We start from the raw sequence: 57,145 nt of genomic DNA, 5'->3' as shown, positions 1-57,145 counted from the left end.
AGGAGAGGGCGACACCTTCGTATATCGACCGTACCATCGCGGCCCGGTCGTGTTCGATAGTCAGGCCGACGAACGCGCCGCGTTCGTCCGGGTCGTCGGTCGACCCCTGAAGGTTCGGGAGGAACACGAGCCCGTTCGAGCCGATTGGGACCTCCGCTACCGCCTCGTTCAGTCTGGCGTAGAACGCGGCGTCGGACGCCGCCTCGTCGTCCCAATCGCGACAACACTCCCGAGTGAACCAGTCGACCGCGGCCGCGGCGGACCGTGTTCCGCGGTACTGGAGCCACGCGTCCCCGAGGTAGCGCCGACTCAGCCCCCCGCCGTCGGCGGTGTTCGGGTCGGCGGAGACGTAGATGCTCTGCCCCCACGTACCGACGATGAGCGACCCTTGCCCCGGTCGGAACGCGCCCGACCCGAGCGCCACAGCGCCGACGTCGTGAAGGCCGGACGCGACGGGCGTCCCGGCTTCGAGTCCGGTCTCGTCGGCCGCCGCCGCCGTCACCTCGCCACAGACCGCCGTGCTCTGGACGACGGGCGGCAGCGCGTCAGCGCAGTCGCCGAGTCCGAGCGTGTCGAACAGCTCCGACGAGTACGCCTCATCGTCGATGTCGTAGAAGACGCTCGCTTCCATCTCGTCCGTACAGACGACGTCCGTAAGCCGATATTTGAGGTAGTCCTTGCAGAACAGGAGCCGGTCGATGGCGTCGTAGACCGCCGGTTCTTCCTGCCGAATCCACCCGAGGATGCTCAACGGATCGGCGACGAACGGGTCGTACCCCGTAATCGCGCGAACCGCTTCCGAGCGGCCGCTTTCGTCCCACGCCTCGACGACGTCGCTCGCGCGGCTATCCAAGGACGTGATTCCGTCTCTGACCGGCTGTCCGCGGTCGTCGAGGGCGTACAGTCCGTGTCCGTGGCCGGAGACGCCGACCCCGGCGATGGCATCCGCCTCGACGGTGGACTCGCCGAGGACCGCTCGAATCGTCTCACACGTCACGTCCCAGAACGCCGGGAGGTCGCGCTCGACGCGGCCGGCGCGGGGGCGCTCGTTCGGTGTCGGCCGAACCGCGACCGCCCGCTCTCTCCCGTCGGTATCGAACACCGCGGCTTTGACGTTCGTCAACCCCGCGTCGACTCCGAGGAGGAGTGGGTCGTCTGCCGTCTCCATGGGACTCACGCGTACAGGCTCTCACCGGCGCTCCCGGAGAGCGCGGCGACCTCCGTCATCACGTCGGCGATTCGGTCCTGAACCTCCCGGCAGACCCGGTGAGGCGTGAAGTCGCGTTTGTCCGGCGACCACTCCGCGTCGCCGAAGAACCCCTGTCGGTCGTCGTCGACGCCCTCGGGGGGGAGGATGCTCGACTCGTGGTCCCGATAGAACTCGCAGGCCGTCCTGGCGAACTCGTACTGATATCTGGTGTTCTTGTTCAGTTTACACACCCCCGTCGAGAGGAGCTCTCGGACCTGACTATCGGACAGCCCCGACGACCCGTGGACGACAAGCGGGGTGTCGAGGCCGTGGTCCGCCAACGCCTGCCCCACGTCGCGTGCGATGTCCGGGCGGAGTTCGAGGTCGCGCCCCTTCGAAACGCCGTGTTCCGTCCCGATGGAGATTGCGAGGAGGTCGACCCCCGTCCTGTCGACGAACTCGACGGCCTGTTCGGGGTCGGTGTAGTACGCTTCGGTCGTCTCGACGCCGCCTTCGAGACCTTTGATCATGCCGAGTTCGGCCTCGACGAGCATATCCTGTTCGCGGTTTCGAACCATCTCGACCACGTCGCGGGTGCGCGAGACGTTCTCTTCGAACGGCTCGTGCGAGGCGTCGACCATCAGCGAGGAGGGGACCCCGGAGGCGACGCACGATTCGAGGAACGCGCGGTCGTCTGCGGGAACGTGGTCGACGTTGAGAAACACGCCGACGTCGGCGTCTTCGCCGAGTTTCTCGACGTGCGTCGCCAGGATATCCAACCCCGTGTCGGGGTCGCCGTTTCCGGCGAACGCGGCGGTGTCGCGCTTCACCTGAACGACGAGGTCCGAATCGGCACGCTCCGCGCCGCGGACGAGTCCGGTCAGGATGTTCGTCTCCGTGATGTTGCTCGCGACGAACCCGTACCCGCTCGTTCGCGCCCGGTCGTAGACCGTGGATAGCTCCGACCCACGTGAGTATGTCATTGGTTGTCATTCACGGAGTGCTCTGAAATACGTGTCGGATACTTTCGAACGTCGCGGCGTCCACCGGCTCGAACCGATTGGTGGCAATCTGTTCGACGATGGTGAACGCGACGGCGATAGCTTCACTTCACCGCGTCGAACGGGACCCCGCGCCGGTCGGTCGATTCGGCCGGATTAGCAACGAACCGTTACGATAATAGAAATGTAACACGACTCTCCCGACGCTGTGCGACGATAGCGAACGGAGAGCTGCGTGCCGGCGGTTTCTCGGATAGAGTTCGTAGAACGTGCGGGTCGAGAGGTCGATATCGAACCGATTCGACACCCGCTCGTCACGTTCGCGGGTCGGACCATCCGGTAATAGTGAACTGGACTCGGGAGGTGGAGTGATTCGAAGCCGGGAACGCCACGGGACGGGTCGCTCGGCCGGGTGCTCTCGTACCGACCGGCGTTAGACAGTCGTGACCGTGTTTTCGAGGACGCCGATGTCGTCGATTTCGATGCCGATGTGGTCACCGGGTTCGAGGGTGAATCCCTCGTCGGGGACGAGTGCCGTCCCGGTCAACAAGACCGCCATCTCGGGGACGACGTTGTGTCGAGTGAAGTACGAGACGAGTTCCTCGCACGACTTCACCATCTCCGACGTCGAGGTCGACTCCTCGTAGAGAACGGTCCCGTCGCGTTCGATGCGCATCGACATTTCGAGCCCGTGCGGGTCGCTCACCGACTCGGTGGACGCGACGCACGGTCCGATTGAACAACAGCGGTCGTATATCTTCGCTTGCGGCAGGTACAGCGGGTTCTCGCCCTCGATGGAACGACTGCTCACGTCGTTGCCGACAGTGTAACCGACTATCTCACCCCGGTAGAGGACCACCGCGAGTTCGGGCTCTGGGACGTCCCACGTGGAGTCGCCTCGGACACCCACTGTCTCCCGTGGACCGACCGTCCTGCTCTCCGTCGCCTTGAAGAAGATTTCGGGACGGTCCCCCTCGTAAACGTCGAGGTAGACGTCCGGTGTCCCGCTTTCGGCCTCTCGCGCCTGCTCGCTGATGTGGTACGTGACGCCCGTGGCCCACACCTCGTCGGGAGCCACCGGACGCCCGATTCGCTCGTCGAGATAGTCGGAAGAGAGTCGCTCCGCGTCGTCGATGAGCCCCTCGGCGACGTCGTCGATAGTCTGCTCAGTGATGTTTGCCGCCCGAGCGAGATCAGAGAAGGTCTCTACGTTGGGGTTCGCACTGGTGAGATCGTAGACGTCGTCGCCGTCGGACGCAGCGAGTGCTGAACGCTCTGTCCCCGCAAGTGCGTGGTAGCGCATGAAAAGACGGAACGCCCACTACTACATAATTGTTACTGAGGGATGTGAGTTCCGTATCGCCGCGAGTGGACGAGGGGCCCGCTCACGATATGGATGGGCCGGAAGTAACGGAAAGAAGAGACGGGTTGGTTGCGGCGGTGTCACAGTTAGTCACGCGACCGATGGCTGATAGTCTGATGTGCCGCCTCTTCCTCCCGTACAACACACCATGTGTTATCGTTGCACATGAACCTTTGGGCGGAACCCCGCTTTCCGGTCAGTCGGACCGGACGGTATGCTCCAGCGTCCGAATGCCCTCGATATCGACTTCGACACGGTCGCCGTCGGAGAGCGGACCGATGCCTTCGGGGGTCCCGGTGGAGATCACGTCCCCCGGTTCGAGCGTCATGTACGTCGTAATCTCTGCGATCAGTTCTGGAATCGTGAAGATGAAATCGGCCCGCGAGGAGTCCTGTCTCGTCTCTCCGTTGACTCTGAGTTCGATGCTCGCGTCTGCCGGGACCTCGTCGGGGGTCGAGACGACGGGCCCGAGCGGTGCGCTGTTGTCGAACGCCTTGCCGCGAATCCAGTTCTGTTCGACCTCTTGGTCGTCTCGGTTCGAGATGTCGTTCAGACACGTGAACCCGGCGACCACGTCCATCGCGTCGTCCGGTTCGACGTTCCGGCACTGCTCGCCGATAACGACGCCCAGTTCGGCTTCGTAATCGACGCGCTCTTTCCCGGCGGGAAGGGTGACCGCGTCTCCGTGCGCTGCGAGCGCGTTCGGCGGCTTGAGGAACAGCAGCGGGCGCTCCGGGATGTCCATCCCCGTCTCCTCGGCGTGTTTCTCGTAGTTCAGACCGACGCATACGATTTTACTCGGCTCACACGGCGGAAGAATGTCGACCGCTGTCGGGTCGAACGTTCTTCCACCGAACGAGACTCCGTCGTCGGTCCATTCGCCGGTTCTGACACTCCCCGCCGGGTCGCGGAATCTCACGCGATGCATGTCTGAGGGAGACACGCGCTCCTGGCAAAACGGTTTCGCCGTCGACAACTCCGGCGTCGAAACATCGACTTTTCACCGCGATGGTCCCGACTCCGTTCGCGGGCGAGTGACGCGGGTACCTAGCGATGACGAACAGATATCCGACAATCGTGAACAACAATTATTAACGATGAATGTTAACCAGTGTCTAGAATGGGAACGAACATGGCAAACACGATCGGGGCGTTGGGGACCTCGCTCGAAATCCTCGAAGCGCTGAAAGAGCGGGAATCAGCGGGCGTCACGGAGTTAGCCACCGAACTCGGCCTCCCGAAGAGTACGGTGTACAGTCATCTCCGAACGCTCCGAGAACACGAGTACGTCGTCCAGCGAGACGGGAAGTACTGCATCGGCCTCAAGTTCCTCAGTCTGGGCGAACACACCCGAGACCGGATGCCGCTTTACGAGGTGGCGAAGCCCGAGGTGAACGGACTCGCCGAGCAGACCGGAGAACTCGCGAACCTGCTCGTCGAAGAACACGGCGAAGGCGTCTACCTCTTCCGCTCGAAGGGCGAACAGGCGGTCTCGCTCGACACGCACGCCGGCATGCGCGTCAAGCTCCACTGTACGTCGCTCGGGAAGGCAATCCTCGCGTACCTCTCCGAGAAGCGAGTCGATGAGATCATCGAGCGCTGGGGTCTCCCCGCACAGACCGCGACGACCATCACCTCGCGCGAGGCGCTCGAAGAAGAGCTCGCGGCGGTTCGCGAACGCGGATACGCCTACGACAAGGGAGAACGTCTCTCGGGCCTCCGGTGTATCGCGGCACCCATCAAGAACCCGGACGGTCACGCTATCGGGGCCGTGAGCGTCTCCGGCCCGACGAGTCGGATGAAGGGCGAGCGGTTCGAATCGGTGGTCCCAGAGCAGGTCATGAGCGCCGCAAACGTCATCGAACTCAACCTGACGTACTCGTAGCGGTCTGCACGCCGAGAGGCGTGCCTTCCGGACATTCACGCGACCGACCTTCGTTTCCCCTCCCTTCCGGCCGCTGTCGCCGTCCCGTTCTGTCTCGAACTCGCGGCCGACCGACGCACTCGCCCGAGCAACTGCGCTGGGCGTCCGGTTGGCGGCGTCGACAACGAAAACACGGTGACTCAGCAGAGCCGTCACATAGACGGGCCGACGCGGGTGATAGCGAACTCTGTCAGGCCGTGTCCCTCGGCGAGACACGCCTCGCCGTTTGCGACGGCGACCAGTCGCTCCAGTAAGTCGCCCGGCGCGCCGCGCCGCGCCGAGAGGTCGATATCGTTCGGGAGCGCCGCCGCGGTCCCCGGGTCGCCTGTCACCTTGACGACCGGGACGAGCGGGTGCCCGGAGAGGATTCCGTCGCCGGTGACGTGAACGACGACGTTCGCGCCCGCTGCGGCGAGCGCCGTCGTCGCCTCGGCGAACCGAGACGGCGCGTCGACGGCGGCGAGGCCCGCCGAGAGGGTCGCGCGCTCACCGTACGGGAGCACTTCGGAGACGGCGTTTTCCCCCCACGCTCGCGTGACGTCCTCGAACGGGCGGTCGCGGGCGAACTGGCCGACGCGAGTCGCGCGAGCCGGGTGGCCCTCGTGTCTGTCGAGGAGGGCGTCCATCGAATCCCGTGCCTCGTCCGTTGCGGCGTCGCGCGCCTCGTCCGGGTTGGCGACCAGACGCTCGTTACCGGCGGCGACCACGCGACCCCCGGCGTCGACGATTTCGTCGGCGACGTGGCCCACGAGCGGGTCGGCAGACTCTATCGTGGACGCGTCGAGGTCGCTCGAAACGACGCCGAGCGTCAGGTCGCTGAGGTCGGCGACCGTCTGTGACGTGCGCCGCGACTGGGCGAGTTCGGTCGCGGCTTCGACGCCTCGTTCGACGCACTCGTCGGTCCCGCCGACGCCCTGAATGGACAGTTCGCGGACGGTGACGCCGCGGGATTCGAGCGCGGTCGCCACCTCGGCGCTCTGGACTTCCTCACACCCGAGTCCGACCACGACCGTTCCGGCGACGTTCGGGTTCTGCGCTATCGACAGGAGCGTCCGGCGAGTCTGTTCGTTGTCGGCACCGAGCTGGGCGCAGCCGTGGTCGTGCGGGGTCGCCACGGCTCCGTCCACGCGCGCGGCGATTCGCTCGGCGACGATGTGCGAACAGATGACCGACGGGAGAACCAAGACGTTGTCGCGGACACCGACCGTTCCGTCCGCTCGCGGCGTCCCCTCGAACGTCCGACCGGAGATTCTCGGAGTGCTCATGCCGTCTCCCCTCCCGCGGCCGCGCGGTCACCGCGTCCCCGCGTACTCTCGCAGTTGTGGGTGTGGACCCACTCGCCGACCGCTATCGCCTGCGTCGCCGTTCCGATGACCTCGCCGTACTTCCGGACTTCTCCGCCCGAGTCCACCGGTTCGAGCGCGACCTTGTGCCCGAACGGAACGTCCCCCGCGAGGACGACAGTCCGGTCGTCGGTCTCGATTTCGGTGTCCGCGTCGAGGTCGTCGACTGTCGTTCCCACGTTGTCGGACGCGCTCAGTCGGAGGAGCGCATCGTCCAGGACACGGCCCTTCATCCGCTGACCTCCGCGGTCAGCTCTTCCGGCTGTATCTCGTTTATCGCGAACTCCTCTAACCGCCGATGTTCGGCCTCAGTGCGGCGGCCGTTCGCCACCTCGACGAGCGTCTCGAAGATGCGGGCACCGACCGAGTCTATCGACTCGCCGTCGAAGACCGTCCCCGCGTTCACGTCGATGTTGTTCGACATCCGGTCCCACGTCTTCGGGTTTCCGGTCACCTTGATGACGGGCGCGAGGGGATTCCCGGTCGTGCTCCCCCGGCCGGTCGTGAACGCGACGACCTGCGCCCCGCCAGCGACCTTCCCGACGACGCTCTCGACGTCGTACCCCGGCGTGTCCATGAGGACGAGTCCGCCGTTCGTCGGCAGTTCGTCACCGTAGTCGACGATGCCGCGAATCGGCGTCGTCCCGCCCTTGGAGATGGCTCCAAGGCTCTTTTCTTCGATAGTTGTCAGCCCGCCCTCCTGATTTCCGGGCGTCGGCTGTGCGCCGCGGAGGTCGACGCCCATCAGCTCGGCCATCCCCTCGCGCGCCTCGACGCGTTCCAAGATACGCTCCCGCGTCTCCTCGGAGACGCATCGGTCGGCGAGGATGTGTTCCGCGCCGATGAACTCCGGCGTCTCGCTGAACGAGGCGGTCCCGTCCGCCTCGACGAGGCGGTCGCACGCGGCACCGACGGCGGGGTTGGCGGCGATTCCGCTCGTCGCGTCGCTCCCACCGCATTCGACCCCGAAGACGAGTTCGGAGACGTCGGCCTCTTCGCGCCTCGCGCGGTCCGCTTCCGCTTTCAGTCGACCGAGGCGGTCCGCACCTTCCGACAGCGCGTTCGCGGTTCCGCCCGCCTCCCTGATGGTGAGCGTCTCCGTCGCCTTCCCCGCGGTTGCGATGCCGTCCGCAACCGTCTCGGCGTCGATGTCCTCCGTTCCGAGTTCGACGACGAGCGCGGCGCCGACGTTCGGGTTTCGACCGGTCCCGACGAGGACGCGCTCGGTCTGTCGTCGTGCCGGGTCGGGCTGGCTCGTTCCGAGTTGGTGCGGCGTCGCCCGCGCCCACGCCCCCGCCTCGTCTGCGATGGCGGACGCGACCGAAGACGCCGCGACCGACGTCGGAACGACGGCGACGTGGTTTCGGACACCGACCCGGCCGTTCGACCGTCGGTATCCTTCGAACGTATGTCCCATGTTCACAATCCATGGCTAGCACCGTGTTAGTCTTTTCGCTGGCGGGGGAGGGATTTTAGTAGTAGTCCCCCCCGTCTCCACGTGTATGCTTCCGTCCGGACTCGTCATCGCAGACGACCTCACCGGGGCGACGGACACGGGTCACGAGTTCGCCGCTCGCGGACTCCGAACGCTCGTCTCGGCGTCGCCCGCGCCGTCGGGGAACTCCCGTGCCGAGACGGACGTCTGGGTCGTCGATACGGACAGCCGGTACGCCGACCCGTCGAGGGCGGCGGCGGCGGTCCTCGACGCCGTCGCCACCGGTGACCACTCGTTCGTCTACAAGAAGGTCGATTCGACGCTCAGGGGGAACCTCGTGAGAGAGACCGACGCCGTGCTCGACGCGACGGCGGCGGACCTCGCGCTCGTGGCACCCGCTTCCCCGAGAAACGGGCGGACGACCGTCGAGGGCTACCATCTCGTCGACGGCACTCCGGTCGCGGAGACCGCCGCCGGCGACGACCCGGACAAACCCGTCGAGACGTCGCACCTCCCCACGCGGTACTCCGCGTCGTCCTATCCCGTCTCTCGGTTGCCGGTGAACCGCGTGGCAACGGGACCGGCGGCCGTCGCGGACGCGCTGCGGGAACAGGCTCGGACGGGCCGCGGCATCGTCGTCGCCGACGCGTCGCACGAGCGGCACCTCGAAGCCCTCGCGGACGGCGCGGCACGTTCGGGACTGGACGTCGTCTACGTCGGGAGCGCGGGGCTCGCCCGATACGTCGAGACGCCGCCCCCCAGCGGTGCCGGCCCGGCGTCGGTTCCCCCGCGAGACCGAACGGTCCTCTGCGTCGTCGGGAGCACGAACCCGGCGACGCTCGACCAACTCGACGCGCTCCCGGCGGAGTCGGTCGTCTCGCTGGACCTCGGGAGGGCCGTCGAGAACCCTGCCGGTGCGAGCGCCGACGCCGCCGCGGCCTGTTCGGAACGCCTCGCGGACCGCGGGGTCGCCGCGTTGGTCTCCGCGCCTGACGACGACGCCCCGCGACGCGCGCTCGACGCGGGCCGACGCCTCGGCATCGATGGCGCGACGGTCCGCGCTCGGGTGGGCGAGACGCTGGGTTCGACCGTCGAACGGCTCTGGGCCGAGGGACCCCCGACGCCGGGGTCGATGTTCGTGACCGGCGGCGCGGTGGCCGCCGACGCCTTCGAGTCGCTGGACGCGGACGGCGTGGTCCTCTCCGGGACGGCCGTCGAAGAGGGGATTCCCCTCGGTCGCCTGTCGGGTGGGGTCGCCGACGGCGTCCCGGTCGTGACGAAGGCCGGCGCGTTCGGCACCCCCGGGGCAATACGTAAGTGCATCGCCCGTTTGAGTGGGGACGATGAGCACGAGTAACCCCCTAATCGCCGTGACGATGGGCGACCCCGCGGGTATCGGTCCGGAAGTCGCCGTCAAAGCGTTCCCGTCCGTGACGGAGTTCGCGCGCGTGGTCGTCGTCGGCGACCTCGGCGTGATGCGACGCGCGAGAGACGCCTGCGACGCGGAGTTCGACGTGCGCGCGGTCGACTCCGTCGAGTCCGTCGACGACGACCCGACCGCGCTGTCGGTCATCGATTGCGACAACGTCGACGACCTCGTCCACGGCGAACTCCGCGAGGAGTACGGTGCCGCGAGTCTCGCGTACGTCGAACGCGCCATCGACCTCGCGGTCGAAGGGGAGATAGACGCAATCGCCACGGCCCCCATCAACAAGCAGGCGACGCGGATGGCGGGAAGCGAACACGCGGGCCACACCGGACTCCTCGCCGCGCGGACCGACACGGAGAACTACTCGATGATGCTCATCGAGGACGACCTGCGCGTGACCCACGTCAGCACGCACGTCCCGCTCCGCGAGGCGTGCGAGCTCGTGACGACGGAGAACGTCCTCGAAACCGTCCGCGTGACCGACGACGCGCTCCGGAACCTCGGTATCGAGTCCCCCCGCGTCGCCGTCGCCGGGTTGAACCCGCACGCCGGCGACGGCGGCCTCCTCGGCGACGAGGACGACGACGAAATCGCGCCCGCGGTCGAGCGTGCCGTCGCTGACGGCATCGACGCGACCGGACCGATATCACCGGACACCGTGTTCGTCCGCGCCGCCCGAGGCGAGTTCGACTGCGTCGTCTCGATGTATCACGACCAGGGTCACATCCCGTTGAAGATGCTCGGGTTCGACGCGGCGGGGGGCGTCAGCGGCGTCAACATGACTATCGGGTTGCCCATCGTCCGAACCAGCGTGGACCACGGAACCGCCTTCGACATCGCCGGCGAGGGAATCGCCAGCGAGACGAGCATGGTCGACGCGATTCGGGTGGCCGCCGACGTCGCCCGTCATCGCTGATGTCGACGGTGACCGCGGCGACCCCCGCCGAACCCGACTGGCCGACGCTCACCACGACGTGATTTCGACGTCGCGCAGTGGCCGTTCGAGGGGAACGCTCACCTGACCGCCCGTGAACTCGGAGACGTACAGCGCGACGATAATCTCCAGCGACCGCGTCGCCTCCTCGCCCGTCGACGGGTTCTCCGCGTCGCCGCGGAGCATCGCCTCGACGTGTCTCGCCGCGTTCGGGAACGCGTTGCGGTAATCTTCGTCCCAGGTCCACGCGCCGTCGATACCGGGGAGGTCGGTCTCGACGTGCTCTCCGTCTTCGAGCCGCCAGTACTGCCACTCCCCGTCGTCGTTGTTCATGTACAGTTTCCCCTCGGTGCCGACGAACTGGAGCGTCATCGACGAAATCTCGCGCGGGACGGTACAGTCGACGGTGACGAACGTCCCGTCGTCCGTGACGACGAACCCCCCACCGCCGGCGTCGTCGACGTCGGCCGCCGCGTCGAGCGACTCGACGGCCTCGTTCTCCCCGTTGACGTAGCCGGCGACCCGGTCGGCGCGGGCGTCGAGGAGGTAGACCAGCGTGTCGAGGAGGTGGGTGGAGTTACGCATGAGCTCCATGCGGAACTGCGTCGCCACCGAGCGGACGTCGCCGAGGAGTTCGTCTTCGACGAGGAGGTCGCGTAAGCGACGCAGTTTGTCGGTGAACCGAAACGAGTGGTTGACGACGAGTTCGGTGGCCGTCTCGTCGCAGGCCGCGACCATCTCCTCCGCGTCGGAGACGGCCGAGGCAATCGGTTTCTCGCACCAGATGACGTCCGGGTCGGCCGCCGAGCGGGCCGCATCGATGACGTGGTCGGCGTGGAGGTACGAGGGCGTGCAGACCGAGACGACGTCGAGGTCTTCGTTCGCCAGCATGGCTTCGTGACCGATGTACCGCCCCGCCTCGGGGACGTCCCACGCCTCGCCGAAGCGACCGAGTTTCGCCTCGTCGACGTCGGCCACCGCCACGAGTTCGATGTCCTCGGTCTCGTCGTACCCCCCGGCGTGGCTCGCGCGCACTTTCGCCTTCCCGATCTGTGAGTCGTCGTGCATCCCGAGGATTCCCATTCCAGCGATGCCCCCGGTTCCGATGATTCCGGCCCTGTAGGTCATGACTACTCGTAGATGTGGACGCTGCCGGTCGCGTTCGCTTCGACGTACTCCCAGTCGTAGTCGACGCCGAGGCCCGGCCCGTCCGGGACGGGAACGGTCCCGCGCTCGTCGATGGTATCGAACATGTCCGAGTAGTCACCGCGGTAGACCGGGGGTTGGGTGTTGTTCGCGAGCGGGTGGACGAGCGCGAGTTCGTAGTAGTTCGCGTTCCGGGCCGCCGCCATGCAGTGTCTCTGTGCGGGGCCGGGGGCGTGGAACTCCACGTCGAGGCCGAAGCCCTCGGCGACGCGGACGATTTTCATCGCGCCGGTGATACCGCCGTCGTACTCGGGGTCCGCGCGGACGAAGTCGGTCGCCCCGCTGGCGACGAAGTCCGTGTGCGGTTCGAGCCCGCGGACGTGCTCGGTCTGGAGCAGCGGCGTGTCGATGAGTTCGCGGAGCTTCTGGTGGCCGTGCTGGGAGATGCCGCCGTCCCGATAGGGGTCTTCGAGCCAGAGGTAGTCGTACTCGTCGCACGCGCGACCGACTTTCAACGCGTCGGCGAACGTCGCCAGTTCGCACGCGGGGTCGACCATCAGGTCCATCTCGTCGCCGACGCGTTCGCCCACCGCCCGGACCGTCTCGACCTCTCGGCGCACGTCTCGCGCGTCGTCGCCCCCGCCCCAGCCGTGAATCTTGAACCCGGGGAACCCGGCGTCACGACACTCCTCGGCGAAGTCGGCGTAGGCCTCGGGCGAGTCGAGACCGCCCGCCTCGTCGCCGTGATACGTCGACGCGTACGTGGGGAGTCGGGTCCGATACGTCCCGAGGAGTTCGTGAATCGGCGCGTCGTAGTACTTCCCGGCGAAGTCCCACAGCGCGATATCGACCGGGCCGATTCCCATCCGGTCGTACTTTCGGAGCGCCCGCTTGACCTCGCTCCAGTGTCGCTCCCGTTCGAGGGGGTTCTTCCCGACGAGGTAGTTCGCGAACGTGTTGATCTGCGCCGCGCCCGGCGAGTTCCCACCGATGTACTCGCCAGTGATTCCCTCGTCCGTGTGTATCCGGAGCGCGAACAGTTTTCGCTCGGTCGTCTCACCGGGGGCGTAGACGAGGTTGAACCCGTGGCCGTCCGTGCCGACGTCGTCGAGCGTGTAGCTGAATTCCGTCGACTCGATTTTCGTGATAGTCGGTGCCATACGTCGGCTCACACAGGGGCACCTAATAAATGCTCTCACGCCCCCGGCACTCGGTTTTCCCGAAACTCACGTCGTGTTCGCCCTTCGAGAGAAACTGCGTTCGAAGCCACGCGACCCCGGCGGGACGTCGACACCGGCAGTCCCACGATGAACACTCCTTCGAACGCGGGACGAGAAGGCTCCCAGCGTCCGTCCTGTGATATTCGATTTCCGCCCCGCCGTTTACTATCGCCGCACGAAAACCCGAATCGGCCCTGTGAGACGCCGATACGCACGTTTTGCGGTGTCTCTCCATCACCATTACAACCGTATGGGTGTAAGTGTGTGATTAGGTACAGATACTGCGACGGCGGAAGCTATCAATGAACGATTGTTCCGTGTTACTTGAGTTCATCATTATTGTTCATATGATAGCCGGACAAATCCACCGAACGTACACCTATTCTCGAATCGTAATCCGTGGGTTGACGCTCTCTCATGTGGGGTGTTGTCAATACTCACGTTCATCATCGGTAAACGGAACCGAGCGGACGGACGCAGACGGACCTGTGAAGGCGACTCAGAATCGCCGTTCGAACGCGTCCACCCATCCGAGGGACACCCGACCGAGAGAGCGCGGTTTCGCCCGACCGCCGTGGTCGAATCCACGGTATCTGAACCGACCGACGGGCGCTGTTCGATACTGTCGCACGATTCCGCGGAACGCACTCGTTCGGTTCGGGCTACTCGATTCGGGCGGCCTCGTCGACCGTGTCTTCGAGGATTTTGATGACCGCAGAGTGGTCGTCGCGGCCGTACCCGGAGGTCTCCATCGCCTTGTACGCCTCGTGGACGACGGACGTCGCGGGCATCGGTGAGCCGTACTCCTCTCCGGCCGCCGTCGCGATTCTGAGGTCTTTGTACTGATACGAGGCGAAGAACCCCGGGTCGAAGTTTCCGCGGATGACCCGCGGCGCTCGCTCGCGGAGCGCCCAACAGCCGGCGGCACCGCCACTGATCGCGTCGACGACGGCTTCGAGGTCGGCACCCGCCCGCTGCGCCAACACGAGCGCCTCGGAAACCGCCTGTAGCGTACACCCGACGACGATTTGATTACACGCCTTGGTAATCTGTCCGGCGCCGGCGTCGCCGCAGTAGGTGACGGTCGACCCCATCGCGGCGAAGAGCGACGCGTGCGCGTCGAACGTCTCGCGCGAGCCGCCGACCATTATCGAGAGCGACCCGTCTCTGGCCCCCTCTTCGCCGCCGCTGACTGGTGCGTCGAGCATCGAGACGCCCCCCGCTTCGAGCTCCTCGGAGAGCCGCTCTGTGGCGACGGGAGAGATTGTGGACATGTCGATGAGCACGTCACCGCTGTCGAAGCCGTCGGCCAACCCGTCGTCGCCGTACACGACCTCCTCGACCGCCTCGGTGTCCGGAAGGACGGTGACGACGACATCCGCTTGGGATGCGACCGCGGACGGAGCCGACGCGGCCGTCGCCCCTAACTCGGCTAACGAGTCGACCGCCTCCCGCGAGCGGTTGTGAACGACGACGTCGAACCCCGCATCGAGGACGTTCTCCGCCATCGGTTTTCCCATGATTCCAACGCCGACGAACCCGATAGTTTGTGGCATGTGGTATCACGAATCTCGCCCCGTCCACTTAGCAGTTGAGGTGACAGCAATCGAACAGAACATAGATTTATATACCGTGCTACGCTCCGCCAAACTATGGCTCACGACACGAACGCGGAGACGGGCGATTGGCTCGCCCGTGACGAGGCGGCGCGAGCGTACGTCGTCGGTGCGACCCGTGCGGTCGAGTCTCTCCTCGCTTCGACCTACGGCCCCCGAGGGTCCACATCTCTCGTGCAGACGGTCGACGGGCAACAGGTGCCCGAGACCGTCGTGACGGCCGATGCGGGTCGACTCCTCGACGCGATAGAACGCGGTGACGGGTTCGTTCACCCGATTGCCGCGCTGTTCGTCGACGGCCTCGACTCCGTCCGACGCGGACTCCACGACGGGACCACGACCGCCGCGCTCCTCGCCGCCGGACTCGTCGAGGAAGGTGCTCGACTCAGCGAGTCGGGCCTTCACGAGGGCACGTTGACGGTCGGATACGCGATGGCCGCGAACCGGGCGGGGAAGGTACTCGACGACCTCGCGCGCCCGATTACCGCCGCCGACCGCGACCGCCTTCGCGAGGTCGCCGACACGGCCATGACGACCGACCTCTCGCAGTCTCGTCGGGACGCGTACGCCGACGTCGTCTCGACGGCGGTCGCCGAGCTCGCGGGGTCGACGGAGGGGCAGTGGTTCGACACCGACGACGTCAGCGTGCGAACGCGCGCCGGCGACGGGGTAGCACTCGTCCGCGGCCACGTCATTCGACGACGACCGGGTGCCCACGAGACGAGCGAGAAGAGCCGGCTCTCGTTCGACTGGACACCGTCCGTCGAAGGTGTTCTGTCGGACGCCCGAATCGCCGTCCTCGAACGCGACATCGATGTCGAAGAGACGGCGACCAGTTTCGGAAGCGGCGAGGGCGCGGCCGTCTCGCTCGGCTCGGCAGGGGCGGTGACGGCCTACACCGCGGCGCGTACCAGCGCGATAGACGACGTGGCGGCGAGCGTCGCCAGCCTCGGTGTCGACGTGCTCGTCGTGCGCGCGGAGCTCGATGACGCGGTCAAGAACGCGCTCGAATCGCGGGGCGTCGCGGTCGTCGACCGCGCGCAGTACCCGAAATCGGACGTCCACCGCGTCGCCCGTGCGACGGGGGCGCAGGTCGTCGGCCACGTCTCCGACCTCGACGAGTCGAAGCTCGGCCGAGCGGGGCGCGTGACCGAGCGGCGAGTCGGAGACGAGAAGTGGACGACCATCGGGGAGTGCGAGGGACCGGTGTTCACCGTCGTCGTCGAGACGCCCACCGAACAGGGGCGGACGGCCCACGAACGACTCGTCGAAGACGCCGTCGAGACGACGGCGGTCGCGGCGATGGACGGACAGGTCCTTCCGGGTGCGGGCGCGGCACCGCTCGCGGTCGCTCGGGACCTTCGACGGTTCGCGAGCGGCGTACAGGGGAAAGAGCAACTCGCGATCGAGGCGTTCGCCGACGTGTGCGAATCGCTCGTGCAGACGCTCGCCCGTAACGCCAGCTACGACCCGCTCGAAGCTCTCGCCGCCGTTCGAACCGCGCACGCTGACGCGGCGACCGACCCGGCACCGGTCGGCTTCGATGCCGCGCGCGGCGAACCGGCGGACGCGTGGGAACTCGGCGTCGTCGAGCCGCGACGAGTCTTCTCACAGGCGCTCGACAGCGCCGTTGCGACGTCGGAACAGCTCTCCACCATCGACGCCGTCGTCTCTCCCGGTATCGATCTGGACGAGCTCGACCCGCAGATAGAACACGACTAGCTCGAAGCGATTTTCGCGCTCCGCAGAACAGAGACAGTGACGACCGGGGAGCCGGTTACTGTACCGGCGGCGTCGGTTCGTCGTCAGCGAGGTCCGACGCGGAAAGCTGTCCGTCGATTCGGATGAGTTGGACCGCGAGGTCGGTCGCCGCACCGAGGATATCGCGCTGGAGACGACGCGGTTCGACGACCGGGTCCGCGTCGAGAACGTCCCGAATCTCGCCCGAGAGCGCGTCGACGCCCATCGAAGAACGGCCCTCCGTGTGAGCGACGCGCAGGCGGAGCACGCCCGTCCAGCCGTCGAGTCCCGCGCTCGCGGCCAACTGTCGCGGGATTGCCGTGAGCGCGCGAGCGAACCCCTCCATCGCGAGCTGTTCGCGGCTCGCGGTCCCCCGCGCGGCCTCCCGAACCGACCGTTCGAGGTCGATTTCCGTCGCCCCGCCGCCGGGGACGACCCGCTCGTCGGCGAGCGCGTGGAACGTCGCGCTGATGGCGCTCGTGGCACTGGCCTCGAACGCCGAGACCGACCGCGGGTCGGGTGCGCGACACAGGAGCGTGTACACCCGTTCGGCGGTCCCCTCGACGGTGACGAACTCTCGTCCGGCGAGTCGTTCGAACCCCACGTCGGCGGTTCCCATCGTCTCGGGCGTCGCGTCTTCGAGCGTGGGGACGACCTGCCCGCCGGTGTTTCGAACGAGCCGCCGCATGACGTCGTCGTCGACGCGCTCGATTGCGGTGATGCCCGCGTCTGCCACCCGCGTCTTCACGCGGTCGTTGATTGCGCCCTGCGTCGCGATGAACCGGCACCCGGCTTCGGCGGCGTCCGACAGCGTCCGCCGGAACTGGTCGCGCTCGTACGCACCGATGTCCGCTCGGTCTTCGAACGAATCCACGTCGAGTGAAATCGACCGCTCGGACGAGTCGGTCGCCCCGCCGAGTCGAGGGACGTCCACCGTCGACGAGAGGAGCGCGACGCCGGCGTCTCGTTGACGACGAGGCATCGCCTCCGAGACCAGCGGGGTCTCGATGACGACACCGTCGACGAGTTCGGTGTCGCCGACGCCGCCGATTCGCGCGACCACGTCGACGCTCGCCCGACCGCCGTCGACGGAATCGTCTGCCGACGCGTCGGTGACGGCGTTCGCGATGGCTTCGCTCACGTGTCGGCGGGTGGCCGGGTTCCGCGTCCCGGTGAGCGCGGTCTCCGCAACCCGCTCGGCACCGACGAGCGACAGTGGACGGGCACGCGCGTCGAGTCGGTCGATAGCGACGTCGAACGCGTCCCTGTACCCGCGCGCGACGACCGTGGGGTGAAGCCCCCGTTCGATGAGGTCGTCCGCCTGACTGAGCAGCGCGCCCGTCAACAGCACCATCCGAGTCGAGCCGTCCCCCCGCTCGTCGCGGAAGTCGGTCGCCGCGTCTCGGAGCAGGGTCGTCGCGGGGTCGTCGAGTTCGAGTCGTTCGAGGAGCAGGCTACTCGAAGCGGTCGTGGTCACGCGCCCGCCCGATTCGACGACGAGTTTGTTCGTCCCGAACGGCCCCAGCGTCGTCCCCACGAGGTCGCACACGCGGTCGACGTCGGCGAGGAGCGCGTGCCGTGCGTCGGAGTCCATAACCGTCCTGTCGATGGTCGCTCATCATAAGTGTACGGGACTGATACACAATACCATTCTCATATTGTGTATGATAAATCGCCATCAATGGAGAAACATTTAAGTCGATTGTGTATGTTGACCTTATCACAATGTCACGTAGTGGCACGGGCAGTGGTGAACGTAGTGAAGACGCCAGTACCGAGACCGACGAGCATCCATCGAGACGGCGGTTCATGCAGTCGGCGGCGGCCGCGTCGACCGTCGGGGCACTCGGTGCGCTCGCAGGTTGTACTGGTGGCGGCGGAGAAAACAACGACGACAGCGGGTCCGACTCGGACACGGACTCGGGGTCCGACTCGAACACGGACTCGGGGTCCGATTCCAGCGGTTCCGAGAGCATTACCATCGACTACCTGAACGCACAGGCGGCGGAGAACTCTTCGATTAAGTCGCACTTCCAGGAGTCGTTGAGCACCTTCGAAGAACAGCAGGGCAACGTCACGGTGAAGATGCAGACGGCGTCCTACGGGGACATCCGGTCGAAACTCGCCTCGACGGTGTCGAGCGGGAATCCGCCGACGATGGCCGAGTCCGGCGGTGGTGGGCTCCAGTTCTACCTCGACGGGAAGGTGCCCGACCACTCTCCCTTCATCGAGGGGACGGACCGACTCCCCGGCGACTACACGGCCGCGAACCTCGATTCCGCGAAATACCGCGGTGAGTACTGGTCCGCGGGCGGGATGCGCCACACGAACAGTAACCTCGGAATCAACCCGAAACTGTTCAGTCAGGTCGGCGTCAGCGACCCGGCCTCGGAGCTCTCGACGTGGAGCGGGTTCCTCGACGCGGTCCGTCGAATCGACGAGCAGACTGACGCGATCGCCTACGAGGAAACCGGCGTCCCCGGCGACCTCGAATCCTACTGGGGGTACGCACGGACGGCATACACCGGCGGCACCGACCCGTGGATGCGTCAGAGCGACGACCCGGAGCACCCGACTATCGTCGTCGCCAACGAGGACCACGAAGACCAGGGCAAGACCGACGGCATGATCAAGACCTGTGTCAAGATGGCCCACGAGTTCAGCAGTTCGGAGTCCGCCCAGCGCGGCGACGAGGAGATACCGTCCCTCATGCTGACCGGCAGGGTCGCGTCGTTCAACTACGCCGTCCCGACGGCGAACCGCTGGCGCGCTATCAAAGAAGACGTCCAGTTCGGCTGGAACGGCGGCGAGGGCGACTTCATGCTCCTCCCGCACCCGAAGGTCGACGCCGAGTTCGGCAGCAACTTCGGCATCAGCGAACTGGAGGGCGTCGAAGGCGAACACGGCGGCCACATGTGGGCACTCGAACAGCAGCAGACGCTGTTCAACGCGAGCGACACGAAGCAGAACGCCGCGTGGGACCTCAACATGTTCCTCCTCGGCGACGACGAGTTCGTCCTGCCCGCGTGGGGCGAACACTACGAGTCGCTCCCCGGACTCCAGCCCAAACTGCAGAAGATTCTCGACGAGTACGAACTCGCACAGAGCACCGAGCAGGCCTACAAGAACGCCGACACCTACGGCGAGCAGTACTCGACGACGGGCGCGTCGTGGGACGTCAGAGACACCGACCCGATTCGGTGGACCGATATCAACGAGACCATAAGCGAAGCCATCGCCGGACAGCACACCATCGAGGAGACGCCGTCGCTCGTCCGCTCGCGCATCCAGGACCGCCTGGCACAGTAGACGGAGGGAGACACCTCAACAGGCCACCCAAACGATTTTATACGCTATAAAATACAAAAATATCATGTCACAAGAAACCACACAAAACATCAGACAGAAGTATGGGCTAGAGGAGACCACGCTCATGGACCGGGTTCGGGAGAACTGGATCGGCTACCTGTTTATCGTCCCGACGTTCGTGATGTTCACGATCCTGTTTTACTACCCCATCGTCAGAGGTGTCTACCTGACGTTCACGAACACCCGGCTCGGCCAAGCCGGTAGTTTCGTCGGCCTCGAAAACTACTCGTGGCTGCTGACGAACGACCTGTTTCACTTCGCATTCGGCTGGACGCTGGCCTTCGTCTTCGGCACGACGCTCCTGCAACTGGTCATCGGCCTCATCGCGGCCCTGCTCCTGAGCGAACTCCGGAGTCGATGGCGAGACTGGACGAGCGCGATCATCATGTCCCCGTACTTCTCCGCGCCGCTCGCGGGAGGTGTCATCTGGATGTGGTTCCTGAACAGCGACTTCGGGATGCTCCCCATGATACTCTCCGACTTCCTCGGCGTTCAGGCGCCGGCGTTCCTCGCCGACGGTATCTGGCCGTACGTCTCACTTATCGTCGCCCAGTCGTGGCACGACTACGGGTACGCGGGCATCATCTACGCCGCCGCTATCGTGGGAATCCCCCGCGAGCAGTACGAGGCGGCGGCGCTGGCCGGGGCGGGGCGACTCCGGCGCTTCCGTGACGTGACGTTACCGCACCTCGTCACGCCGACGATTATCATCCTCGCGCTCCGCACCGCGTGGAACGTCGCGGAGTTCGCACAGCCGTTCGAGTTGACCGGCGGTGGCCCGGGAACCCGGACGATGTTGATGAGTATCCTCACGTACGAGACCGCGTACGTCAACCTGCAGTTCTCGCGGGCGTACACGCTCGGGATGGCCATGATCCTCGTCTCCATGACCGCGGCCATCTTCTACGTGACCGTCATCAAGGACGAAGAGGAGCTGTACGTCTAACCATGATTAACGAGACTCGCCGCAGCCGATTCCTGCTGTACGCCGCCCTCGGTGTCTTCGCGGTCTTCGCGCTGACGCCGTACTTCTGGGTCGTCCGAACGTCGCTTCTGACGAACTTCGCCGCGATTAGCCCCGAGACGGGCTACCTCCCGGCGCTGGACGCGCTGACGCTCGCCGCGTACACGGACATCTGGAACCAGTTCGACTTCGTGACGTTCTTCAAGAACAGCGTTATCGTGTCCATCTCGGCGACGCTCATCTCGTTGGTGTTCTCGATTCCGGGCGCGTACGCGTTCGCACGACTGGACTTCCCCGGGCGGAAGCTCCTGTTCTACACCGCCGTGTTCACGATCATGTTCCCCTGGATCGTCATCACCATCCCGGTGTACGAGGTGTTCTACGTCTTCGGACTGATAAACACCCTGCCGGGTATCATCATCGCGCTGTCTATCTTCGTCCTGCCACAGACCATCTGGCTGTTACAGGGCTTTTTCAGACAGGGCATTCCGGAGAACATCGAAGAGGCGGCGCTCATCGACGGGCACACGGAAATCGGTGCGTTCCTGCGCATCGTCCTCCCGCTTTCGGCACCCGCGGTGGGCGCGGCCGCGCTCTTCTCGTTCCTCACGGCGTGGAACAACTTCCTGTGGGTGTTCGTCCTCACGAGCGACGAGGACGTCCGAACCGCCACCGTGGCGATTCACTTCATCCTCGGGAGCGACGTGCTCCGCGAGTGGAACATCCTCATGGCGGCCGTGGTGCTACTGGTCGCGCCACCGGTCGTCTTCTACGGCCTCTCACAGCGCTACGTCGGAGAAGGCCTCGGGGGTGCCTGAAGACCCGAGTTCCAGTGGTGGACGGAGACCGTCTGCCACCCCGGGGACACGAATAAATAACAGACCGACAAACCAACCACACAATACGTTACCATGGCACGCGTTGAATTTGACAACATTACGAAAGTATTCGAAGACACGTCCGGCCCAATCGTCGCCGTCGAGGAGCTGTCACTCGACATCCCCGACGGCGAGTTCGTCGTCTTCGTCGGCCCCTCGGGCTGCGGGAAGTCGACGACGTTGCGAATGCTCGCCGGGCTCGAAAACATCACGGACGGGGAGATTCGCCTCAACGGCGAACCGGTAAACGACGTCTCACCCCGCGACCGCGACATCGCGATGGTGTTCCAGTCGTACGCGCTGTACCCCCACAAGACCGTTCGCGGTAACATGGGGTACGGCCTCAGCCTGAGTACCGACCTCAACAAAGAGGAGGTCGACCGGCGGGTCGTCGAGGCCGCGGAGATGATGGGTATCGAGGACCTGCTGGACAAAAAGCCCGGTAGCCTCTCGGGCGGGCAGCAACAGCGCGTCGCGACTGGCCGCGCAATCGTCCGCGAACCGGCGGTGTTCCTGTTCGACGAACCCCTCTCCAACCTCGACGCCCAACTCCGCAAACACATGCGGACGGAGCTCTCGCGCATCCACTCCGAACTCGGCATCACGACGATATACGTCACCCACGACCAAGAAGAGGCGATGACGATGGCCGACCGAATCGTCATCCTCAACGACGGACAGCTTCAGCAGGTCGGCTCGCCGAAGGAGGTGTACTACCGCCCGGCGAACACGTTCGTCGCCGACTTCATCGGGAGTCCGAGCATGAACTTCTTCGACGTCGACCTCGAAGTCGCAAGCGACGGGACCGGAACGCTCGTCGGGAACGGCTTCAGGTACAGCGTCTCCGATTCGCTCGTCGACCTCGTCGGCGGCGAGGGAGAATACGTCCTCAGTGTCCGTCCGGAGAACCTCAACGTCGACCCGTCGGCCTCCGGCGAGAAGTCCTTCGAGGCGACCGTCGACGTCGTCGAGGTCATCGGCTCCGACAACTTCATCTACCTCGACGTCGCGGGCAAGGAGTGCCGCCTCCGCGCCCCGTCCGAAACCGAACCCGAAGAAGGGGACGTCATCACCGTGACCTTCGAGGAAGACGACCTCCACCTGTTCGACCGCAACACCGAGGAAGCGCTGATTCACGGACACGAACGCGCTGAATCGTCGCCGAAGATAATCGAATCGGAAGCCTAACGAACCGCACCCCCCGTCCCCCGCCTCCCGCCGCAACGGCGCCGTCGGCATTTCCGCCCCCGCGGGGGAACGCTTTTGCTCTCACTCGGCGACGTTCGTGTGTGACATACTCTATCTCGATTCTCCCGGGGGACGGTATCGGCGTCGAGGTCATCGATGCGACGCGGCCGCTCCTCGACGACGCCGCTAACGCGGGCGGATTCGACGTCGAGACGACGCGGTACGACTGGGGGAGCGAACGCTACCTCGAAGCGGGGTCGATGATGCCGGACGATGCCATCGAGACGCTCGAACCGTGCGATGCGATTCTCCTCGGTGCCGTCGGACACCCGGAGATTCCGGACCACGTGACGCTCCGCGGGATGATGCTCCCGATTCGAAAGGCGTTCGACCAGCAGGTCTGTAAGCGCCCCTCGGTGCTCTTCGACGGCGTCGAGAGCCCGCTCCGCGGATACGACGGGGGCGATATCGACTTCGTCGTCTACCGGGAGAACACCGAAGGCGAGTACGCCGACGCGGGGGGCCACGAGCATCGGGGCTATCCGCACGAAGTCGCGGTTCAGACGGCCGTCTACACCCGAAAAGGGACCGAAACGGTCGTCCGTGCGGCGTTCGAGGAGGCCCGGTCGCGCGAGGGCCGGCTGACGAACGTGACGAAGTCGAACGCACAGGCACACGGGATGGTGTTCTGGGACCGAATCGTCGAGGAGGTCTCGTCCGAGTATCCCGACGTGACCGTCGAACGCCTGCTCGTCGACGCGGCGTCGATGGACCTCGTCCGACGGCCGGAGGAGTTCGACGTCCTCGTGGCGTCTAACCTCTTCGGCGACATTCTCACGGACATCGGAGCCATCGTCAGCGGGAGCATGGGGATGGCCCCCTCGGCGAACATCAACGTCGAGGGGCACTCCCCGTCGATGTTCGAACCGGTCCACGGGAGCGCCCCGGACATCGCGGGACGGGGAATCGCCAATCCCCTCGCGACGGTCCTCTCGGTTTCGATGCTCTTCGACCACCTCGGCGAGAGCGAGGTCGCCCGTGACATCCGGCGCGCGGTCGAGTCACAACTCGCCGACGAAACGGCACCGAGAACCCCCGACCTCGGCGGGTCTTCCACCACCGAGACGGTCGTCGAAGACATCAGGACGCGCCTCTAATCGACCGATGCACCGCCTTCGCGGGAACCGAGGTGACGACGCGAGCCAGTTCGCGGCGCGGCTGCGCCGCCTCGACGTGGAGACGTTCGCCCGACTGGTGTCCGACCTCTGGGTCGAACGCGGCCGGTCTGTCGCGCGGGATGGGGCCACCATCACTGTCGGCGACGGGAGCACCCCGCGTTCCCTCGTCGTGACTCACCGGCCCCCGTCGGCGGTCGCCGGCGATGTCGTAGTCACGTCCCGGCTCTCCGACGACCCGAGCGTCGTCGACGCGGCCGAGTTACTCGACGTCGTTCGGTACGCGGTCGACAGAGACCGGTCGGCCGAGATACTCGCGGGCTATCTCGGCCCCTCGGCGGACCGCTTTTGCTCGCCCCGATTCGATTCCGCCGACGAGTCACGGGGCGTCGACCGGCTGACGACCCTCACGAGCGGTGCAGTCGTCGCAGTCGTGGCGGTGTTCCTCTTCGCGGGCGTCGGTGTGGTCTTCACTCACGCCGGTCTGACACCGGTTGTGGATTCACCCGCCACCGCGACTGCCGACCAGCGCGAGGGGGAACTAACGACGGCGACGGCGCGACCGAAGTCCGAAACCGACGCTCAAGGCGGTGAAAACGGAAGCGAGAACGCGCCTGCCGACGTCGAAACAGTCTCGTACTCGGCCATCGGCTGTCCCGCTCCACCGAGAAACGTTCGCCCAGCGGAACTCGCCCCGGCCGTCGTGCCGGGGGCGAGCGCCGGTGGACTCGACGGGTGGCGGCAGAGCCCGGCGACGTCCGACCCGCCGGACGAACCGGACCGACTTCGCGACCCGACTGCGCGGCACGCGGTGACGTACGTGCCACCGTCCGGTCACAGGCTGACGCTCGAAATCAGTCTGTGGCCGTCGCTGCGAGCCGCGCAGTCGGATGTATCGGCGTTTGCACCGCGCAACGAGACGGTCGTACGGTGGGGTCAGTACACGCTCGTCGTCAGTGGGACCACGCCGGACGGCGACCCCCTCGCGAGGGACCGGACGACCGTCTGGTCCCGGCCGCTCCTCTCGGAGGTGCGGTCCCCGTCGGGGAGTCGGCTGGGGTACCGGTGTCTCGATTCGTTGCTCGACGAATCCGCGCCGTCGACGGCCGCGCCTCCGACCGCCCCGTGAAAGGTTTATGGTCGATGAAACCAGACGAACGAACATGACACACGGACCGGACGCGGTTCACGCTCTCGTCGAGGAGTCGGGCTGGGAGTACCCCGTCTCAGTTCGCCGAGTGGAGCGCGAGCACGCGTTGGCGAACGTGCAGGTGGACGCGGACGGGAACTCCATCATGGTCGCGGAGTTACTCGGGAAGGCCGAGGCGGACCGATTCGAGAGTTACGATGACCTCGTCACCAAACTCGGACCGGTGTTCGAAGCCGAGAGTAAGCGGCGGAAGGTCGGGCTCTTCGGCCGCATCAAACAGACGTTCCTCGGGGGGTGACGGCATGAACAAACTCCGCGCGTTCGTCGTCGTCGGCTGTTTGACGCTCGCTGTCGCCCTCGCCTTCGTCGAACTCCGATACGGCTACGGCCCCGCTTCGAGAGGCGGGTACGTCACGGCGCTCGTCGCCGTCGTCCTCCTCCCGGCGGTTCCGGTGGTCGCCGCACACGCGAAGTTCGCGCTTCGACGGCTCGCCGAGTACCGACGAAACGGCTCCGGACTCAGTTTCGAGCGCGACTCCATCTTCGTCTCGGCGGACACCGTGAGCGACGCCGAGCAGGCGCTCACCGACATCGAAGCGGCCGTCGAAGCGGCGGACGAGTACGACGAGTGCCGCCGCGACAGATTCGGAGAGGGGCGCGGCCTCAACGTTCGCCACACCGGATTTCACAACTCGTTCGTTCGCGTCGCCGGCGACGGCCGCCTCGTCGTGACGGGGGCGTCGCAGAACACGCACTCGCTGGCGGCGCTCGTCGAACGCGTCGCGTCGCTGACGATGGAACGGACGCGCGCACACCCCTTCTTCGCCCGCAAGCCGGTTCGAGGGGCCCCCAGAGCGTTCCTCGGGCTCTTCCTCGTCGTGGTGTTCGTCTTCGGTGCCGGCGGCGTCGTGGGTGCGGCCTACCCGGCGGACGCCTACAGCGCACCCGAGCGGGCCGTGCTCGTCGGTTACGACGCGCGCGCGGCGGCGACGCCCGGATACGACGCGACGGACGCCACGCTCGACAAGGCCGCGTTCCTCGTCGACTCGCTCGGCGAGGAGGCGGTCGAAATCGGGTGGGACCGCGACGACGCGGACAAACTCACCACCCACGGGCGACAGGCGGTCTTCCTCTCCGAGACGGTGTCGGCACAGCTCAGCGCGGCCCGCGAAGACGCGTCGGCGACGAGCGAGCGCGAACGCGTCGCCACGCTCGAAGCCGACCTGCACGCCGCGGAGTGTCGGGTCGCCGCGCAGATAACCGACCGCGTCGAGTCGGGGAACGTCGAGGGAGACGCGAGCGCGCTCGTCGGTGCGGGCGAGTCGCTCCGCGCGAGCGCGGCGGATGCGGGGTACGCGTGTTCGACCGAGGCGTGAACCGACCGCTGGAACCCCCCGAGCATTGCGAAGCTATACCTGCGCTACCCCCGAGTGTGGTCACATGGTCGAACACGATGGGTTGAAACGCGCCGGACGGTCGCCGGACCAACTGATTGGCACGTGGGCCGTGATTCCCCACCCGAGCACCGCGGAGCTGCTCGCCGGCGTCGGATACGACTTCGTCGTCTTGGACGCGGAGCACACGCCGATGTCGTACGAGACGATAGCGGACATGATTCGCGCCGTCGACGCGGCACCGGGTGAGACGGAAACCCTCGTCCGGGTGCCGGACGACGCCCCCGCGACGCTGAAACGGACGCTCGACCTCGACCCGACCGGCGTCCTCGTTCCGATGGTCGAGACGCCGGAACAGGCCGCGGCGGTCGTCGACGCCAGTCGCTACCCTCCGGCGGGAACGCGGGGACTCGGTCTCGGCCGCGCGACGGGGTACGGGCGCACGCTCGGCGAGCACGTGGAGGCCGCCGAAGAGACGGTCGTGAGGTACGTTCAACTGGAGTCCGAGCGCGCGGTCGGGAACGCCGACGCCATCGCGGCGGTCGACGGAATCGACGGCGTGTTCATCGGACCGGTCGACCTCTCGATGTCGATGGGCTGTTTCGGTGAGTGGGACGACGACGACTTCCTCGAAGCGGTCGACCGCACCGTCGCGGCCGCGGCCGACGCCGGAGTGGCGGTCGGAACCCTCGCGACCGACGCCGCCCAGCGGGCGACCCGCATCGACTGGGGTGTCGACTATCTGGTCGCCGGCGTCGACGCGCTCCACCTCTCCGACGGGGCCGTCGACGCCCTGGACCACAGCACCACGCTCGGCGACTGACGCTGCGACGGCGCGCCTGTCGTTCGGTCGCCCCGCACCATCTTTCCGTCCGCCTGCGACGCCGTCGGGTGGCATCCCCGTCGGATTTCGCATCGCCTACGATTCGGGTCCGAGCCCGCGGCAACCGAAGGCGGCGAGTGCGCTCCGTCAGCGATACGCGGCGACGGTCGGCTCGACGAGCGACGAAATCTCGTCGCGGGCAGCCTCGTCGACCCCGACGAGCGGGGGTCTGACCTCGTCCGTTTCGAGGACGCCGCGGGCGCGGAGGGCCGCTTTCGTCGCCGGCGCGAACCCGTGTTCGACGCACTGTTGGAACAGCGGCGCGATGTGTCGCTCGTGGATTCGGCGCGCCTCGGCGACGTCGCCGCGGTCGGCCGCGGTCGCGGCGGCGACGAACGCTTCGGGGACCACGTTCGAGAGCGCGTTGACGCCCCCGGTCGCGCCCAACACGAGTCCCGGGACGAGGTGGCTGTCGAACCCTTCGAACAGTTGGAACCCCTCGGGAGTCCGTCGGAGTAGCTCCGAGAAGTAGTTCAAATCGCCGCTCGAATCTTTCAGACCGAGGACCGCGTCGCGCCCGGAGAGTTCGACGACGGCGTCCGCGTCGAGCGACCGGCCGACACAGGCGGGGATGTTGTAGAGGTACAGCGGGAGCGCCGCATCGTCGGCGACCGCCTCGACGAACGCGACGTCGCCGGCCGGGTCGTTCGCTCCGTGGAAATACGGAAGCGTGATGAGCGCGGCGTCTGCACCGGCCTCGGCCGCGGCGTCGATTCGGTCGACAGTCGCTTTGACGCTCGTCGCGGCGGTGCCCGCCATCACCGGCGTGCCGTCGGCCCGCTCGACCGTCGTCGAGAGAACCGCGCGGAACTCGGCGTCGTCGAGACTCGCGAACTCACCCGTCGTTCCACAGGGGACGAGTCCATCGACGCCGCCGTCGACGACGTGGTCGACGAGTGTTTCGAGCGCCTCGTGGTCGACCGCGCCACCGTCGAACGGCGTGACGAGCGGGCAGTGTACACCAGCGAACCGTCGTGCTACGTCTGTCATCGTCTCGTACTCCCGCCGATGCCAGTTATATGTTCTCACGGCTCGGCGCGAGGCGTCAAGATTTATGTACATATGTGAAAACATGGCACACGATGACGATACTGGCAGCAGTCGATGGAGAGCAGAAACCGGACCGCGTCGTGACGATCGGCGAAGACCTCGCGGACGCGTTCGACGACCAACTCGTCGTCGTCAACGTTCTCAACCAGAGAGAGTTCGAGGAGAGAGACGACGTCCACCAGACGGGGTACACGGTCGAAGACGGTCAGAACGACGCCGAATCGGTGGCACGCTCCGTCGTCAAAGCGACCACTGACCGGCCGGGACAGGTCCAGACGCGCGGCCTCGTCGGCGAGGTTGTCGACGAACTGCTGGGCGAGACGGAGCGACTCGACGCGTCGTACCTCGTCATCGGCGGGCGAAAGCGTACGGCGGTCGGGAAGGCGCTGTTCGGAAGTACGACGCAGTCGGTCCTCCTGAGCGCGGACGTCCCCGTCGTCGCGGTCATGGACGAAAAGTGAACACGGGACTCAGACACAGATGGTTACACTCGACCTCCCCAGCCGAGAGCGACTCGAAGCGGTAAACGACGCCTCGGTAGACGACCTTCCGGCCTTCGCGACCGTCCGCTCGGTTTCGGACCCCCCGGAGGTAGACGACGTCCGAGCGAGCGCCGTCGAGGCGCTCGACGACATACCGGCGTTCGAGACGCTTCCGTCGGGGTCGTCGGTGGCGATTACGGCCGGAAGTCGCGGCATTCACGACATGCCGGCCGTCCTCGCGGCGGTGGTCGAGGAACTCCAAAACCGGAACCTCGACCCGTTTATCATGCCCGCGATGGGGAGCCACGGCGGCGCGACCGCGGACGGACAGGTCCAGACGTTGGCCTCGCTCGGCGTCACCGAGGCGTCGATGGGCTGTGAAATCCGCTCGTCGATGGCCGTCGAGCGAGTCGCCGAAGACCCGAACGGCGAGCCGATATACGCGGCGAGAGACGCGCTCGAAGCCGATGCAATCCTCCTCGCGAACCGCGTGAAACTCCACACCGACTACCGCGGTCCGATCGAATCCGGGCTCTGTAAGATGGCCGTCGTCGGCCTCGGGAAGCACCGCGGAGCCGAGAACATGCACAACGCCGCAATCGCTCGCGGGTTCGACGAGGTCATCCCCGAGCGCGCGGAGATACTGCTCGCCGAGACCGATATCGTCGGCGGTATCGCCGTCGTCGAGAACGACCACGAGCGCGCCGCCTTCATCGAGGGCGTCCCCGCCGAGGGGCTTCCCGAACGGGAGTCTGAACTGCTCGAACGGTCGAAAGAGCTGTTCCCGTCGCTCCCCGTCGACCAGTTGGACTTCCTGATGGTCGACGAACTGGGAAAGAACATCAGCGGGACGGGGATGGACACGAACGTCGTCGGCCGGGTCTGGTTCCACAACCAACCCGAAGTGAACTCGCCGGAGATAACGCGCATCTACGTCCGTTCGGTCACGGCGGAGTCGCACGGCAACGCAATCGGCATCGGCCTCGCCGACTACGTCAACCGAAGTCTCGTCGAAGCGGTCAATTTCGAAGATATGTACGTCAACATCACCACGAGCGGCGAACCCGAACGCTCGAAGATTCCGTTTGTCGTCCCCTGTGATGCGACGGCGTTCGTTCTCGCGGCTTCGATGACCGGTGTCCCCGACCTGAGTGAGATGCGCATCGGCCGCATCACCAACACGCTCGAACCGGGGACGATGCTGGCTTCCGAACCCGTGCTCGAAGACTTAGCGGGACGAGACGACGTCGAAATCGGCGAACGTCGACGCCTCGAATTCGATGCCGACGGCACGCTCGTCTCTGCTATCGAGGAGTAGTCACGGCGCGGACCGGACCGAGCGAATGGCGGTCGGACCGACTCGGTCGCACGCCGCTTCGAACTATCTCACGAATTGTCAGTTTTCACAAATACGTTATATTCTATCACGAGGCGGTTAGAATCTCCGTAATCGCGTTCGCCCGTCGAGCGTAGGTCCGGTTCGCTATTCGAATGAATTGTGCAGGTGATCTAAAATACTACTGCGTCCGCTTGTGTCCTTTTGCCCCGCGGCACTGGGAACGACCGACTGGAATCCACGGGTCTGAAACCGGGTGTCGACGAAGATTCGAACTGAACCGCCGGCTCCGCCGTTTATCAGACACGAGCTTGAATCCCGGACTGTGGCTAATTCGGAAGTCTACTCGTCTCTGGACAATGTCGTCTCTCACGTCTTTCGTACAGACGCGAGTCGTGGGGACCGGTCCAACCCTCCGAACAGCGCAACGTCGAGAGTCACGGTTCTCCCGCGCTATAGTGTATTGAAACCGCATTTCCAACAGACGTTGAATCTGACGGCAGATTCGTCGGCTACGAATCCCTCCGAGTCGAATACGGCGTCTGCGGTGCTTTTGACGTTCAAGACGAGGTGTGTGACTAAACTATCCGTAGTAACTGTGCGGAGTCGGTGGACACCCCCACGCCGGCCCGCTCGAACACATATGCGAACTAGTATTTTCTCGAATAGTTAATCTGACGTACTAGACGCGGTAATCCGGACCAGTCAGCATTCGCCTCGGTCCCCATAGAGCCACCCGCAGTTCTCGTCGCTGTGCCCCGACGCGTCGGGTCAGTTGCAACGCCCAGTTACAACCGCGCTGTCTGACTCGCGCAGAAGGCGGGGACGAACCGACCGTTCGCGGCACTCAGTCGTCGCCGCGTGCGGCGCTGCCAGCGCCCGCGTCCGGAGTCCGCAGCACGTCCGGGTCGGCGTCCGGTCCGAGCGGTTCGACGCGCACGCTCGACACCTTGTACTCCGGAATGCCGGCCTGCGGGTCGAACGTCTCCTGCGTGAGTTTGTTGACCGCGCCGGCCGCGAAATGCATCGGGATGAACAGCGTCCCGTCGCCGACGCGGTCGGTCACCGTCGCCTTGACGACGATGTCGCCGCGGCGGGACTCGACCTTGACGTACTCGCCGTCTGAAACGCCGAGTTCCGCGGCCGTCGTCGGGTTAATCTCGATGAAACTCTCGCCGACGTGGCTCATGAGACCCTCGACGCGCCGGGTTATCTGTCCGGTGTGCCAGTGGTAGAGGACCCGCCCGGACGTGAGCGTGAGGGGGTACTCCTCGTCGGGGAGTTCGCCGGGGTGGCCGCCGTCCGCCGGCACGAAGCGGGCGAGTCCGTCGTCGAAGTTGAAGTTCCCCTCCTCGTAGTCGTAGAGGTACGGCGTGCCGGGGTGGTCGTCGTCCCAGCACGGCCACTGGAGTCCGTGCTCGTCGCCCGATTCGAGACGCTCGTAACTGACGCCCCCATAGATGGGAACTAGGTCGCTGATCTCATCCATGACCTCTCGCGGGTGGTCGTAGCCCCACTCGTAGCCCAGTCTGGCCGCCAGTTCCTGCGTAATCTCCCAGTCCTGACGCGCCTTCCCGGGCGGTTCCGCGGACGCTCGAACCCGCTGGACACGACGCTCGGTGTTGGTGAAGGTGCCGTGTTTCTCCGGCGAAGTCGCCGCCGGCAGCACCACGTCGGCGTGCTCCGCGGTCTCCGTCATGAAGATGTCCTGTACGACGAGGAAGTCCAAGCTATCGAGCGCCTCGCCGGCGTGCTGGATGTCGGGTTCCGAGAGCGCGGGGTTCTCCCCGACGATGTACATCCCGCGGAGATTGCCCTCGTGGGCTTCGGCGAGCATCTCCGGCACTTTGAGACCGGGTTCCGCCGGTGGACGCTCGCCCCACACCTCGGCGAACTTCTCGCCGACCTCGTCGTCGGCCGGGTCCTGGTATCCGGGGAGACTGCCGGGCAGAGTCCCCATGTCGCCGCCGCCGCCCTGCACGTTGTTCTGGCCCCGGAAGGGCGACAGTCCGGCACCCGGTTTCCCGACCTGCCCGAGCGTGAGCGCGAGGTCGGCCATCGCGAGGAGGTTCTCCGTGCCGTGGCTGGATTGGGTCATGCCCATCGCCCAGCCGAAGACGACGTTCTCGGCGGCGGCGAGCGTCTCGGCGGCCGACTGCAGTTCGGCGGGAGAGACGCCGGCCAGTTCCTCGACTTTCTCGGGGGTGAACGCCTGGACCTTCTGCTTGACCGCTTCGAATCCGTTCGTATTCCGTTCGATGAACGCCTCGTCGTGCAGGTCGTGCTCGATGAGGTATCGGATGAGGCCGTTGAGCCACGCCACGTCGTAACCGGGCGTCGTTCTCGTGTACTGGTCTGCGTGTTCGGCGATGCCGATTTTCCGGGGGTCGAACACCACGAGGTCGGCCCCGTCGCGGACGTTCTGCTTGATGCGGGTCGCCAACACCGGATGCGACTCGGTCGTGTTCGACCCGCTTATGAGGTAGGCGTCGGCCTCGCCGATGTCCTCGTTGATGCGGTTCGTCATCGCGCCGTAGCCGAGCGTCTGTTGGAGCGCCGCCACCGTCGACGAGTGGCAGAGCCGGGCGCAGTTGTCGATGTTCTTCGTGCCCAGCACCTGCCGCGCGAACTTCTGGACGAGGTACGCCTCCTCGTTGCTCCCTTTCGACGATGCGAGGCAACTGACCGCGTCGACGCCGTGTTCGTCCTGAATCTCGCGGAGTTCGCCGGCGACGTAGTCGAGCGCCTCGTCCCACGACGCCGCCTCGAACTCGCCGTCGTCGTTTCGAATCAGTGGTCTCGTGAGCCGGTTTTCGCTGTTGGCGAACTCGTGTCCGAACTTCCCTTTCACGCACGTCGAGAAGTTGTTGGCCGGTGCGTTGTCCGGGTCGTCGACGGGCTGGACGCCGAGGGCGTTCCCGTCTTTGCCCCACATCTCGAACCGACAGCCGACCGCGCAGAACCCGCAGGTCGTCTCCGCTTTGTCGACCTTGCCCAGTCGGTAGTCGCTGACGAGCGACGCGACGTCGAACAGCCGGCCCTCGGAGAGGGTCCGCGCCGCAAGGTTCTCGGCGGTGTGTTCGCCCGCGAGCATGGCCTTCCGACCGTACTCCCCGAGGAAGTCGGACGCTCGGCGTTTGCTCTGGGCCATGTATCGGGCGACGCCGCTCCGTCCATCCTGTCCCGCCTCGGCTTCGCCACCGGCGCTCCCCGCGCTACCGGGGGCGGGCGAGCGGTTCGGTGCCGTCGTGTCGTCGATGGTCTCCGCCTCCTCGTGTTCGATGACGTTCCCGACGGAGTTCCGCTGCGTGAACCCCGGGAGCGGGAGCGTCCCCGCGCCACCGATGTCCTTCTCGGTCAGGGCTCCGGTCGGACAGACCGTGGCGCAGTGACCGCAGGAGACGCAGTCTGAATCCCCCATCGTCTCGGCGTCGGACTGGAAACCGATGCGGGTGTCCGCACCGGACCCCTCGATACGGAGCACGCCTTCGACCTGAACGTCGTTACAGCCCTCGACGCACCGGTTACAGAGGATGCACTTGTTGCGGTCGATTTGGATGAACGAGGAGCTGTCGTCGAGCGGTTCGTACTCGCTTCGCTCGTCGAACACGCCGTAGCGCGGATGGTCGACCCCCTCGCTGATGGCCGTCTCCTGGAGCTCGCACCGGCCGTTCCCGTTACAGGTCGTACAGCGCAGATTGTGGTTGGAGAGGACGAGGTCGAGGTTGACGCTCCGGCACTCCTCGGCGGCCGACGTATCGGTCTCGACCGTCAGCCCGTCCGTCGCCGGGAACGAACAGGAGGGGACGACCCCGTGTTCGTCCGTCTCGACCATGCAGGTTCGACACTCGCTCCGAGGGCCGATTTCGTCGCTCGCGTCGCCGTCGCGGTCGTAATAACAGAGCGCCGGAACGTCGGCGTCTCCGTCGAGGCTGTCGGAGCCGGGGTCCACGCTCACGACCTCGTCGTCGACGGCCTGCATGGCGTCGATGACGGTCGACCCCGGCGGGACGGTGACCGGGGTCCCGTTGACGGTGACCGTCGTCGGGCTCTCTCCGCCGGTTCCGACGGGCGGGTCGTTCGCGGTCCCGGTCTCGAACTCAGCCGTGACCGACGTCTCGTGCTGTGGGTCGTCTATCTCCGGAACGCCCGGAAGTGGGTCGTCAGTACTCATAGTTTGTCAGTACAGGTTCCGCTGGGACAGCGGCCGTCGGCGTGTGCTTCGAAACTCGATTCGAACTCGTCCATCGCGGTCAGCACCGGTCGCGGCGCACGAGCCCCGATTCGGCAGTTGCTCGACCGGGCCATGACCCGCCCGAGTTCGCGTATCTTCTCCCGGTCGTACGAGCCCCGGTAGACCGCTCGCACCAGTTCGGTGAGTTGGACGGTTCCCTCCCGACCCGGCACGCACCGCCCGCTGTTGGCTTCCGAGGCGAAGTTCGCTCGTTGACCGGCGGTGGCGACCGGACACCGCTCGTCGTTCAACAGTTCGACGACGCCGTCCGTGCCGAGGCCGGCCGCGGTCAGTTCGTCCGCGGTCGGTGTGATATCCAACGTCCGAGTGACCCCGCCAAAGACACCGCCGACGCAGGCCATCTTGAACGAGCCCTCCAGTTCGACGGCGTTCCGAACCGCCGAGAGGCGGGCGTCCGACCCGACCTCTATCGTCGCGGGCGCGGCCACGTCCCCGGAGACAGTCAACAGTCGCGTCGCCGAGGCGGACCCGTCCTCATCGGTACTCTCGGGACCCGAGAGTGCGTGGTGTACCTGTGCGAACGTCCGCGGCGAATGGATGACCGTGGGGCGACCGAAGAGTCCGTACTCGGCCGGCGATGGTGGCTGGAGACGGGGTTCGATTCGGTCCGCACCCTCAATCGCTTCCAGCGCCGCCGTCGGTGCGCCGGCGCGGTACTCGTCCGGCCCCGTGGCGACTCTCGGAACGACCGGTAGTTCGTCCGCGGCGGCGTCGACGGCCCGCCGGAGGTGTTCTCGGAGTTCGGTGTCGGTCTCCGCGAGATAGATGACCGCGTCGGTCGTCCCGAGGTACTCGGCGACGGCCGCCACGCCGTCGAGCACCGACATCGGCGACCCGGCGAGGAGCGTTTCGTCCGCCCACTGCCTGTCGTCCGCGTCGTTCGCGTTCACGACGACCACCGGGTCGCCGTCTGTCTCTCGCGCGCGCCGCCACGCGTCGGCGACCGGGTCGTCAGCGCTGGCGTCGCCCCTTCCTCGACCGACGAGGCCGGCGTCCGCGATAGCACCCGCGTCTTTGTCGAGCGACTGGAACTGACACCCCTCCGGGTCCAGCGGGTCGACCCACCCGCAGGGACCGAGGACGCGCCGCCGACCTACCGCGAGCGGCCCGTTCGTCGGCACCGGTAGCGTCGTCGTCTCGGCGTCGTGCTCGACGACCGCCGCGGCACCGTCCGTCGGTAACGCCCCGTCTTCCACGTCGGCGACGATTTCCCGGGCTCTCGGTGCGTCCGGAGCCGGGAAGAACGCGGTCCGCCCCGCTCTGGTCGCCAGAACCAGCGGGTCGTACTCGCTGATTCCGGTCGGTCCCGTTCGCAGGACCGGGACGGAGTCGGCGGCGGCGCGCGCGCTGCTCAAGACACGCTCCCCGCGCTCCGTTCGTCCGGCTCCCGAAACCCGGACGGTCGGCGACGGGGTCGCCTTGCCTGTGCGATTCATTCTCACGGTTAAAAAGACGCGGTGGGGTTAAAAAATCATCCCAATCCGGTCCCGGTGGCGCGCGGTTTCGGGGCGTTCAATCCCCCGGACTCGAAGCCGGTCCAACCGCGATTGGCACGAGATTGCCACGGCAGATGGCGCTCCCAGACGGCAGCGACCGGAGCAAAGAGCTAATGCGGCGACGCGTTGTTCCCCGAGGTGATGACGAACCCACGGTTCGACGACGTCCGAGAGACCGCGGCCGACGCGACCCGCGAAGACGACGTCCTGTCTGTGTACACCGGACTCGTCCACGACGACGGTCGACGCGAGTACTACTTCGCCAACGACACCGAAGACGCATCGGAGCTACGCGAGACGGCGGCCGTCCAACTCGGGATGATGGTTCGGGTCCTCGCGGACCGCTCCGAGAGCGACGTCGAGGAGATCACCGACCTCGCGGCCGAGCGGGCGGAGAACATGCGGTTGGAGTGACCGCGGTCTCCGACACCGGCCGCTCGAACGCGAGTTCTCGTCGGTGAGTGTCGTCTCAAAAATCCTCACGCGGGTCGGGGCCAGATGCGTCCGCTCGGGACCGCGACCCTATTCGGTCGCCGCTATCGCTTCGATTTCTATCGCCGCCCCTTTCGGCACGTTCCCGACCTCGACCGCGCTACGCGCCGGCGGTTCCTCGTCGAAGAACTCGCTGTACACCTCGTTGAACTCCTCGAAGTCGTCGATGTCGTCGAGGAAGACTGTCGTTTTGAGCACGTCGTCGAGGGAGCCGCCCTCCGAGACGAGAATCGCTTCCACGTTTTCGAGACACCGCTTCGTCTGGTCGCCGACAGAGGCGTCGTCGAGTAGCTCCCCGTCGGGCGTGAGCGGCAGTTGGCCCGCAGTGAGGACGAGGTCGCCGTTCGTCGTCGCCTGACTGTACGCGCCAACGGCCGCCGGTGCGTCCGAAGTGCTAATCGTGCGCTTCATAGCCGGCCGTTTCGAACGGGCCGTATTAAATCCACGTCCGGGACGAACCGGTCTCACGATATGTGTGCCATCTGCCATTCCGTGGCGTCACTCGGCTTGCACGTCGGCTACTCCTCGTCTCGAACTTCGGAGCCTCGCGGGTGTCTCGGCCCTGCCGACACCCACGCAGAAAACACGAATAGTAACGAACATGACACGATGAAACACCCACCAACGATATTTAAGCGTTGAAGTGCCGAGAACCGTGAAAGACATTCGCACCCGATCTATAAATGGCATCCGTCCGCAGAGACCGAGCGGAGCCCGAACAATGTCAATGGACGCAGTCGTCTACAAAGGCGAACGAGAGGTCGCAGTCGAAGCGGTCGAAGAGCCGCAGATTGAACATCCGAACGACGTCGTTATCGACATCACGACGACCTGCATCTGCGGGTCCGACCTGCACATGTACGAGGGTCGGACGGCGGCGGAACCGGGAATCGTGTTCGGCCACGAGAACATGGGTATCGTCGAGGAGGTCGGCGAGGCCGTCAGCGGCCTCGAAGTCGGCGACCGCGTCGTCGCGCCGTTCAACGTCGCCTGCGGCTTCTGCGAGAACTGTGAGAACGGCTACACCGGCTTCTGTACCAACGTCAATCCGGGATTCGCCGGGGGAGCGTACGGCTACGTCGCCATGGGGCCGTATCAGGGGGGTCAGGCCGAGAAGCTCCGCATTCCGTACGCCGATTTCAACGCGCTCAAACTGCCGGACGGACGGGAGCACGAGGACTCGTTCTCGCTCCTCGCGGACATCTTCCCGACGGGCTGGCACGGCACGGAACTCGCCAATCTCGAATCCGGTGACTCCGTCGCTATCTACGGGGCCGGTCCGGTCGGCCTGATGGCCGCCTACAGCGCCAAGCTCAAGGGCGCGGCCGAGATTTACGTCGTCGACCGCGTCCCCAGTCGCCTCGCGCTCGCCGAGGAACACTGCGACGCCACGCCCATCAACTTCGAGGAGGGCGACCCCGTCGAACAGATCAAAGAGATTCACGGCGGCGGCGTCGACAAGGGCGTCGACGCGGTGGGCTATCAGGCCATCGACCCCGACAAGGAAGCCGACAGCGCGTACGACCCCGCCCGGGAGAACCCGGCCGTCGTCATCAACAACCTCATTCGGACGGTCCGTCCGACCGGCGAACTCGGTATCCCGGGTCTCTACGTCCCCGACGACCCCGGCGCTCCCGACGAGATGGCTGCGCAGGGACGTCTCGGCATCGACTTCGGTCTCCTGTTCGAGAAAGGGCAGGCGCTCGGTACCGGCCAGTGTAACGTCAAGGAGTACAACCGAAAGCTCCGAGACATGATAATCGAGGGCCGAGCCGACCCGAGTTGGGTCGTTTCCCACCGCGTCGACCTCGAAGACGCGCCCGAGATGTACGAGAAGTTCGACAACCGCGAGGAGGGCGTCACGAAGGTCCTGCTGGAACCCTAACGGTAACCGTCGCTTCCCCCTCTGATTTTCACCGGTACTCCTTTGACGGTCACCCCGGTAGTTCGGTCTATGTGCCAGTACTGTAGCTACCGGTACCACGACGGCTGGACCCAGCTGTTGGAGTACGACGAGGTTTACCAGACGGCGGTCGGCGGTGAGTCGGAGTCGACCTACGGCTTCCACGAGTCGTGGGACGAACTCCGAGACGAGGTCGACCTCGGCGCGGCCTAATCAGGCGGACTCCCGGGGGAACGGGTCGTCGGGATACGACGCCGCCCGCTCGTCCGTCGTCGCCAGACACTCGTCGAGTTCTCCGCTCAGTGCCGCCTCGTCGAGGTCGCGGCCGATGAACACGAGTCGCGTTTCGGGGTCATCGTCTCCCCACTGACCGATGGGGCCGGCCTGTACCGACGGCCCCGCCTGACTCACGCCGAGCACCGTCTCGGGACGACTCGCGACCCACGCGAACCCCTTCGCGCGGACGACGTTCCCCCGCCAGTCGTCGAGCCAGTCATCGAGTCGGTGCGGATGGAACGGGCGGTCCCGCCGGTAGACGAAGGACTCGACGCCGTGGGCCGTCGCCGCCGAGACGTCCTCGTCGTGGGCGCGTCCGCTGTCGCGGCCGTGGTCGTGGTTGCCGTTCGCCTCGCCATCGTCGCCCGTGAGCGCGCGTTTCCAGCCTTGGTGGTGTTTCGCAGCGTCGAAATCGAACCGTCCCGTATCGAGAACTCGCCCCGACTCGACTCCGCTGTGTGTCGTCCGGTGGATGGTCGCACGGGGCTGGAGTTCTCGAATCTCGGCTTCGACGGCGTCCAGCGCGTCGTCGGGGACCATGTCGCACTTGTTCAGCAACAGCACGTCACAGAACTCGACCTGCTCGACGAGAACCTCCGTCAACGGACGCTCCGGGTCGGGGGCGGCGTCCGGGAGCGATTCCGCCGGGTCGAACGCCTTCCAAAACCCGTAGGCGTCGATGACCGAGACCGTGGTGTCCAACCGGAACTGCTCCGGCAGACCGCCCTCCTCCGACTCGCGCGTCAGCACCCGCGCAATCGGGAGCGGTTCGCTGATTCCGGAGGCCTCGATGAGAAGGTAGTCGAACGAACGCATTTCGGCCAACCGCGTCACTTCGGTCACGAGGTCGTCCTGCAATCGGCAGCAGATACAGCCGTTCGAGAGGTCGATTAGCCCGTCGTCCGCCTCGGAGGCGACTAACTCGGCGTCGACGTTCAGTTCGCCCATGTCGTTGACGACGACGGCTATCTCCCTCCCGCCGGGGTCGTTCAGGAGTCGATTGACCAACGTCGTTTTGCCCGCGCCGAGGGGCCCGCTGATGACCGTAATCGGAGTTTCAGCCGTGGACATGTCGATGCTGTGTGTCGACTCGCGGGTGGCTGTAATCAATGCTGGGTCGCCTCGCTCGACCCGAGTGTAGAACCCCTCACACCGGACCTCCGTTCGAAACTCGTCTTCTTCCATTACTGATAGGTCGGGTTTCGTGGCTGTTCGCGTCGGTCGACCCCCGCGAATCGAACTCTCGGCGTTGTTGGACACGTTCGCGCCACCGAACCCGCTCGCCCGCCGTGGCACACCGGCATCATCTTTTTTGCTCGCCGGTCCTGACGGATGATCTGATGGTCCCCCCCGTCCCCGACCGACTCCTCACGGTCGACCTGTCTTCCGGTTCGGTCGAGAGTACGCCGATTCCGGACGAGTGGCGACAGCGGTACCTTGGCGGAAAAGGGCTGGGCGCCCGCTATCTCTACGACGAACTCGACGCCGGCGTGGACCCGCTGGGTGACGAAAACGCGCTTCTATTTATGCTCGGCCCGCTGTCGGGGTATCTCCCGGGCGAGTCGAGATACGCCGCTATCACGAAATCCCCGCTCACGGGCTGTTTTCTCGATTCCTATGCGGGCGGCGAGTTCCCCGACTCGCTGGCCGGCGCGCTCGGGCCACATATGGGTCTGCTCGTGACGGGTGTCGCGTCCGACCCCGTCACCCTCGTCATCGAAGGCGGGGACGCCACGATTGCTCCTGCCGAGACGTGGGGGGCCGACACGGTCGAAACGGCGCGAGCGTTCCCCGACGCGTCGGTCGCGTGCATCGGCCCGGCGGGAGAACACCATATCGCCTACGCCACTATCGCCTCGGACGAAGGCGAGCACCACGCTGGTCGAGGGGGCGCGGGAGCGGTCATGGGTTCGAAGCGACTGAAGGCGGTCGTCGCGCGGGGAGAGCCACCCGAGGGGTTCGACGACCTTCGGGAGGCCTACGCCGCGAAGTACCGAGAGACCGCCACCGGACGCTGGCTCCGGGCCAGTGGAACCGTCGAGACCATCGATTTCGCGAACGAAATCGGCGCGCTCTCGACGCGAGGCTGGCGCGATGGACACCTCGAACAGACGGACGAACTGGGAATCACTGCGGTCGAAGACAGCGCCGTCGGTCGCGAGTACGCCGACACGGCGGCTCCGGGGGGATTTCGCGTACCGACGGACGAGGGCGACCACGTGCCGCGGGGCGCCACCGCGATGACGCTCGGGGCCGGACTCGACATCCACGACTTCGACGCCGTCGCCGAGTTGGGACAGACCTGTGACCGGCTCGGGATGGACCTCATCAGCGCCGGCAGCGCGGTCGCGTGGACCATCAACGCCGACGCCGCCGGCGTCCTCGACCGTCCACTGTCGTTCGGTGACGCCGACGGAGCGCGCGCCCTCTTACGGGAAATCGCCAACCGGACGACGGACCTCGGCGACGCGCTCGCGGACGGGGTCGATGCCGCGGCGTCGCGGTACGGCGGGAGAGAGCTCGTCCCCACGGTCAAGTCGATGGAGCTACCGGCCTACGACCCGCGCGGCGCGCAGAGCATGGCGCTGGCGTACGCGACCAGCGACCGCGGGGCCTGCCATCGACGGGCGCGACCCATCGAACGCGAGGCGTTCGACGGAGAGTGGGGAGCCGACCGGACCGCGGAGGCGGTCGTTCGCGAGCAGGACCGGCGGTCGGTACTCTGGAGTCTCATCGCCGACGACTTTTTCGGCGACGCGCTCGACGACCTCGGGCGAGCGTGGCTCGAATCGGTCGGTCTCGAACCCGCCGGGGAACTCGCCACGGTCGGTGAACGGATTTGGAACGTGACGCGCCTGTTCAACGTCCGTGAGGGAATCTCGCGCGCTGACGACGCATTGCCGGCCACGCTCCAAGAGCCGCTTGAGAGGGGCCCGCGCGCCGGTGCAGTCGTCGACCGCGACGACTTCGACTCGATGCTCGACGCGTACTACAGCCGCCGCGGCTGGGCCACCGATGGCGTGCCGACGGCGCAGACCATCGACCGCCTCGACCTCACCGAACTCGCCGCCGACCTGCACGCGCTCCGCGATTGAACACCGCCCGAACGCCCGGTCGGCGACCGATACGGGCGAACCAGCTGTCCGCGGGTCCTCGACCGCCCACTCGCGGCTGACGAACCCCACCCCGTGTCACTTTAATCGCGTCCCCTCGTGGAACGAATATGAAGCTTCGTGATGCGCTCTGCGCTCGAAGCGGCGTGATCTGCGTCGTCGGCGCGGGCGGGAAGAAATCCACGCTGTACGCGTTGGCGCGTCAACTCGACCGCGCCGTCGTGACGGCGACGGTTCGCATCCCAATCTTCGACCAGCACGTCGACGACGTGCTCGTGACCGACGCTCCGGTCGCCGCGCTCCAGCGCGTGACGGACTGGCCGGTGGGCGTCGTCCCCGACCGCGACCGCGACGACCGCTACCGGGGGTACGACCCCGACGTGGTCGACGACATCGGGGCATCCGACGCCGCCGACGCCGTGCTCGTGAAGGCCGACGGCGCTCGGATGCGCGAATTCAAAGCACCGGGCGACCGCGAACCTCAGCTCCCGGCGACTGCCGACACCGTCCTCCCAATCGCCAGCGTCCACGCGGTCGGTGAACCGCTCGCTGACGATACCGTTCACCGCCCCGAACGGGTCGCCGCCCTCACCGGTCTCGACCCCGGCGACACGATTCGCCCGTCTGACGTCGCAACGGTCCTCACGAGCGAGCGCGGCGGCCTCGCGGACGTCCCCGACGGCGCGACGGTGATTCCCGTGCTGAACAAAGTCGACGATTCGGCGCTCGAAGCGGTCGCGCGAGAGGTTGCTTCGGACATCCTCGCTCGGTCCGACGTTCCGCGCGTCGCTCTGACGCGGTTGACGGCGTCCGATCCCGTCGTGGCCACCGTGGAGCGCTAGCCCAACCGTTCCGCCGCGTGGGCGAACTCTTCGGGGGTGTTGATGTTCTCGAAGGTGTCGAGGCTCGCGTGCTCGCACACCTCGTCCTCCCCGAGGACGACGTAGTCAAGCGCGAACAGCGGCTCGATGATTTTGTGGTTCCCCTCGGCCAGCGCGAGTTCGCACGCGTCGGCCATCGCCGAGGCTCGGTACACCGCGTGAGTCGGTTGGAACCAGCCGTCACCGACCCGCGGCACGGCGGCGTCGCGGCCGGCCGCCCGGTCGAACAGCCGGTCGATGAGCACGGGTTCGAGAAAGGGCATGTCGCAGGCGGCGACGAACGCGTACTCCGTCTCCACGGCCCGCAGGCCCGTCATGATTCCCGCCATCGGTCCCTCGTCACACTCCGCGTCTTCCGCAACCGTCACCGGGTGGTCGTAGCCGTCGAGCGCGGTTCGGAGTGCAGCGGTCTGTTCCGGTCGGCAGTTGACGACGAGGGTGTCGATTACGCCGGCCATCCGGTCGGCGACGCGGCGGATGAGGGGAGTCCCCGCGAGCGATGCGACCGCCTTGTCCCCCTCGCCGAACCGCGTCGAGTATCCCCCGGCGATGATGACTCCAGTTCGCATACCGGGGTCCACTCTCTCGCTCTCCAAAGCAGTTGTGCTCCGAGCAGTTGTGCTCCGACCCGTGTCGCCCGGCGGTCGACGACGCCGCCGGACTTCGCGCGTTTCCCGTTTTTCCGAGGCATCCCATCCCCCGAGTTCGGGCCGTGAAAGCGGTCGAGAACGCATCACAGTCATGACACGGCTAGCCCTGTTATCCAATTTTCAATCCGATTAAAACTAACGCGGCACCCTGAGACGAAGAAACGTCGCGTGGACCGGCGTAACGCGTGGTGTGCCGAGCCGCGTCTCTGGATACGTCTCGATGTTTCGGAGACTATCTAGGATGCTAGCGGGACACCTGAAGCGACCGGTTCGCCAGTCGGTGACGACGAGTACAACACCCGACAACTACGCTGACGGCTGTCGATACCACTCGGCGTCGTCGTCGTGGACGCGGTCACGTGATGCTTCGACGAGTGAGTTTCGTATCTTACACGAAATCGAAATTGACATATTCGATATCTTTCTATCTAACGAGACTATCCGACATCAAACCATCTCCCGTCAGAGATATCGACAGTCAGTAATCACTGAGTATATCGCAATCAAACTACTTATATGATTATCTGATAACTGATGACGACGCTCCTCGGCCGGACCGTCGTCACGTCGGACCACGGGAACATGATCGGAGACCGCGCCGCACCGGTTCCGATTCGAGAGTGGGGCCACCCGCCGGGGATATACACCAAGGAACTCGTCACGATTCCGTGGCTCGTCCACGACAACGGAGAGCGAAGAGAGATCGTCTCGGGCGAATCCGTCGCTACCGACGCAGCGGTCTCGTCGGACGTCGTCACGAAGCGGTTGGAGAACCTCGGCTACGTCGATTGAGGCCGGCGTCGGCTTCCTCGGTGTTTGACCTCGGTGGGCGACCCACCACTCACACGATTCACGCCGCCGAGACGAAAACGACGCGACGGCCCGACAGCGTCGTCGAACTCACGTTCCGGACGCGGAACTGCTCGCCCGGACGACGCGAACCCGCCCCCTCGAAACGCAGTCCTCGCTCCGGATGACCCTCGAAGACCGCCTCACGCCCCGACAACTCGAAGTGCTCCAGACGGCCTACGAAAGTGGGTACTTCGAGTCCCCGCGCGCCCAGACCGGCACGGACCTCGCCGCCGTTCTCGATATCTCGCAGGCGATCGACTTCTCCTGTTACGACGACAGACGACTCCGACGCCGTCGCATGGGCGGAGGAGATTTTCGAACGGTATCGTGACGCTGGCGAACTGGTGGCCTGACCGCGGTCCTTCCCCTCGCCCGCGTCGCCACCGCGATACCGTCGCTTCCGATAAAATGTCATATTATTTATATTTTCGGATGAGCTCTGCCGTCGGGCGAACCGAAGCGGTTAGACAGTATAGTATTGCATAAATTATGTGAAGTCCTTCGGTGTTCGACCGGCATCTCACCCGCGGGTCCGGAGCCGGACAGTCGGTGCCACCCGTCTGAACGAAACACGGCAGATACAGCCCCTAACAGTCGTGTTTCTCATAGATTCGACGGGGTGACGAAGCCGTCGGAATCGATCGCGAAGCGCGTGAACCCCGCGACACCACGAGTCGCTGATCCACCGATTGATAATGTTATTTTTACCCAATACTACTTGTTGTCGTTGGTCGGTTTCGAGGATATTCTCTCGTGGAAATATCCTCACATATCAGATGGGATCTATTATTGGAACCGCTCGGGAACCGCGCTCAGCGTCGAGATACGGACGGACCGATGGCCTCGATGCGCGAGTGTGTCCGAGTCGTTGGGCGACCGTGATGACGGCGGGAGACGCCGTGACGCCGCGTTCGCTCCGCGACCGTCGCCCCGAACTGTTCGTTCCAGTGTGGGCTTCTGCTCGTATCAGTCGTCGACAGACTCCGTGGTCTGAGCCGATTGGCCCCGTTCTCGCGGGGTTCGCTTACCGAGTTCGCCGCTCGCAACCATCAGCGCCGCGAGCATCACCAGCGCGCCGACGAGGAGGACGGTCAGCACGTCCGGGTCCTGGAAGTTCTGCGCCCCGACGACTAACGCGGCGGAGATATTCCGCTGTGCCGTCCCCAACCCCAGCACCGATTTCCGGTCGGTCGCGTCGCCGCCGAGGAGATAGCCGATGGCGAACGCCCCGGCGACGAACGCCAACAGGGCGACGAGCACGCCCGTCCCGAGGACGGCCAGCAGGTTCTGGACGTTCAACACCAGCATGAGCACGACGAGGAACACCAGCGCGGTGGTCGACGTCTGCGCCATGATGGGTTGGACGCTCGCGGCGAGGTCGGCGTAGCGGGCGTTCACCACCAGTCCGAGGGCGAGCGGGAGGAGCATCAGCAGTATCAGCGAGTTCGCGATATCGAATGGATTCACCTGAACGCCCGGCAGCAAAAGCGGTAACACCAACGGGACGTACGCCACCGTCGTCACCATCAGGAGCACCATCACCCCGACGTCGAACGCGACGTTCCCCTTCGCCACCTCGACGAGTTTCGGGAGGAACGGTGCTCCCGCCGCGGTCGCAAGCAGTAGCAGGCCGATGCCCTGTCCCTCGGTCATCGGGACGACGGCGACGAGTGCGTACCCGAGCACCGGGACGAACACGAAGTTCGCCGCGAGCGCTTTCGCTACGACGGCCACGTCCTTCAGCGGGTCGAGTATCTGGCCGAGCGTCAGGCTCAACCCCATCGCAAGCATGCTGGTCACGACGAAGACCAACACCGACAGCGTTGCGAGTGATTCGAGGACGACGGCCATCGTCGGTGGTCCTCCGAGCTACTCCTGTGCCATGATGCGGTCCATCTCGGCCTCGGGGTGGACGAACGCATCTCCGCTGACGTCGACGGTCACCCGGGCGATGTCGCCGGTGAACGCGAACGGCACTCGCTCGCGGTACGCCGCGGTGACGGTGCTGAGCGCGTCGCGGCCACAGCTCAACCCCGCGGTGAGCCCCATCGTTATCGGGAGCGTCCGCGGAATCGTTCCCTCGCCGACCTGTTCGTCGTCGTAGTAGAGTCGGACCGTTCCGGGCGCGCCCTTCCCCTCGGCGGGGTCCGCCTCGCCGGTGGCCTCGAACTCCATCCGGAGGCTGACTTCGCCCTCCGGAACGCGCGTCTCGGCGACGACGTCGTACTCCTCGACGCCGACGTAGTTGTACACGTAGCGCAGGCGGTCGTCTTCGACGTACAGCGAGTACCCGCCGGAGCGAGAGCCGTGGGCGAGGAGGGTTCCCTCCGCGCCGCCCTCGGGGATGGTCACGTCCGCGGTGATGCTGTGGCTGCGATTGAGCACCTTGACCGCGGCGTTCACCGGGACGTACTGGCCGCCGGGGTAGTAGACGTACTGTTCGCGGGGGCGACCCGGCTCCGGGCGCTCCTCGACGAAGCGCTGGACGCTCCGCCCGTCGAGCGGCAAGACGTCGTACTTGCCGGCCTCGGTCCACCACAACTGGACGAGTTCGAGCAGTTTCTCGGGGTGGTCAGCGGCGACGTCGTGGGCCTCCGAGAAGTCTTCGGCGACGTGGTACAGCTCCCAGTCGGAGTCCGCGAGCGAGGTGGTCGAGAGGTCTTCGGCGGTGATCTCATCACCGAGCGGCCACGGGTGAACGGCCCGCCATCCGTCGTGGTAGACCGCCCGGTACGCGAACATCTCGAAGTACTGGCTCGTGTGCCGTTCGGGCGCGTCGGGGTCGTCGAACGTGTACGCGAAACTCGTCCCTTCGATGGGGGACTGGGCGATGCCCCGTATCTCGTCGGGGGCCGCCACGCCGAGCAGTTCCAGAACCGTCGGGACGACGTCGATGGCGTGGACGAACTGGCTCCGTATCTCGCCCGCCGCGTCGATACCCGCGGGCCACGAGACGACCATCGGGTCGCTCGCGCCGCCGCGGTGCGTCTCGCGTTTCCAGCGTTGGAACGGGGTGTTACCGGCCCACGTCCAGCCCCACGGGTAGTGGTTGAAGTAGTTCGGGCCGCCGAGTTCGTCCATCGCTTCGAGGTTGTCTTCGAGGCTCTCCGGGACGTTGTTGAAAAAGCGGTTCTCGTCGACGGACCCGGTCGGGCCGCCCTCGGCGCTCGCCCCGTTGTCCGAGACCGTCACGACGAGCGTGTTCTCCAGTTCGCCGAGCTCTTCGAGGTAGTCGAGCACCTTCCCGACCTGTGCGTCGGTGTGTTCGAGGAAGCCCGCGAACACCTCCATCATCCGCGCGTAGAGTCGCTGTTCGTCGTCGGAGAGGGTGTCCCATCGCCGAACGTCCGGGTTCTGGGGCGAGAGCTCGGTTCCCTCGGGAACGACCCCCAGTTCGATTTGTCGCTCCAGAATCCGCTCGCGGGCCTCGTCCCACCCCATGTCGAACTCCCCGGCGTACTTGTCGGCCCACTCCCTCGGCACTTGGTGCGGGGCGTGACACGCGCCGGGACAGAAGTAGGTGAAAAAGGGCTTGTCGGGGTCGACCTGCTTGGCGTCGCCGATGAACTCGATGGCCCTCTGGGCGAGGTCCTCGGTGAGGTGATAGCCCTCCGCCGCCGTCGCTGGGGGGTCGACCTGGTGATTGTCGTAGACGAGCGAGGGGGTGTACTGGTCGGTGTCGCCGCCGAGGAAGCCGTAGTAGCGTTCGAACCCGCGGCCGAGCGGCCAGCCGTCGTACGGGCCGGCCCCGCTCATCGACTCCGCCGGGGCGAGGTGCCACTTCCCGACGGCGAAGGTGCTGTAGCCCTGTTGGCCGAGCACCTCCGAGAGGAAGCCGTTCTCGTGGGGGATGTGGCCGTTATAGCCGGGGAACCCCGTCGATATCTCGGTGATACCGCCCATCGCGTTCGAGTGGTGATTGCGCCCGGTCAAGAGACACGAGCGCGTGGGCGAACAGAGCGCGGTCGTGTGGAAGTTGCTGTACTGGAGGCCGTTCTCGGCGAGTCTATCGATGTTCGGAGTGTCGGCGAGGCCGCCGTAACAGCCCAACTGGCCGAATCCGACATCGTCGAGGACGACCATGAGGACGTTTGGAGCGGTTTCCGACGCTCGGGTCGGCTCGGGCCACCAGGGTTCTGATTCGTCGTACGTGCGGCCGATACGGCCGTGAAACTCTTGTTGAGACATGGTCTGGTCGTTCTGGTCGTTGCATCAGCACCGAGTTACTATCGCGGACGGACAGTTTGTGCAGCAGCCAATGACAACGAAACTATCGATGTGTTGTCTATTAAATCTATTTCGATGACAATTGTATAGTCAGCCGCCGACAACTGTCTGGGCGGGCGTCATCTGTCGATAGCCGGTCGTGTTGGCGCAGAACCATTTATCTGTATTTGAATCGAATACGAGCCATGGCCGGGGTCGAAGAGCAGTTACTGACACTGCTGTACCTGTTCGGGGTCGCCGCAGTCGCCGGTCTGCTCACGGTGCGATACACCCGTCTGCAGTACACGACAGGACTGCTGCTTGCCGGATTACTCATCTCCGTACTCGGTTCGCCCGTCGAGGTCGCTCTCACGTCCGACCTCATCCTGCTGGCGCTGCTCCCGGCCCTGATATTCAACGACGCAATCGAGATCGACGTCGAGGCGTTCCGCGAGAACCTCGTTCCGATACTGGTGCTCGCGGTCGTCGGACTGCTGTTCTCCATCGCGCTCATCGCCGCCATAGGACAGTTCGCGTTCGGGTTCTCGCTGGCGGTCGCGATCCTCTTCGGTGCGATTATCATGCCGACCGACCCCGTGTCGGTCCTCGCAATCTTCGAAGACCTCGGCGTTCCCGAGCGACTCAACATCCTCGTCGAGGGTGAGAGCCTCTTGAACGACGGCGTCTCTATCGTGGTCTATTCGTCGGTCCTCGCGGTCTTCGTCGAGGCGAGGTCTCGGGGGCTCACGGTCCGGGAGTTCGCCACTATCGGCGCGTTCATCACCGACGTCGGTCTCGGTATCGTCGTCGCGCTCGTCGGCGGGGCGCTCGTCGGGGCCGCGGCCGGGTACGTCGGGTACGCCCTCGTCTCGCGGGTGGACGACGAGCTAATCGCGGTTGTCCTCTCGTTTCTCGTCGCCTACGGCGTCTTCATCCTCCTCGACATTCTCGGCAGTAGCGGTGTCATCGGCACGCTGACCGCCGGTGTCGTCCTTGCGAGTCGCCTGAGCCGCACGGCGGTTTCCCCCGAGACGAGTTACACCGTCGGCGCGGTCTGGGAGTACGCGGCGTTTATCGCCAACACGCTCGTCTTCGTCGCGCTCGGGGTTATCACGCCCTTCGACCTGCTTCTCGAATACGGTGTTCAAATCGCCGCCGCCATCGTCTTCGTGTTTCTCGCGCGGGCGGTGGTCGTCTACCCGCTCGTCGAACTCCTCAATCGGCGGTCGAGCCCCGCGATTCCTCGCGGCTACCAGCACGTGCTCGTCTGGAGCGGTATCCACGCATCGGTCTCAATCGCGCTCGTTCTCGGATTCGCGGAAGCGTTCCCCGGCCCCCTCGCGGAACAGCTCTCGGCACTGGTTTTCGGCGTCGCCGCGTTCACGCTCCTCGTCAACGGGCCGACGATGGGAGCCGTCATCAGCCGCGTCGGAATCAGCGGACAACGGCCGTCGCAACGGCTCTACGAGGCGCTCATCGGCCGCCTGCACGGGGTCGACGCCGCGCTCGATACCGCGGAGCGACTGCTCGAACAGGACCGCATTCCGACGAGCGTCTTCGATGACCTCACCGCGACGTACAAACGCGAACGCCTCGAACTCGAAGCCGCCATCGAATCCCTCCTCGCGCGGTATCCGGACATTCGAGAACACGAGGAACGACTCGGGCGCCATCGCATCCTCATCGCGGAGTTCGAGGCGATTCGCGGGGCAATCAAGCGAGGAGAGATAAGTCAGGAGGTCGGCGACCGCTTGTTGCGTGACGTCGAAGCGGACATCGACCACGCCCTCTCCGACGAAGGGACAGTTCCCGGGCCGAGACCGGGTCGGGACCCCTACTGGCGTCACCAACTCGAACAAGTCGGCCTCGATGCCGAGCGGGCCGACGACGCAACCATCGGTGAGGGAACGGAGGGCCCCTGACGCAACCCGACGGCCCTGACGACCCTGACGACTCCCAACGGCACCGACGCAGGTCTCGGCTCTCGGCTCACCTCGGCTCACCGGTTCGGCGACCTGCCTTCGAGCCTCTCCGCGAGGTCCGTGGAGAGACCGGTCAGGTGGGCCGTCCCGAAGGCGGCGACCAGTAGACCGCCGAGCGTGTTGTAACACAGGTCGAGGACGGTATCGTCGAGGCCGTACTGCGTGAGCACCTCCGCGGTGCCAAACACCCGGGCCGCGACGCTGATGTAGAACTCAAGGAGTTCCCACAGGACGCCGAACGCCATGACGAACAGGAGGAGGTACGCGAACATGAACTTCGGCGGCATGTTGATGTTCGCCGTGCGCACTTGGAAGGTCCGAGTCACGGCGTAGGCGGCCCCCGCGACGAGGGACGACGACAGCGCGTGGGTCATATGATCCCACCACCAGACCGCCGTGTACGCGCTCAGGAAGTCGAGGCCGGGAAGCGGGAGCGTTCCCAGCGCGTGGAGGAACATCGCGACGGTAATCCAGAGGACGATTCCGACGTGCATCGTGAACGCGTATCTGCGCTCGATGACCGCCGGGAGGAGCGTCACGAGCAGCCCGACCGCGGCGTTGACGGCGACCCCCGAGTTCCCGTAGGAGACGCCGACGGCGAAGATGAGAAGCATCAGAACCTGCAGCGCGCGAGTGACGGCTCGCTGGGCGGTGAGCGAGACGCTCGACCCCCGTTCTTGAATCATCCCGCCACCCCCTCGTCGGGACCGCGTTCGAGGTTCGCGGCGAGTTGCCGGCGGAAGTACCAGCGGAAGACCAGCCCTGCCGTGACGCCCGCGAGCAACGCCGCGGTGAAAATCACCATGAGTTCGTCGTTGGTCTCGACGAATCTCGTCCCGAGATACGCGGCCGAGGCCGCGGAGCCGACGGTCCAGAATCCCGTCGTTGCGAGCGTCGTCAGCACGACGAAAACGATTGCGAACCCCGGCGTCATCCGGACCGTCGTCGTCATCTGGAGCGCGACGACCACGAGCATCGCGAGGGTGGCGATGCTGAGACCGACGACGACGTCGCGGAAGAACGACGGCTGGACCGCTCCGGCCGCGAGTGGCAGCGACGCGAGGAGCAAGAGGGGCCAAGAGACGATTCGCGTCCAGTCCCCGCCGGTAACCGCCGGCACGACGGCGACGACCGCCGCGATCCCGGCGACTGTCGCGTGTACCAACAGGCCGTTTCGGACGCTCAGAACCGAGATTCCGACGAGTAGCGCGACGAGCATCCAAGCGATGACCGCGTTCGTTCGGTCGGCTCTCACAAACCACTCTTCGGGTAGCTGTTGACTCATGGGTAGGCACCGACCACCGAGGGAGTCCGTCCGTGGCTCCGCTCTGCGGGTTCGTACGGTACCGACTATTCACTGCGAATATTAATAAAGATTCTCGCGTCGGTTCGTGGCGGTCGGGAGGCGGTCAGTCGGCAGTTAGTCGGTAGTCAGTCGGTGGCACCGGAGACGACACAGCGGAACCCGACGTGCGTCGTCGTGGTGTCGATGGGCTCGGGGTAGCGCGCGGCGGGGCGGTACCGAACGCAGTAGTTCGGAGCGCAGAGGTGGGACCCGCCTTTCAGCACTTTCCGCGGTATCCGACTCGGGTCCCGCGGGTCCACGCTCTGCGCCCTGGTCCCGCCGCGGGGGTTCTTCGGCGCACAGCACGCGGGCGTCTCGCCGCCGGTTCGGGCGCGGAACCAGTCGTTCGTCCACTCCCACACGTTCCCGATGATGTCTTCGAGACCGTACCCGTTCGCGGGGAACGCGCCGACCGGCGACGTGCGGACGTATCCGTCCACCTCCGTGTTCTCGTAGGGGAACGTCCCCTGCCACGTGTTGGCCATCGGGTTCCCGTCCGGCATGAACTCGTCTCCCCACGCGAACTCTTTTGCTTCGAGCCCGCCGCGCGACGCCCGCTCGTGTTCGGCCTCCGTCGGGAGTCGCTTGTCCGCCCACTCGGCGTAGGCCGCGGCGTCCTCGTGTGCGACGTGGACCACCGGGTGGTTCGAGCGGTCCGTCTCGTCGCCGTCCGGTCCGAGCGGCTGTCGCCAGTTCGCCCCGGGGACGTACGCCCACCAGTTACTCGGCTCTCTGAGGCTGACCGGCCGGTCGGGTTGGACGAACACAGCGGAGCCGGGAACCAGCATCTCCGGGTCCGCGCCCGGGTAGTCCGCCGGATCGGGGTCTCGCTCCGCCAGCGTGACGTAGCCGGTGTCTTCGACGAACTCGCGAAACTCCGCGGTCGTCACCGGCGTTCTGTCCATCCAGACTCCGTCGACTTCGACCCGACGAGTCGGTCCCTCCTCGGGGTAGTGGTCGTCCGAACCCATGGTGAAGGTCCCGCCGGGAACCCATACCATCCCCTCGCGTGGTGGGTCAGTCGGCGCGTCCGTCTGCGGTGAACTCTCGTGGCTCATAGTCGTGCTGTTGCGCCGCCAGTCTCCACCGGGAGTACGGCGACGCTCTCGACACGAGTACAGCGGCAGCCGACTTAATCCTTGTTCGCCGCCGACAGGTCGAACCCCCGAGCGCCGCCTCGGACACGTCGCGTCCAGCTCCGACGGGGGTCTGCTCTCCGGTCGTCGCGGCGACGGCTACGAAACGCGCGTCGGTCTCTCAGCGCGAATTCGGAGCGAACCGCGCCATTCTTCGGACGCGGAGTTTCACGACCAGTGCGCTTTCCCTTTATTGTCCGGTCCGTCGTACACCAACTTGTCGCTATGAGCACTGACACGCAGGCGGAGTCGGAGATGCCCGCCACGTCCGAGATATCGCTATCGAACGCGCTCCAGAACGAGGGCCGGACGCTGATGGTCGTCGGCGGCCTGCTCGCAGTCTTGGGGTTCGGCGCGTTGCTCTTTCCCCTGCTTTCCTCGCTGAGCGTCGGACTGTTCTTCGGTGCCGCGCTCGCGGTCGCCGGGTTCGCCCACGTCGCACACGCCTTCTCGGCACCCGGCTGGAAGGGCGCGCTCGGCGAAATCGCCCTCGCCGTCGTCTTCCTCGTCGCCGGCCTCGTGATGCTGGTCAATCCCGTCCTTACGCTGGCGACCCTGACGCTCCTCATCGTCTCGTACTTCGCGGTCGAGGGCGTCGTCCTCCTGTACTTCGCGTGGTCGCTCCGGAGCGAGCGGGGTTGGGTCTGGTCCGCGGTGAGCGGCGCGCTCTCGTTAGCTCTCGCCGGACTCCTCTTCGTGGGGCTCCCCGCGACCGCCGCGTGGGCGCTCGGACTGTTATTCGGCGTCAACCTCCTCGCGACCGGCCTGTCGATGATTGTCGTCGGGAACGGCGCTAGAACGACCGATGTCGCGTCGTCGCCGTCGGTGACCCGTCCCGATACGGGTGACTGAGGCCCCCGCGGCGCTCGACCTGCGTGTACCCTCCAATTTCTGCGCTGTTCTCGTCAGTTGACACACCGTCCGGCCTCGCTCCCTCCGGTAGTTTGCGAAGCAGAGCAGGCCGGTGTCCCGAAATAAATGTAGACGAAAGCGTACTTTCCATTACATACTTAATTCTGTAATGACTGACGTTCCGAACAACCGCGAGAGACCGCGTTCGGGCCGACTCGGAGCGTCCACGCGGCCCCGAACCGATGACTCTCGGCTATCTCCCCGGCTGTCACGCCCGAGCGCCGCCTCGCTGGTGTCCCGACGGGCGTGTCTCGCATCGGTGACGTACGGCCCCTCATCGCCGCGGAAAGAGCTATCTGTCGGACACGCGTTATGACGTGTATTCCGCGGGTAAGCGCCCGCTCACACACTCATGCCGGAAGAACCCACCCGCGACTCGACGGCGTCGGCACCGACGGACGACTCACCGCTGGAGCGACTCGCGGCGGCGCTCCGGTCGCTCTCGTTCGAACGGGCGCGTGTGGCTCTCTGGTTCGTCGCCATCGCCCTCGTCTTTGAGCTCATCTACCTCGGCTGGCGGTTCGTCGGGACCGTCGTCATCGGCCTGTTCGTGTACTACGTCACGCGTCCGATATTCAGACGCATCAACGCTCGCATCGAATCGCGGACCGTCGCCGTCGCCGTGACGTTGGTGACGGTGGCACTCCCGCTGCTCTTCGTGGTCGGCTGGGCGTTCGCGATTCTCGCGGGGTCGCTGAACGAACTGCTCGAATCGGACGCCTTCGACGACTTCGAGATACTCTTACAGCCCTATTTCGACTTCACCGCGCTCGTCGCCGAGACGGGGCAGTTCGTCGACGACGTGGTCGCCGACCCGAGTCGACTCGCCGACCTCCAATTCGGGTCGGTCCTCGGTGAGGTAGTCGGAGTCGCTCTCTCCTGGCTCGGCGTGGTGTTCAACGCGGGGATTCACGGCTTTATCGTCCTCATCTTCGTCTTCTATCTCCTGCGGGACGACTATCGCCTCGCCCGCTGGGCGCGGGCCAACTTCATCGAAGACGGCGGGGTACTGGACACGTACTTCACGGCGGTCGACAGCGACCTCCACAACGTCTACTTCGGCAACATCCTGAACGCGCTGTTGACCGGGGTCCTCGCGGCGGTGGTGTACACGGTTCTCAACCTCTTTGCACCCCTCAGCGTTGGGATTCCCCAGGCGGCCTTCCTCGGTCTGCTCGTCGGCATCGCGAGCCTCGTTCCGGTCATCGGCATCAAACTCGTGACCTGGCCGGTCGCCGCCTACCTCCTCGGACGCGCGCTCTGGCTGGACCCGGAAGCGCTCTGGTTCCCCGTCGTCTTCCTCCTCGTCTCGTTCGTCATCGTGGACTACATCCCGGACCAGGTGCTCCGTCCGTACGTCAGCGGGCGAACCCTCCACGTCGGAGCGGTGATGCTCGCGTACACCGTCGGTCCACTGCTTTTCGGCTGGTACGGCATCTTCTTGGCCCCGTTGCTGTTCGTCGTGACGTTCGAGTTCGGACGGATGGTCTTCCCGTGGCTACTCCATCCGGAGCGCCCCCTCGTCGCGACACCGGGCCTCTCCGGGGAGTCCTCCGAAGGAAGACCAGAGACGAGCGCGCCGACCGAGTCGCTCCTGACGGGCGGAGCCGCCAACGACAGTTCGGCAGTCGACGAGCACGTCACCGACTCAGTTGAGGGGACGAAAAGCGACCAGTAATCGACGTGCCGGCGGAGCATCGGCTGGTTTCCCGTCCTTCGAAACTGCGGTGGCGACCGGCTACTCCCTTCGGTATCGCGGCATTCGATATATCGACCGGAGCGGTCGGTCATTTCAACCTCCCTCTCGGTTCACCCGCCGTCGTTCCTGCCACGGGCCGCCGAACAGCGTGTCCGCAGAGCCCGACACTCGAACCTACGCCGATAGTATAGCACATATCAGTCACAACACCCCACTTAGAATTGTAGTGATTTTCTCAACTGGTGGGAGAGTACCGGCTGATTCGAAACTGTCGCTGAGCTCAAATGACTAGATAGTGAAAGAAAGGCCGGCAGAATATCGCGATGCTCGCATATTTTGTAGGGAAGTAACCAAAGACTGATTATATGATCATTACTCCACTCAGCTCTCGAATACTAAAACGTCGTTCGCCGACGAAGTATATAGTGGAGGAACCACAACAGCAACTACTTCACGGAGAGTAGCATTGGATAACTAACGCATTCGTGTCGTGGCGTCGGTACGCACAGACAGTGTGGGCGGGGCGCTCAGACCAGCTATTCAGTCGCGTTCCGGACCCCGGTCGCCGCCGCGGAGCGCTTGATTACCCTGAGGTAGCGGCTCCCGTGCTTGGGGGAAGGCCCGGTCGAGACTACGCGCCCGCGTCAGACTTCATCCGCGCGGCGCGTCGGCCAGGCGGACGGTGTCACCATAAAGAGGTACCGGGTGCCCTCCAACCGGATCATCTGCGAGAGCGATATTTCCCGGTTCGGAAGCGCCCGAGCCAACTCGACGAGCGGGAGCGCCTCCAACGACAGGAAAATCTCTGCGACGATAGCCATACACGCCAATCGGGTCGAGCCGTATAACTCCTGTTCGGTCGGCTCAGCCGAACGCCGAACCGTCGAGCGAGTTTCCCGCCCGACGTTCGGCGTCCGTCGATAACAGGCCTACCCGTGTAACTCCGCTGTGTACGTCGATTCGGCGATGATATACCCATCTCGACGGGATTCACTTCTGACGACGACCGACGAAGTGGCTGCGACGCTGAGTATCGTCCGCAAGGTACCGAGCCCCGGTCAGGTGAAGGCCCAGACCGCGGCGACGAACAGCAGCGACCCGAAGACGAAGGTGACGTCTCGGGTCCGAACCATCATGCCCTCGGTCCGGAGGGCTTGGCTCCGTTCGTCGCCCAGCGAGCGCGAGAACCCCTTCGTCTCCATCGCTTCCACGGTGACCCGCGAGCGCTTCGCCACGTTGAAAATCAGCGGATAAAACGCCTTGACCGAGAGCGTCAGCAGGTAGTAGAAGTAGCGCCACCTGAACAGTCCTTGTTTCTCGGGGACCTTACTTCGAAGGCGGAACGAGTTGATCAGCGCGTGGTACTCCTCGACGAGGAGCGGCATCATCCGGTAGCCGTACGCGATTGCGAACGTGAGCTGTCGGGGGACGCCCAGACGCAACATCCCCTTGCTGAGTTTCTGCGGGCTCATCGCCGAGAAGACGGCGAGGCTGATGACCGAGATAATCGTGAGCTTGAGGAAGAACGGGACGAGCGCCCCGACGGCGTCGATACCGACCTCTTGGCTGGTCGTGGCGGTGTGGACGCCTCGGCCGACCGCGGCCGCGACGATCGTGCCGGTCTCGGCGAACGCGCTCACATCGCCGGTCGTGACGCCTTCGACGACCCGACCGGCGTTGTCACCCAAGTGACCCACCGCTCGCATCGCCCCGCCGATGAGCGGGACTAACACCACGA

The 57,145-nt window shown here is 65.7% G+C and carries 49 protein-coding genes (2 of these 49 only partly in view); 25 read left to right on the top strand and 24 right to left on the bottom strand.

What is annotated here, in order from left to right; genetic code table 11:
* From NDI65_RS09240 to NDI65_RS09225, 4 genes are all read right to left on the bottom strand, one after another.
* Positions 1–1,168, bottom strand: the 5' portion of a protein-coding gene (locus NDI65_RS09240) for an FGGY-family carbohydrate kinase (RefSeq protein WP_042663666.1). The gene continues 377 nt to the left of window position 1, outside the view; 1,168 of the gene's 1,545 nt are visible here — the first part of the coding sequence; the start codon lies at positions 1,166–1,168; the stop codon falls past the left edge of the window.
* A gap of 5 nt (positions 1,169–1,173) precedes the next feature.
* Positions 1,174–2,172: a class II fructose-bisphosphate aldolase gene (fba, locus tag NDI65_RS09235; protein WP_089780254.1), complete on the bottom strand. Its 999-nt coding sequence runs from the start codon at positions 2,170–2,172 to the stop codon at positions 1,174–1,176.
* Positions 2,173–2,623: 451 nt separating this feature from the next.
* Entirely contained in the window at positions 2,624–3,493 is an 870-nt protein-coding gene (locus NDI65_RS09230; RefSeq protein ID WP_042663667.1) for a fumarylacetoacetate hydrolase family protein, read from the bottom strand.
* Positions 3,494–3,749: 256 nt separating this feature from the next.
* Positions 3,750–4,481, bottom strand: coding sequence for a fumarylacetoacetate hydrolase family protein (locus NDI65_RS09225; RefSeq protein WP_042663669.1), 732 nt, complete (start codon positions 4,479–4,481; stop codon positions 3,750–3,752).
* A gap of 204 nt (positions 4,482–4,685) precedes the next feature.
* On the opposite strand from NDI65_RS09225, the gene NDI65_RS09220 reads away from it, so the two are divergent.
* On the top strand, positions 4,686–5,438 hold the full coding sequence (locus NDI65_RS09220; RefSeq protein WP_198526084.1) for an IclR family transcriptional regulator: 753 nt from the start codon (positions 4,686–4,688) through the stop codon (positions 5,436–5,438).
* 191 nt (positions 5,439–5,629) lie between these two features.
* Here NDI65_RS09220 and NDI65_RS09215 read toward each other — a convergent pair whose 3' ends face one another.
* The 3 genes from NDI65_RS09215 to NDI65_RS09205 are packed head-to-tail and all read right to left on the bottom strand — an operon-like array spanning position 5,630 to position 8,237.
* Positions 5,630–6,742, bottom strand: a complete 1,113-nt coding sequence (locus NDI65_RS09215) for a UxaA family hydrolase (RefSeq protein WP_042663672.1) — start codon at positions 6,740–6,742, stop codon at positions 5,630–5,632.
* Entirely contained in the window at positions 6,739–7,053 is a 315-nt protein-coding gene (locus tag NDI65_RS09210; RefSeq protein ID WP_089780256.1) for a UxaA family hydrolase, read from the bottom strand. Before NDI65_RS09210 ends, NDI65_RS09215 begins: the two co-directional genes overlap by 4 nt.
* Positions 7,050–8,237: a UxaA family hydrolase gene (locus tag NDI65_RS09205; protein WP_089780258.1), complete on the bottom strand. Its 1,188-nt coding sequence runs from the start codon at positions 8,235–8,237 to the stop codon at positions 7,050–7,052. The genes NDI65_RS09210 and NDI65_RS09205 overlap by 4 nt, the downstream gene beginning before the upstream one ends.
* An 85-nt stretch (positions 8,238–8,322) precedes the next feature.
* Between NDI65_RS09205 and NDI65_RS09200 the strand changes: the two genes are divergently transcribed.
* Together NDI65_RS09200 and pdxA are read left to right on the top strand one after the other, a co-directional pair.
* Positions 8,323–9,612 (top strand): four-carbon acid sugar kinase family protein, encoded by a 1,290-nt coding sequence (locus NDI65_RS09200; RefSeq protein WP_089780259.1) that lies wholly within the window; start codon positions 8,323–8,325, stop codon positions 9,610–9,612.
* Positions 9,599–10,600 carry a 4-hydroxythreonine-4-phosphate dehydrogenase PdxA gene (gene pdxA, locus NDI65_RS09195; RefSeq protein ID WP_089780261.1) on the top strand — a complete coding sequence of 334 codons (1,002 nt, stop codon included), beginning with the start codon at positions 9,599–9,601 and terminating at the stop codon, positions 10,598–10,600. The genes NDI65_RS09200 and pdxA overlap by 14 nt, the downstream gene beginning before the upstream one ends.
* A gap of 48 nt (positions 10,601–10,648) precedes the next feature.
* Here pdxA and NDI65_RS09190 read toward each other — a convergent pair whose 3' ends face one another.
* The 3 genes from NDI65_RS09190 to NDI65_RS09180 form a co-directional block, all read right to left on the bottom strand.
* Positions 10,649–11,746 (bottom strand): Gfo/Idh/MocA family oxidoreductase, encoded by a 1,098-nt coding sequence (locus NDI65_RS09190; RefSeq protein ID WP_310893605.1) that lies wholly within the window; start codon positions 11,744–11,746, stop codon positions 10,649–10,651.
* Positions 11,747–11,748: 2 nt separating this feature from the next.
* The gene (locus tag NDI65_RS09185) at positions 11,749–12,924 is read right to left on the bottom strand and encodes an enolase C-terminal domain-like protein (RefSeq protein ID WP_089780265.1); all 1,176 of its coding nucleotides are present in this window, start codon (positions 12,922–12,924) and stop codon (positions 11,749–11,751) included.
* A gap of 722 nt (positions 12,925–13,646) precedes the next feature.
* Positions 13,647–14,540 carry an NAD(P)-binding domain-containing protein gene (locus NDI65_RS09180; protein ID WP_089780267.1) on the bottom strand — a complete coding sequence of 298 codons (894 nt, stop codon included), beginning with the start codon at positions 14,538–14,540 and terminating at the stop codon, positions 13,647–13,649.
* Positions 14,541–14,636: 96 nt separating this feature from the next.
* Between NDI65_RS09180 and NDI65_RS09175 the strand changes: the two genes are divergently transcribed.
* Positions 14,637–16,322 carry a TCP-1/cpn60 chaperonin family protein gene (locus NDI65_RS09175; protein WP_089780268.1) on the top strand — a complete coding sequence of 562 codons (1,686 nt, stop codon included), beginning with the start codon at positions 14,637–14,639 and terminating at the stop codon, positions 16,320–16,322.
* A 55-nt stretch (positions 16,323–16,377) separates the two neighbouring features.
* Here the strand turns inward: NDI65_RS09175 and NDI65_RS09170 are convergent, their stop codons facing one another.
* Positions 16,378–17,934 (bottom strand): TCP-1/cpn60 chaperonin family protein, encoded by a 1,557-nt coding sequence (locus NDI65_RS09170; RefSeq protein WP_042662167.1) that lies wholly within the window; start codon positions 17,932–17,934, stop codon positions 16,378–16,380.
* Positions 17,935–18,065: 131 nt separating this feature from the next.
* Here NDI65_RS09170 and NDI65_RS09165 point away from each other — a divergent pair, with 131 nt between their 5' ends.
* The 9 genes from NDI65_RS09165 (at position 18,066) to NDI65_RS09125 (ending at position 27,281) form a co-directional block, all read left to right on the top strand.
* Entirely contained in the window at positions 18,066–19,649 is a 1,584-nt protein-coding gene (locus tag NDI65_RS09165; RefSeq protein WP_226908755.1) for an extracellular solute-binding protein, read from the top strand.
* A 64-nt stretch (positions 19,650–19,713) separates the two neighbouring features.
* Positions 19,714–20,655 carry a sugar ABC transporter permease gene (locus NDI65_RS09160; RefSeq protein ID WP_226908756.1) on the top strand — a complete coding sequence of 314 codons (942 nt, stop codon included), beginning with the start codon at positions 19,714–19,716 and terminating at the stop codon, positions 20,653–20,655.
* A 2-nt stretch (positions 20,656–20,657) separates the two neighbouring features.
* A complete protein-coding gene (locus NDI65_RS09155) occupies positions 20,658–21,491 on the top strand; it encodes a carbohydrate ABC transporter permease (protein WP_089780273.1) in 834 nt (277 codons plus the stop codon).
* 93 nt (positions 21,492–21,584) lie between these two features.
* Positions 21,585–22,739 carry a sn-glycerol-3-phosphate ABC transporter ATP-binding protein UgpC gene (gene ugpC, locus NDI65_RS09150; protein ID WP_042662164.1) on the top strand — a complete coding sequence of 385 codons (1,155 nt, stop codon included), beginning with the start codon at positions 21,585–21,587 and terminating at the stop codon, positions 22,737–22,739.
* Positions 22,740–22,840: 101 nt separating this feature from the next.
* Positions 22,841–23,896, top strand: a complete 1,056-nt coding sequence (locus NDI65_RS09145; RefSeq protein ID WP_089780275.1) for a 3-isopropylmalate dehydrogenase — start codon at positions 22,841–22,843, stop codon at positions 23,894–23,896.
* Positions 23,897–23,903: 7 nt separating this feature from the next.
* The gene (locus NDI65_RS09140; RefSeq protein WP_089780276.1) at positions 23,904–25,043 is read left to right on the top strand and encodes a hypothetical protein; all 1,140 of its coding nucleotides are present in this window, start codon (positions 23,904–23,906) and stop codon (positions 25,041–25,043) included.
* 34 nt (positions 25,044–25,077) lie between these two features.
* Complete coding sequence (locus tag NDI65_RS09135) at positions 25,078–25,362, top strand: hypothetical protein (protein ID WP_042662186.1); 285 nt, start codon at positions 25,078–25,080, stop codon at positions 25,360–25,362.
* A 4-nt stretch (positions 25,363–25,366) separates the two neighbouring features.
* Positions 25,367–26,440: a hypothetical protein gene (locus tag NDI65_RS09130; protein ID WP_089780278.1), complete on the top strand. Its 1,074-nt coding sequence runs from the start codon at positions 25,367–25,369 to the stop codon at positions 26,438–26,440.
* Positions 26,441–26,504: 64 nt separating this feature from the next.
* The gene (locus tag NDI65_RS09125) at positions 26,505–27,281 is read left to right on the top strand and encodes an aldolase/citrate lyase family protein (RefSeq protein ID WP_089780281.1); all 777 of its coding nucleotides are present in this window, start codon (positions 26,505–26,507) and stop codon (positions 27,279–27,281) included.
* 147 nt (positions 27,282–27,428) lie between these two features.
* Here NDI65_RS09125 and NDI65_RS09120 read toward each other — a convergent pair whose 3' ends face one another.
* Entirely contained in the window at positions 27,429–28,331 is a 903-nt protein-coding gene (locus NDI65_RS09120; RefSeq protein ID WP_089780283.1) for a dihydrodipicolinate synthase family protein, read from the bottom strand.
* Between the two features lie 92 nt (positions 28,332–28,423).
* On the opposite strand from NDI65_RS09120, the gene NDI65_RS09115 reads away from it, so the two are divergent.
* Positions 28,424–28,852 (top strand): universal stress protein, encoded by a 429-nt coding sequence (locus tag NDI65_RS09115; RefSeq protein ID WP_042662159.1) that lies wholly within the window; start codon positions 28,424–28,426, stop codon positions 28,850–28,852.
* A 19-nt stretch (positions 28,853–28,871) separates the two neighbouring features.
* Positions 28,872–30,191, top strand: coding sequence for a DUF362 domain-containing protein (locus tag NDI65_RS09110; protein WP_089780285.1), 1,320 nt, complete (start codon positions 28,872–28,874; stop codon positions 30,189–30,191).
* Between the two features lie 865 nt (positions 30,192–31,056).
* On the opposite strand, the gene fdhF is transcribed toward NDI65_RS09110, so the two are convergent.
* Both fdhF and NDI65_RS09100 read right to left on the bottom strand, forming a co-directional pair.
* Entirely contained in the window at positions 31,057–34,383 is a 3,327-nt protein-coding gene (fdhF, locus tag NDI65_RS09105; RefSeq protein ID WP_310893604.1) for a formate dehydrogenase subunit alpha, read from the bottom strand.
* The gene (locus tag NDI65_RS09100) at positions 34,380–35,900 is read right to left on the bottom strand and encodes an NADH-ubiquinone oxidoreductase-F iron-sulfur binding region domain-containing protein (protein WP_310893603.1); all 1,521 of its coding nucleotides are present in this window, start codon (positions 35,898–35,900) and stop codon (positions 34,380–34,382) included. The genes fdhF and NDI65_RS09100 overlap by 4 nt, the downstream gene beginning before the upstream one ends.
* 198 nt (positions 35,901–36,098) lie before the next feature.
* Between NDI65_RS09100 and NDI65_RS09095 the strand changes: the two genes are divergently transcribed.
* Positions 36,099–36,374 (top strand): hypothetical protein, encoded by a 276-nt coding sequence (locus NDI65_RS09095; RefSeq protein ID WP_089780291.1) that lies wholly within the window; start codon positions 36,099–36,101, stop codon positions 36,372–36,374.
* Between the two features lie 108 nt (positions 36,375–36,482).
* On the opposite strand, the gene NDI65_RS09090 is transcribed toward NDI65_RS09095, so the two are convergent.
* Positions 36,483–36,863 (bottom strand): Rid family detoxifying hydrolase, encoded by a 381-nt coding sequence (locus NDI65_RS09090; RefSeq protein ID WP_042662156.1) that lies wholly within the window; start codon positions 36,861–36,863, stop codon positions 36,483–36,485.
* Between the two features lie 316 nt (positions 36,864–37,179).
* Here NDI65_RS09090 and NDI65_RS09085 point away from each other — a divergent pair, with 316 nt between their 5' ends.
* Together NDI65_RS09085 and NDI65_RS09080 are read left to right on the top strand one after the other, a co-directional pair.
* The gene (locus tag NDI65_RS09085; protein ID WP_089780295.1) at positions 37,180–38,337 is read left to right on the top strand and encodes a glutathione-independent formaldehyde dehydrogenase; all 1,158 of its coding nucleotides are present in this window, start codon (positions 37,180–37,182) and stop codon (positions 38,335–38,337) included.
* 69 nt (positions 38,338–38,406) lie between these two features.
* A complete protein-coding gene (locus NDI65_RS09080; RefSeq protein WP_167344148.1) occupies positions 38,407–38,568 on the top strand; it encodes a hypothetical protein in 162 nt (53 codons plus the stop codon).
* Here NDI65_RS09080 and NDI65_RS09075 read toward each other — a convergent pair whose 3' ends face one another.
* Positions 38,569–39,702, bottom strand: coding sequence for a GTP-binding protein (locus NDI65_RS09075; RefSeq protein ID WP_089780532.1), 1,134 nt, complete (start codon positions 39,700–39,702; stop codon positions 38,569–38,571).
* Between the two features lie 269 nt (positions 39,703–39,971).
* Between NDI65_RS09075 and NDI65_RS09070 the strand changes: the two genes are divergently transcribed.
* Together NDI65_RS09070 and yqeC are read left to right on the top strand one after the other, a co-directional pair.
* Complete coding sequence (locus tag NDI65_RS09070; RefSeq protein ID WP_089780297.1) at positions 39,972–41,726, top strand: aldehyde ferredoxin oxidoreductase C-terminal domain-containing protein; 1,755 nt, start codon at positions 39,972–39,974, stop codon at positions 41,724–41,726.
* A 128-nt stretch (positions 41,727–41,854) separates the two neighbouring features.
* Positions 41,855–42,586, top strand: coding sequence for a selenium cofactor biosynthesis protein YqeC (yqeC, locus tag NDI65_RS09065; RefSeq protein ID WP_089780299.1), 732 nt, complete (start codon positions 41,855–41,857; stop codon positions 42,584–42,586).
* On the opposite strand, the gene NDI65_RS09060 is transcribed toward yqeC, so the two are convergent.
* Positions 42,583–43,194: a molybdenum cofactor guanylyltransferase gene (locus NDI65_RS09060; RefSeq protein WP_089780301.1), complete on the bottom strand. Its 612-nt coding sequence runs from the start codon at positions 43,192–43,194 to the stop codon at positions 42,583–42,585. The genes yqeC and NDI65_RS09060 overlap by 4 nt on opposite strands.
* 615 nt (positions 43,195–43,809) lie before the next feature.
* Between NDI65_RS09060 and NDI65_RS09055 the strand changes: the two genes are divergently transcribed.
* On the top strand, positions 43,810–44,067 hold the full coding sequence (locus NDI65_RS09055; RefSeq protein ID WP_089780303.1) for a hypothetical protein: 258 nt from the start codon (positions 43,810–43,812) through the stop codon (positions 44,065–44,067).
* A gap of 181 nt (positions 44,068–44,248) precedes the next feature.
* Positions 44,249–44,458, top strand: coding sequence for a helix-turn-helix domain-containing protein (locus NDI65_RS09050; RefSeq protein WP_089780305.1), 210 nt, complete (start codon positions 44,249–44,251; stop codon positions 44,456–44,458).
* 635 nt (positions 44,459–45,093) lie between these two features.
* Here the strand turns inward: NDI65_RS09050 and NDI65_RS09045 are convergent.
* Positions 45,094–45,978, bottom strand: coding sequence for a bile acid:sodium symporter (locus NDI65_RS09045; protein WP_089780306.1), 885 nt, complete (start codon positions 45,976–45,978; stop codon positions 45,094–45,096).
* Between the two features lie 18 nt (positions 45,979–45,996).
* Complete coding sequence (locus NDI65_RS09040; protein WP_089780308.1) at positions 45,997–48,315, bottom strand: arylsulfatase; 2,319 nt, start codon at positions 48,313–48,315, stop codon at positions 45,997–45,999.
* A 224-nt stretch (positions 48,316–48,539) separates the two neighbouring features.
* Between NDI65_RS09040 and NDI65_RS09035 the strand changes: the two genes are divergently transcribed.
* The gene (locus tag NDI65_RS09035; RefSeq protein WP_089780310.1) at positions 48,540–50,255 is read left to right on the top strand and encodes a sodium:proton antiporter; all 1,716 of its coding nucleotides are present in this window, start codon (positions 48,540–48,542) and stop codon (positions 50,253–50,255) included.
* A 77-nt stretch (positions 50,256–50,332) separates the two neighbouring features.
* On the opposite strand, the gene NDI65_RS09030 is transcribed toward NDI65_RS09035, so the two are convergent.
* The 3 genes from NDI65_RS09030 to NDI65_RS09020 all read right to left on the bottom strand — a co-directional run bounded on the left by NDI65_RS09030 (position 50,333) and on the right by NDI65_RS09020 (position 52,661).
* Positions 50,333–51,001: a hypothetical protein gene (locus NDI65_RS09030; RefSeq protein ID WP_089780312.1), complete on the bottom strand. Its 669-nt coding sequence runs from the start codon at positions 50,999–51,001 to the stop codon at positions 50,333–50,335.
* Positions 50,998–51,600 (bottom strand): hypothetical protein, encoded by a 603-nt coding sequence (locus NDI65_RS09025; RefSeq protein ID WP_089780314.1) that lies wholly within the window; start codon positions 51,598–51,600, stop codon positions 50,998–51,000. Before NDI65_RS09025 ends, NDI65_RS09030 begins: the two co-directional genes overlap by 4 nt.
* A 146-nt stretch (positions 51,601–51,746) precedes the next feature.
* On the bottom strand, positions 51,747–52,661 hold the full coding sequence (locus NDI65_RS09020; protein WP_310893651.1) for a formylglycine-generating enzyme family protein: 915 nt from the start codon (positions 52,659–52,661) through the stop codon (positions 51,747–51,749).
* Between the two features lie 360 nt (positions 52,662–53,021).
* Between NDI65_RS09020 and NDI65_RS09015 the strand changes: the two genes are divergently transcribed.
* Both NDI65_RS09015 and NDI65_RS09010 read left to right on the top strand, forming a co-directional pair.
* Entirely contained in the window at positions 53,022–53,648 is a 627-nt protein-coding gene (locus tag NDI65_RS09015) for a DUF308 domain-containing protein (protein ID WP_310893602.1), read from the top strand.
* A 412-nt stretch (positions 53,649–54,060) separates the two neighbouring features.
* Positions 54,061–55,386: an AI-2E family transporter gene (locus tag NDI65_RS09010; RefSeq protein ID WP_089780318.1), complete on the top strand. Its 1,326-nt coding sequence runs from the start codon at positions 54,061–54,063 to the stop codon at positions 55,384–55,386.
* 665 nt (positions 55,387–56,051) lie between these two features.
* Here NDI65_RS09010 and NDI65_RS09005 read toward each other — a convergent pair.
* Both NDI65_RS09005 and NDI65_RS09000 read right to left on the bottom strand, forming a co-directional pair.
* Positions 56,052–56,228, bottom strand: coding sequence for a hypothetical protein (locus tag NDI65_RS09005; protein ID WP_167344149.1), 177 nt, complete (start codon positions 56,226–56,228; stop codon positions 56,052–56,054).
* Between the two features lie 237 nt (positions 56,229–56,465).
* Positions 56,466–57,145 carry the 3' portion of an energy-coupling factor transporter transmembrane component T gene (locus NDI65_RS09000; RefSeq protein WP_089780320.1) on the bottom strand. It continues 280 nt past the right edge of the window, so only the last 680 of its 960 coding nucleotides appear in the window; its start codon lies off the right edge, out of view — the gene reads right to left on this strand; it ends in the stop codon at positions 56,466–56,468.

It is taken from the genome of Haloferax sp. S2CR25 (genome assembly GCF_031624535.1).
GTDB classification, from domain to species: Archaea; Halobacteriota; Halobacteria; order Halobacteriales; family Haloferacaceae; genus Haloferax; species Haloferax massiliensis.
The sequence above is the reverse complement of the archived record's forward strand: the minus strand, read 5'-3'. Positions and strand labels throughout refer to the sequence as shown.

Excerpts from the sequence above, each read along its gene's own strand:
- fba (WP_089780254.1), bottom strand. The coding sequence starts at position 2,172 with ATGACATACTCACGTGGGTCGGAGCTATCCACGGTCTACGACCGGGCG.
- NDI65_RS09230 (WP_042663667.1), bottom strand. The coding sequence starts at position 3,493 with ATGCGCTACCACGCACTTGCGGGGACAGAGCGTTCAGCACTCGCTGCG.
- NDI65_RS09225 (WP_042663669.1), bottom strand. The coding sequence starts at position 4,481 with ATGCATCGCGTGAGATTCCGCGACCCGGCGGGGAGTGTCAGAACCGGC.
- NDI65_RS09220 (WP_198526084.1), top strand. The coding sequence starts at position 4,686 with ATGGCAAACACGATCGGGGCGTTGGGGACCTCGCTCGAAATCCTCGAA.
- NDI65_RS09215 (WP_042663672.1), bottom strand. The coding sequence starts at position 6,742 with ATGAGCACTCCGAGAATCTCCGGTCGGACGTTCGAGGGGACGCCGCGA.
- NDI65_RS09210 (WP_089780256.1), bottom strand. The coding sequence starts at position 7,053 with ATGAAGGGCCGTGTCCTGGACGATGCGCTCCTCCGACTGAGCGCGTCC.
- NDI65_RS09205 (WP_089780258.1), bottom strand. The coding sequence starts at position 8,237 with ATGGGACATACGTTCGAAGGATACCGACGGTCGAACGGCCGGGTCGGT.
- NDI65_RS09200 (WP_089780259.1), top strand. The coding sequence starts at position 8,323 with ATGCTTCCGTCCGGACTCGTCATCGCAGACGACCTCACCGGGGCGACG.
- pdxA (WP_089780261.1), top strand. The coding sequence starts at position 9,599 with ATGAGCACGAGTAACCCCCTAATCGCCGTGACGATGGGCGACCCCGCG.
- NDI65_RS09190 (WP_310893605.1), bottom strand. The coding sequence starts at position 11,746 with ATGACCTACAGGGCCGGAATCATCGGAACCGGGGGCATCGCTGGAATG.
- NDI65_RS09185 (WP_089780265.1), bottom strand. The coding sequence starts at position 12,924 with ATGGCACCGACTATCACGAAAATCGAGTCGACGGAATTCAGCTACACG.
- NDI65_RS09180 (WP_089780267.1), bottom strand. The coding sequence starts at position 14,540 with ATGCCACAAACTATCGGGTTCGTCGGCGTTGGAATCATGGGAAAACCG.
- NDI65_RS09175 (WP_089780268.1), top strand. The coding sequence starts at position 14,637 with ATGGCTCACGACACGAACGCGGAGACGGGCGATTGGCTCGCCCGTGAC.
- NDI65_RS09170 (WP_042662167.1), bottom strand. The coding sequence starts at position 17,934 with ATGGACTCCGACGCACGGCACGCGCTCCTCGCCGACGTCGACCGCGTG.
- NDI65_RS09165 (WP_226908755.1), top strand. The coding sequence starts at position 18,066 with ATGTCACGTAGTGGCACGGGCAGTGGTGAACGTAGTGAAGACGCCAGT.
- NDI65_RS09160 (WP_226908756.1), top strand. The coding sequence starts at position 19,714 with ATGTCACAAGAAACCACACAAAACATCAGACAGAAGTATGGGCTAGAG.
- NDI65_RS09155 (WP_089780273.1), top strand. The coding sequence starts at position 20,658 with ATGATTAACGAGACTCGCCGCAGCCGATTCCTGCTGTACGCCGCCCTC.
- ugpC (WP_042662164.1), top strand. The coding sequence starts at position 21,585 with ATGGCACGCGTTGAATTTGACAACATTACGAAAGTATTCGAAGACACG.
- NDI65_RS09140 (WP_089780276.1), top strand. The coding sequence starts at position 23,904 with ATGCACCGCCTTCGCGGGAACCGAGGTGACGACGCGAGCCAGTTCGCG.
- NDI65_RS09135 (WP_042662186.1), top strand. The coding sequence starts at position 25,078 with ATGACACACGGACCGGACGCGGTTCACGCTCTCGTCGAGGAGTCGGGC.
- NDI65_RS09130 (WP_089780278.1), top strand. The coding sequence starts at position 25,367 with ATGAACAAACTCCGCGCGTTCGTCGTCGTCGGCTGTTTGACGCTCGCT.
- NDI65_RS09125 (WP_089780281.1), top strand. The coding sequence starts at position 26,505 with ATGGTCGAACACGATGGGTTGAAACGCGCCGGACGGTCGCCGGACCAA.
- NDI65_RS09120 (WP_089780283.1), bottom strand. The coding sequence starts at position 28,331 with ATGACAGACGTAGCACGACGGTTCGCTGGTGTACACTGCCCGCTCGTC.
- NDI65_RS09115 (WP_042662159.1), top strand. The coding sequence starts at position 28,424 with ATGACGATACTGGCAGCAGTCGATGGAGAGCAGAAACCGGACCGCGTC.
- NDI65_RS09110 (WP_089780285.1), top strand. The coding sequence starts at position 28,872 with ATGGTTACACTCGACCTCCCCAGCCGAGAGCGACTCGAAGCGGTAAAC.
- fdhF (WP_310893604.1), bottom strand. The coding sequence starts at position 34,383 with ATGAGTACTGACGACCCACTTCCGGGCGTTCCGGAGATAGACGACCCA.
- NDI65_RS09100 (WP_310893603.1), bottom strand. The coding sequence starts at position 35,900 with ATGAATCGCACAGGCAAGGCGACCCCGTCGCCGACCGTCCGGGTTTCG.
- NDI65_RS09090 (WP_042662156.1), bottom strand. The coding sequence starts at position 36,863 with ATGAAGCGCACGATTAGCACTTCGGACGCACCGGCGGCCGTTGGCGCG.
- NDI65_RS09085 (WP_089780295.1), top strand. The coding sequence starts at position 37,180 with ATGGACGCAGTCGTCTACAAAGGCGAACGAGAGGTCGCAGTCGAAGCG.
- NDI65_RS09080 (WP_167344148.1), top strand. The coding sequence starts at position 38,407 with ATGTGCCAGTACTGTAGCTACCGGTACCACGACGGCTGGACCCAGCTG.
- NDI65_RS09075 (WP_089780532.1), bottom strand. The coding sequence starts at position 39,702 with ATGTCCACGGCTGAAACTCCGATTACGGTCATCAGCGGGCCCCTCGGC.
- NDI65_RS09070 (WP_089780297.1), top strand. The coding sequence starts at position 39,972 with ATGGTCCCCCCCGTCCCCGACCGACTCCTCACGGTCGACCTGTCTTCC.
- yqeC (WP_089780299.1), top strand. The coding sequence starts at position 41,855 with ATGAAGCTTCGTGATGCGCTCTGCGCTCGAAGCGGCGTGATCTGCGTC.
- NDI65_RS09060 (WP_089780301.1), bottom strand. The coding sequence starts at position 43,194 with ATGCGAACTGGAGTCATCATCGCCGGGGGATACTCGACGCGGTTCGGC.
- NDI65_RS09055 (WP_089780303.1), top strand. The coding sequence starts at position 43,810 with ATGACGACGCTCCTCGGCCGGACCGTCGTCACGTCGGACCACGGGAAC.
- NDI65_RS09050 (WP_089780305.1), top strand. The coding sequence starts at position 44,249 with ATGACCCTCGAAGACCGCCTCACGCCCCGACAACTCGAAGTGCTCCAG.
- NDI65_RS09045 (WP_089780306.1), bottom strand. The coding sequence starts at position 45,978 with ATGGCCGTCGTCCTCGAATCACTCGCAACGCTGTCGGTGTTGGTCTTC.
- NDI65_RS09040 (WP_089780308.1), bottom strand. The coding sequence starts at position 48,315 with ATGTCTCAACAAGAGTTTCACGGCCGTATCGGCCGCACGTACGACGAA.
- NDI65_RS09035 (WP_089780310.1), top strand. The coding sequence starts at position 48,540 with ATGGCCGGGGTCGAAGAGCAGTTACTGACACTGCTGTACCTGTTCGGG.
- NDI65_RS09030 (WP_089780312.1), bottom strand. The coding sequence starts at position 51,001 with ATGATTCAAGAACGGGGGTCGAGCGTCTCGCTCACCGCCCAGCGAGCC.
- NDI65_RS09025 (WP_089780314.1), bottom strand. The coding sequence starts at position 51,600 with ATGAGTCAACAGCTACCCGAAGAGTGGTTTGTGAGAGCCGACCGAACG.
- NDI65_RS09020 (WP_310893651.1), bottom strand. The coding sequence starts at position 52,661 with ATGGTATGGGTTCCCGGCGGGACCTTCACCATGGGTTCGGACGACCAC.
- NDI65_RS09015 (WP_310893602.1), top strand. The coding sequence starts at position 53,022 with ATGAGCACTGACACGCAGGCGGAGTCGGAGATGCCCGCCACGTCCGAG.
- NDI65_RS09010 (WP_089780318.1), top strand. The coding sequence starts at position 54,061 with ATGCCGGAAGAACCCACCCGCGACTCGACGGCGTCGGCACCGACGGAC.
- NDI65_RS09005 (WP_167344149.1), bottom strand. The coding sequence starts at position 56,228 with ATGGCTATCGTCGCAGAGATTTTCCTGTCGTTGGAGGCGCTCCCGCTC.